Genomic DNA, 56694 nt, shown 5'->3' on the forward strand with positions numbered 1-56694 from the left:
TCGCCACAGGGCTGTATTGCAGTTCATGGTTGCCCGCAGCTAATACGGCCGTATAACCACTGGCGCGTGTCGGGCGGTGAAGTACGGCAGCGTCGAAGGTGATGCTGTCCAGAAAGTAGCCGTCAGGGCTGTAGGTGGAGAACACATACAGAATCCCGTGTGCCGGCAGGCTGTCAGTCTGGATATGCTGGCGAAGCTGTGCGCAGTCGAGGGTTGCAACCAGGGTCAGGGGCTCGCCGTCGGGGTTGTACGGCCAGTGTTCTACATGGGCCGCGTTGCCACCCAGCGTGATGCCACACCCGTCTGTGCTGCCAGACGTTAAAAAAGACATGCCCAGCACTGTCATGGCTGCGCTCAAACGATGTACTCCGGGCGTCCCGCCTCGTCCCACGCCTTGAAGCGGGCATCGATCAGGCCTGAGAGCTTGTCATAGTTGGCCCAGGTGTCATCGACCCGGTACAGCGATTGCTCATCCACGTTGAAGGCCTGAAAATAGTCATCGATATAGCGGCTGTCGTTCTCCAGTCCCTGGTAATACGCCAAGGCAAAGGCATTGCCGGTCTTGTCGAATTCCTGGTCGGTGATTCTTTCGTCCAGCATGCTCAGCACGAACTGTGCACCGGTGATCGAGCGCTCTTTGAGGTCATCCAGTTCATCTTCGGCGTCTTCCAGTAACTCTTCGCTGACCCGGTCGTTGATCACCATCCAGCTCAGGAACATGCCGATATGCGTAGCGCTTGCAGCATCAGGCAGGTCCTTGGGGTAGGTGCCTTCGTAGTGCCAGGAGGCATCGTCGTACTTCATGGTGATTTCCTTGGGCCGCCTTTGGCGAATGAAGGGGAGGGCGGATCGATCGCCCGGCTTGAAGCATAGACCGCGACTGCTACAGGAGTTCCGGATACAGGGTTTTATATAAATGATAATCAGTCATGTTTTGGCGTTCTAAAAACTTGCTCCGTTAATTGTTCTTTGAGGGTAGAATCGGCCCGCTTTCGGCCACGCAACGCTGATGGCGCTCTCCCTGCAAAGGCCTGGTTTTATGTCAGGCGGCCTTTGAGGTGTAAACTTGTATTACGCGCCACCGCGCACTCAGGTCCAGCCAACATGACGCAGATTTCCGAACGCTTTCTGGTGCAGGCGCATCTCGCTGCCAAACAGCCGAAAGAGTTGAGCCTTGAAGAACAGGCCCAGTACCGTGAACAGATTGCCGCCGAACTCAAGGCGCGAGATGCGGTGCTGGTTGCTCACTATTATTGCGATCCGGTGATCCAGGCCCTGGCCGAGGAGACCGGTGGTTGCGTGGCCGACTCGCTGGAGATGGCGCGTTTCAGCAATAACCACGCTGCCAGTACCGTGCTGGTGGCCGGCGTGCGCTTCATGGGCGAGACCGCCAAGATTCTCAACCCGGAAAAGCGCGTGTTCATGCCGACCCTGGAGGCCACCTGCTCACTGGATGTCGGTTGCCCGGTCGATGAGTTCTCGGCGTTCTGCGACCAGCATCCCGAGCGCACGGTGGTGGTCTATGCCAATACCTCGGCGGCGGTCAAGGCACGGGCCGACTGGGTCGTGACCTCGGGCTGTGCGCTGGAGATCGTCGAAAGCCTGATGGACAACGGCGAAAAGATCATCTGGGCCCCGGACAAGCACCTGGGGCGCTGGATCCAGCGGCAGACCGGCGCCGACATGCTGTTGTGGGACGGGGCGTGCATCGTGCACGAAGAGTTCAAGTCCAAGCAGCTCGAAGACATGAAGGCCTTGTACCCGGAAGCAGCCGTGCTGGTGCACCCTGAGTCGCCGGAAGCCGTGATTGCCCTGGCCGATGCCGTGGGCTCGACCAGCCAGATGATTGCCGCCGCCCAGCGCCTGCCCAACAAGATGTTCATCGTGGCGACCGATCGCGGCATTTTCTACAAGATGCAGCAGCTGTGCCCGGACAAGATCTTCATCGAAGCCCCCACTGCCGGTAACGGCGCGGCTTGCCGAAGCTGCGCGCATTGCCCGTGGATGGCCATGAACACCCTGGAGCGCACCCTGCAATGCCTGCGCGACGGCAGCAACGAGATCTTCGTCGACCCGGCCCTGATCCCGCAGGCCGTACGGCCCTTGCAGCGCATGCTCGACTTCACCCAGGCCGCCCGCCTCAGGCAGGCCGGCAACGCCTGAATCTGCGTGCGTTAGTTAAAGGCCCGTCCTGGCCTCATCGCCGGCAAGCCGCCTCCCACAGGACTGATGTCGCCCAAGGTCTCGGGCCTGGCACCGGACTGTGGGAGGTGGCAACTGTCTGGCGATAGCTGTGTGACAGGCGCAGCAGGTGTATGGGCCTTGCTGGCCTCATCGCCGGATCGCCGCCCGCAGCAAGCCGCCTCCCGCCGGATTGATGTCGCCCGGAATATCGGGCCTGGCACCGGACTGTGGGAGGTGGCAACTGTCTGGCGATAGCTGTGTGACAGGCGCAGCAGGTGTATGGGCCTTGCTGGCCTCATTGTAGGATCGCCGCCCGCAGCAAGCCGCCTCCCACAGGATTGATGTCGCCCAAGGTCTCGGGCCTGGCACCAGACTGTGGGAGGCAGCTCTGCTGGCGATTGCGGAGTAACAGGCAGCGCAGGTGTGCCGGCTTTACCGGCCCTGTCGCGAGCAGGGCGCCCTCCCACAGAATGGGTGTCAGACGGGAAACCGGCGAACCCTTTTGGATTGAATTCCATACCAGGTGCCGGGCTTTTTATTGCGTTCGCAAAGGCTCAGTTCATCATGCCCTTGACCAGTCGCTCCTGCTCGGCCAGGGCTCTCTGCCGGGCGTCAATGCGTGAGGCCACCTGGAAATTATTGTTGGAGCGGCGTTTGGCGAAGTCCAGTTGCTGGATGGCCTGGCGAAAATCCCCGACCAGCGCGAAGTATTCGGCACGTGCCTCGTGCAGGCCCACGGTGTTGCCGTTCAGGCCGCGTGCCTCGGCCACCTGATACCAGACGTCCGGATCGGCCGGTCGCCGCTTGAGCAGCGCGTCAAGCGCCTTCTCGGCCTCGGCGGTACGTCCTTGCTTGAGTTGTACATCGATGCGCGCCTGGTTGAGCGGGTAATTGCCCGGGTACAGCGTCAGCATGCGGTCGGCCCGTTGTCGCGCCTCGGCCAGGCGGTTGCTGGTGATGTCCAGGTCGATCTGCGCCAGGTTGTACACGACCTCGTTAGGCGACTTGTCCAGCAAGGGCTTGAGGCCGTCTCGCGCTTCATTGAGCTGGCCGCCCTTGATCTGCGCGATGGCCAGGCCGTAGCGGGCGTCGTCGGCGTTCGGGTTCTCGGCCATTTGCGCCCGAAAACGCTTGGCGGCAATGCCTGGGGTTTCTTCATAGAACAACGCGACCCGTGCGCGCATCAGTTGATAGCGCAGGCTGTCTTCCTGGCCGCCAGGTTTGGCCTGTTCGGCGCGGTTGCGGGTGTCGGCGATGCGTGACTCGCTGACCGGGTGGGTCAACAGAAATTCCGGTGGCCTGGCATCGAAGCGGTACTGGCGCATCAGGCGTTCGAACATGGTCGGCATGTTGCGCGGGTCGTAGCCGGCCTTTTCCAGATTGAGGATGCCGATGCGGTCGGCCTCCTGCTCGTTCTGCCGCGAGAAGCGGCGCTGTTCCTGGATCGCGGCGGCCTGGGTGCCGGCGATGGTCGCGATACCGGCGTCGCCGGCGCCGGCAGCGGCCATGACGATGCCGGCCAGCATGGCGGCCATGATCGGCACCTGCATGCGCTGCTGGGCTTCGACACCCCGGGCAAAGTGGCGTTGTGACAAGTGAGCCAGCTCGTGGGCCATGACCGAGGCGTACTCGCCTTCGGTACGGGCATACAGGAACAAGCCGCCATTGACCCCGATGATGCCGCCGGGCGCGGCAAAGGCGTTGAGCTGGTTGCTGTTGATGAGGATGAACTCCAGGCGCCGGTCCTGCACCTGGCTGGTCTCGGCCAGCTTGTACACCGATGTCTCGACAAAATCCTTCAGTTGCGGGTCCGACAGCTGGCCGACCTGTGAGCGCAACATGCCCAGCCATGCCCGGCCCAACTGGTGCTCCTGCTCAGGAGAGACAATCGACGAGCTGGAATCGCCCAGTGAAGGCAGGTCGTCGGCCAGAAGGGTCGGGGTCGCCAGCAGACAGGCAAGGGTGAGCAATGTCGGACGCAGGAAATTCATGCAGTTGGCTCTGGGCGAATGTGCACCTACTGTAGCCGGCTCAATGGCTTGCTGGCCAGAGTGGGGTATTCTTGCCGGCTTGTGCGAAGGGTCGTGATGACTTTTTGCCAGATTGATGTGTCCGCCCGGAGAAAAGCGATGTCTGACGCTGTAGCCCCCCCATTGTTCGATGCCGAACTCGATGCGCGCGGGCTCAATTGCCCGTTGCCGTTGCTCAAGGCCAAGATGGAGCTCAATCGCCTGGACAGTGGCGCGGTGCTCAAGGTGACGGCCACCGACGCCGGTTCACAACGCGATTTTCGCAGTTTCGCCCGCCTGGCAGGCCATGCCCTGTTGCATGAGCAGGCTGACGCCGGGCTTTACACCTATTGGTTGCGCAAGGCCTAGGCAACCGTTCTCGCGCAAAAGGATGCCTGATGTACAAAGTGCTTAGCGACTGGATGCAGCGCTACTTCTCGGACGAAGAAGCGGTGGTGCTGGCAGTGTTGTTGTTTGTGGCCTTCACCCTGATCCTGACCCTGGGCGGCATGCTGGCGCCGGTGCTGGCCGGCATGGTCCTGGCCTTTTTGATGCAAGGCGTGGTCGGCCTGCTGGTGCGCTTGCGCATGCCGGAGCGTGTGGCGGTGGTGCTGGTGTTCACCCTGTTCATCGGCGTGCTGCTGGTCTTTCTGCTGGTGCTGGTGCCCTTGCTGTGGCACCAGTTGATCACCCTGTTCAACGAGTTGCCCGGCATGCTCGCCAAGTGGCAATCGCTGTTGCTGCTGCTGCCTGAGCGCTACCCGCACCTGGTCTCGGACGAACAGGTGTTGCAGGCCATCGAGGTGGCGCGTGGCGAGGTGGGCAAGTTCGGGCAACTGGCATTGACCTTTTCGCTGTCGAGCCTGCCGCTGCTGGTCAACCTGATGATCTACCTGGTGCTGGTGCCGATCCTGGTGTTCTTCTTTCTCAAGGACCGCCACCTGTTCGGACGCTGGGCGCGGGGCTACCTGCCGCGTGAGCGCGGACTGCTGACCCGCGTGGCCAGGGAAATGAACCGGCAGATCGCCAATTACATTCGCGGCAAGGTCATCGAGATCTTCATCTGTGGCGCGGTGACCTATGTGGCCTTCGTGGCGCTGGGCCTCAACTACGCTGCATTGCTGGCCATGCTGGTCGGCATTTCGGTGGTGGTGCCCTATGTGGGGGCGGTGGTGGTGACCGTGCCGGTGGCGCTGATCGGCCTGTTCCAGTGGGGCTGGGGTGACCAGTTCATCTACCTGATGATGGTCCACGGCATTATCCAGGCGCTCGATGGCAACGTGCTGGTGCCGATGCTGTTCTCCGAGGCGGTCAACCTGCACCCGGTGGCGATCATCTGCGCCGTGCTGCTGTTCGGCGGGCTGTGGGGCTTCTGGGGGATCTTCTTTGCGATTCCACTGGCGACCCTGTTCAAGGCAGTGCTTGACGCCTGGCCACGCCAGGAGCCGGTGGTCGCGCCGCTGATGTAGCCGTTGACCGAAGGCGTCGCAAGACGCCTCCAGCGCTGGCTCAGCCCTGATTCAGTGCCTGGGCGCGGGCCAGCACCTCGTCCACGTGGCCTGGCACCTTCACGCCGCGCCATTCATGGCGCAGCACACCGTCCTTGTCGATCAGGAAGGTGCTGCGATCCACGCCCAGGTATTCCTTGCCATACAGCTTTTTAAGCTTGATGACGTCGAACAGCTGGCACAAGGCCTCGTCCTTGTCCGAAATCAGCTCGAAAGTGAACGCCTGCTTGGCCTTGAAGTTCTCGTGGGTCTTGAGGCTGTCGCGCGAGACGCCGAACACCACCGTGTTGGCCGCCTCGAACTGCGCCAGGCTGTCGCGGAAGCCCTGGCCTTCAGTGGTGCACCCTGGCGTGTTGTCCTTGGGGTAGAAATAGATCACCACCTGGCGACCCTTGAGCCCGGACAGGCTGACGGTCTGGCCGCCAGTGGCAGGTGCCTGGAAATCGTTGACGGGCTGGTCGACTGCAACGGCCATCGGTTGTCCTCAGGTAGGGGTCTGTGGACGCCATGGCTCGATGAGGGCATCGAGGTTCAGGGCGTCGGAGAAGTCCAGGAACTGGTCGCGCAGCCAACTGATCTGGGTGCCGGCCGGCAGCGTGACGGTAAAGGTGGCGTTGAGCATGGTGCCGCCGGTCTGCGGCGCCTGGTAGGTGTCACACACCAGGTTTTCCAGCTCGACGTTATGGTCGATGAAGAACTGGCACAGTTCATTGATGATGTCCGGGCGGTACGCCGAGCTGATATAGGCCACGTAGGGCAGCGCCTCGGGACGGTTCTCCAGGGTCGCGCTGCGCACCACGCTGGTGGTGAAGGCGTGCTTCTTGCTCAGGTTCGGCAGGGCGGTCTCCAGGCGCGCCAGGGCGTCCCAACTGCCGGAGATCTGCAGGACCAGCGCACTGCACTCGCCGTGGCGGGTCAGGCGTGAGCTGACCACGGCGCAGCGGCTTTCATGGCTGGCACGGCACAGAACGTTGGTCAGCTCCATGGGGTTGGCGCCAAGGGCACTGATGACAAGGAATTGTTCGCGAACTGGGGGGGTGGACGACATGCAGCATTCCTAGATGATGAACGGTCGGTACATTTCGGCTCTTGCAGAGTCGATTCGGTGGTCTGGGGTGCGCCGCGTCGGCTGGCTGATTGTCGATGAAGACCTGCGTGTCAGGGCGGCAAGGCGCTGGGGCAGGGGTTTGCAGGACAAAACCGGACGATTGCACGCAAGGCGCAGGTGACCTGTACCGAGCAAAGGACGAAGGGTAGCGAAAACCATCGCTCAGGGGAATGCTCAGAGCGTGGTACTTCGCTTGTGCAAGGCTGATGGCGCCAGTACCATTACGGCTCTCTTTTTCCGGCAGGAGCGGTTGCATGATTGCGGGCAGTATGGTGGCACTGGTCACCCCCATGGATGCACAAGGTGGTCTCGACTGGGACAGCCTGAGCAAACTGGTTGACTTCCACCTGCAAGAGGGCACCAACGCCATCGTTGCCGTGGGAACCACAGGTGAATCGGCGACCCTGAGCGTCGACGAGCACATCGAGGTGATTCGTCGCGTGGTCGACCAGGTGGCCGGGCGTATCCCGGTGATCGCCGGCACCGGTGCCAACTCCACCAGTGAAGCGATCGAACTGACCGGCAACGCCAAGGCGGCCGGCGTCGACGCCTGCCTGCTGGTCACGCCTTACTACAACAAGCCGACCCAGGAAGGCCTGTTCCAGCACTTCAGCCACATCGCGCGCACCGTGGACATCCCGCAGATTCTCTACAACGTGCCGGGCCGCACTGCCTGCGACATGAAGGCCGAGACCGTGATCCGCCTGTCGACGGTGGCCAACATCATCGGTATCAAGGAAGCCACCGGCGACCTGCAGCGCGCCAGGGACATCCTGGCCGGGGTCAGCAACGATTTCATGGTCTATTCCGGTGATGACGCCACGGCGGTCGAACTGATGCTGCTGGGCGGCAAGGGCAACATCTCCGTGACCGCCAACGTCGCACCGCGTGCCGTCAGCGACATGTGCGCAGCGGCCCTGCGCGGCGATGCCGCCGCTGCACGCGCCATCAACGACCGGATTTCCTCGCTCAACAACACCTTGTTCATCGAATCCAACCCTATCCCCGTGAAATGGGCCCTGAGCGAGATGGGCATGATGGCCGACGGTATCCGTCTGCCACTGACCTGGCTCAGCCAGGCCTGTCACGAACCGCTGCGCCAGGCCCTGCGCCAGGCCGGCGTACTGGTTTAATTGAGGAAGTACAACGCAATGAAGCGATTGGCCGGATTCTCCGCACTTGCCCTGATCATCTCCAGCACCAGTGGTTGTGGCTGGGTCTGGGGTCCTGACGGTTATTTCCGTGATCGCGGCAGCGATTACTTGGAATCGACCCAGACTGCACCGATGCAAGTGCCTGCCGACGTCACCGGCGTCAAGCGCCTGGACCCGCTGTTGCCGATCCCGCGCAACGTGGCCGACAGCACCCAGAGGGGCGAGTACACCGTACCGCGCCCTGTGCCGATGGCCACCAGCGCAGCAGAGTCCAGCGACTTCAGCCTGCAGCAAAGCGGTGGTGCACGCTGGATCCTGGCCCAGCGCCCGCCGGCTGAAATCTGGTCGGTGGCGCACCAGTATTTTGAAGACAACGGCTTTCGGATTGCCGAAGAGCGCCCGCAAACCGGCGAATTCAGCACCACCTGGCAGCGTCTGGACGAGCTGTCGGCCTCCGTTTCCCGTCGCCTGAGCGCCAGCGGTACCGCCGCCGACAGCGAAACCCGCGTGCGGGTGCGTATCGAGCCGGGCGTACAGCGCAATACCAGCGAAATCTACGTCGTCAGCGTTTCGCGTGCCGCCGGCAGCACCGCCGAGGTCGAATTCCCCGACAACGCCAGCAGCGCCGGCCTGAACGCCTCGCTGACCGATGACCTGCTCGCCGGCCTGAGCCGCAACGCCAGGCAGGGCGGTTCGGTTTCCCTGCTGGCTGCCCGCGACTACGACACCCCGAGCCGCGTGGCGATGGGCGTCGACGGCAGCGGCAACCCGATGCTCAACCTGGGCGCCGACCTTGATCGTGCCTGGTCCAGTGTCGGCCGGGCCCTGGAGCAGGGTGACTGGCGCGTCGAGGACATCAACCGCAGCCTGGGCCTGTACTACATCAACCTGGCCGAGCGCGCCGACAAGCCTGAAAACGAGCCGGGCTTGATCAGCGGCCTGTTTGGCGGCAAGGCCAGCAAGGAAGAGATCGAAGCGCGTGCCGAGCGTTATCAGGTGCGCCTGAGCAAGGTCGGTGAAAGCGTGCAGGTCACGGTCGAGAAGAACATCAACACCGTGGCCCCTGCCGACGTGGCACGCCGGGTGCTGAGCGTCATTCAGGACCACCTGGGTTAAGTGCGCTTCGCCAGCCTGGGCAGCGGCAGCCGTGGCAATGCCACGCTGGTCGCCAGCCATGACACCTATGTGCTGGTCGACTGCGGCTTCTCGCTGCGCGAGACCGAGCGTCGCCTGGCGCGGCTCGGTGTCGACCCTGCACAACTGAGCGCCATTCTGGTGACCCACGAGCATGCCGATCATGTGCATGGCGTGGGGTTGCTGTCACGGCGCTATACGGTGCCGGTCTACCTGAGCCGCGGCACCCAGCGCGGCTTGCGCAAGCCGCTGGAAGTCGCCGGTCTCCTGAGTGCCGGTACGCCGTTGCAGATCGGCGCGCTGGAGATCGACGTGGTGTCGGTCGAGCACGATGCGCTGGAACCGACCCAGTTCGTCTTCAGCGACGGGCAGCGGCGCTTTGGCCTCCTGACCGACCTGGGGTCATACTGCAGCAACGTGTTGGAGCGCTATCAGGGCCTGGATGCCCTGATGATCGAGGCCAACCACTGTCGCGACATGCTTGCCCGAGGCCGCTACCCGGTCTTTCTCAAGCAGCGCGTGGGAGGCCAATCGGGACATTTGAACAATCACCAGGCTGCCAGCCTGGTGAGCGAGCTGGGCTGGCAGACACTGCAACACCTGGTGCTGGCCCACCTGAGCACCAAGAACAACCTGCCGCAGCTGGCCCGGCAATGTTTCGTCGACACCCTTGGGTGTGACCCGGACTGGCTGCAACTGGCCGATCAAGATTGTGGGCTCGACTGGCGACAGATCGCCTAGCCCTATCATTTAGCAAGCGGAGCCCATCATGGAAAAACGTGAAGAACTCTACCGCGGCAAAGCCAAGTCGGTGTACAAGACCGACGACGCCGACCGCTTGATCCTGCTGTTTCGCAACGACACTTCGGCGTTCGACGGCAAGCGCATCGAACAACTGGACCGCAAGGGCACGGTGAACAACAAGTTCAACGCGTTCATCATGCAGAAGCTCGAAGAGGCCGGCATTCCGACCCAGTTCGACAAGCTGCTGGGCGACAACGAGTCGCTGGTCAAGAAGCTGGACATGATTCCGGTCGAGTGCGTAGTGCGCAACTACGCCGCCGGCAGCCTGGTCAAGCGCCTGGGCGTCGAAGAGGGCCTCAAGCTTGAGCCCTACACCTTCGAGCTGTTCCTGAAGGACGACGCCAAGGGCGACCCGTTCATCAACGAATCCCACGTCGTGGCGTTCGGCTGGGGCACCGCCGAGCACCTGGCGCGCATGAAAGAGCTGTCGCTCAAGGTCAACGACGTACTGAGCAAGCTGTTCGACGACGCCGGCCTGCTGCTGGTCGACTTCAAGCTGGAGTTCGGCGTGTTCCACGGCGAAATCGTCCTGGGCGACGAATTCAGCCCTGACGGCTGCCGCCTGTGGGACAAAGAGACCCGCAAGAAGATGGACAAGGACCGCTTCCGCCAGGGTCTGGGCGACGTGATCGAAGCCTACGAAGAAGTGGCCCACCGCCTGGGCGTGCCGCTTTAAGGGCACCTGCGACGCAAGCGCTTGATACCACGCAAAAAAATGCAGAAATTGCTCGACATCTGCATTCAGGCTGGTATGATGCGCGCCATTGGAGAGATGCCAGAGTGGCCGAATGGGACGGATTCGAAATCCGTTGTACTGGCAACAGTACCTAGGGTTCGAATCCCTATCTCTCCGCCATTACCGCTGTAGCTAAAACCCCCGACTATCCTGGCGATAGCGGGGGTTTTTTGTTTACGGGATAACACTTCGTATCAACCCGGCGCGTCTCACATGAACACGGCACGCGGCTCTGGCCTGCTGCAGCCCTCTCACGGCGCGCAACAGGGCCATGCGTTTGCCACCTGATTCAAGCGCCTCATCCATTCATGCTTGCCGCCAGTAACGCCCGTTCCCTGGTCAGGGGCTTGAGCACCCCTGGGTGTTCCCCGGTCTTGATGAACAGGAAATAACGATCCTGGTTATCGTGCAGGATGCGGTACACATCCGCCGTCCTGTTGGTGCCAGGTGGAGTCAGTTTATCCACGATCAGTGTGTAGGCATCGACGCCTTGTCCACTCAAGGCGACCTGCAATTGTGCATCAATCGTTGAGCGCCACTTCTTCAGGTTGTGCCGATAGGCCCAAACGACCAATGCAATTGCCAGTATCGGCATTACCCCGCTTGCGAAGATCGTGAGTAATACGTCCATGATCCCTCCGTGTCACCTGGCAAACCATCATCAATACCCACAACCGCGGCGCACGGCAAGGCTAAGAGGGGCGAGCAGGCCTTGATGAACAGCCTGATAACTGTCGACCTTGAATACAAATAAGCCACCCGAATGAAAACAATCTTGAAAACCCCGTTGCCCCAATCAAGAATGGCCCGTCTTTAATCCAGGAAACTGCGCCATGAAAAGGATCTTCTCCCCTTTGTGGGCCATAGCGGTACTGTCTGTTGCCGCCTCTTTTGCCCAGGCGGCACAACCGGGTTCTTATCGATTCGAAGACTCACCGGCCACGCCCATCGCGCCGCAACAGGTCAAGCACGCACTGAGCGGGGCCAACGACCAGATTCGTGCGCGCTTTGCGTTCGTGCGCGAAGGTGTGCAGACACCCAATTTCGCCGGCAAGTATGTAGTCAATACGTATGGCTGTGGCACTGGCTGTACGGCCAGCGGCATCGTCGATCTGAAGACAGGCACTGTCTATCGCGCACCGTTCAACGAGGCGCTGTCCGACGATGCCTATGCCCGCTTTGGTGTGAAAGAAGCCTTCCGGGCTGATTCGAACCTGTTCTATTTCTCGAACTACCGCTACCTCGCGCCGGGCTCACCGGACATGTCACAGCAAAATGGTGTAGCCCGATGGAACGAATCGACGAAAACCTTTGAGATCCTGGAAAAGCACACGCCTTACAAGGTGCAGATGTAACCGCTTGCAGGACTGGCCTCATGGCAGCGAGCGGCGTTCTCCCGGGCTGACCGTCGTCGAGCGAACCCGCAGCGCCAGCCAGATCCCGGTCAATATCCCCGCCATGCCCAGCGCGTGGTACAGGTGCAGCGACTCGCCCAGGAATGTGACGGCCAGCACCGCGCCGAACACCGGGATCAGGTGGATGCACAGCGCAGCCTGCGCCGCACCAAAGCGTGCTACGGCCAGGGTAAAGAGCAAGTAGCCCAGCACCGAGGGAAACACGCCCAGGTACAGCAAGGCCATCAGGCTGTCCGCGTCCCAGTGGGCGACCGCACCCTGTGATGTTTCGATCCACCACAGCGGAATCAGCGCCAGCAGCGCGACGGCGATCTGGGCCGCCATCAGGCCGATCCGGTTGACCTCGGCCGGCACGCTGCGTGACCACAACGTGTAGAACGCGAACGACACCATGGCGCAGAACACAATCAGGTCGCCGTGAGAAAAACTCAGCTTCAGCAGGGCTTGCACGTCGCCGTGGGTGATGATCACCAGCACGCCCGCGCACGACAGCAGCAGCCCTGCGTTCTGCATGCCATGCAGTCGCTGGCGATAGAACAGCGCACCGAACAGCGCGATCAGCACCGGAATGCAGGAGTTGAGCAGCAGGGCATTGGCTGCCGAGGTGTCGCGCAGGCCGATATAGGTCAGGCAGGTAAAGCCCACCACGCCCGTCAGCGAAAGGCGGGCGAGCAGCCATGGATGCCGGATGTAGAAAGGCCAGTCCTTGCGCAGGTGCTTCAAGGCAAAGGGCAGGATCAAGGCCAGCGCAATCACCCAGCGCCACAGCGACAGCGACATCGGTGGGAGGCTGTCGCGTACGGCCCGGCCGACAATGAAATTACCGGCCCAGAACAGGGGCGGCAGAACAAGCAACAGCCAGTAGGGAGACAGCCATTGGCGTGGTTGTGATGGGTGCACCGTTTTCTCCTTGGCCTGCTCGGCGGGTTTGCGGGCAGGCCATGGTACGTGATCCGGTTACGCCACTACAGGAATCAACGGATCGGCCGCCGCCAGCGCGTTGGCCCGGTGTGCCGCCGGCGGGTAGATCCATTGGGTGTTGATCTGCGTCTTCAGGGCCTTGCCCTCTTGCCCGGTGAGCAGCACCTGGCGGTCCCAGCCCTCGGTATAGACAGCACCCCATGCCCCCAGGTCCAGGCAGGTGACGTACTTGACCTGGCGGTAGGGCGTCGCAGCCACACCCAGCAGATCGGCGGCAGCATTGTTGCCGGCCGAGCGGCCCAAGGCAATGGCGTGCTGGCAGGTCATCAGAGCGTGGTTGCCCAGCTCGTCACTGGCGGCGAAGGCCGTGTCGCCCGTGGCGAATATCGCCGCTTGCCCCTGCACCTTGAGGGTGTTGTCCACATGCAGGCGGCCGCTGGGGTCGCGCTCGCCCTGCACCTGCTCGGTCAAAGGCGAGGCCTTGACGCCGACGGCCCAGATCACGGTGCCAGCCTCGATGCGCTCGCCGCCTGCGAGCGTCACGCCCTGGGCATCCACGGCCTGGACAGATGCGCCCAGGCGCCAGGTCAGGCCGACCTCGTCGCTGGCCTGGGCGACGATCTCGCCGATAGCCTGGCCCATGGCGCCACCAATCGTCTGGCCGCGATCAATGATCACCACCCGCACGTCCGCGTCCTCGCCCAGTACGGCGCGCAGGCGCCCCGGCATTTCCGTGGCCGTCTCAATGCCGGTGAAGCCGCCACCCACCACCACCACGGTGTTGCGTTGTGGGGTGTCCGGCTGCTCGCGCAGAGCCTGCAAGTGCGCGCCGAGCCGCCGGGCAGAGGCGTAGCTGTCGACGTCGAAGGTGTGCTGGTTGATGCCTGCCACCACGGCGGGTCGGGCGACCTGGCTGCCCGAGGCCAGAATCAGCCGATCGTAGCCCAGGTGCTGCTCGCGGCCACCGGCATCCAGATAGCTCACGCGCCTGGCATCGGCGTCAATGGCGGTGGCACAACCTTGTACAAAATTGATGCCGACAATTTCGAACAGTTCGGCCAGTGGCGCGACAGTCGGAGCAATGTCATGTTCGTAGAAGCGAGGGCGCACATGCAGTTCGGCCTGGGGCGCCAGTACGGTGACGGTGATGTCGAGACGCTGGTGCTGGTCCAGCAGGCGTACGGCGCTCAGGGCGCTCCACAGACCGCCGAAGCCGGCACCGATGATGAGGATGGATGAGTGCACAGTGTCTACTCCTGTAAGGGCAGCCGTCAGGTGGCTGCGACAGGGGAGAGTGTGCAATGCAAGCGGATCATGGTATTGATCCGCTTGTTACTAAACCTGTTGGTCCACTTGAGGCGCTCATGGCTTCCACCTCTCAACCGTCCTGGGTCATGTCATTGCCTCTGGGCGAGCCCGCCGTCGGCACAAGCCTGCAAACCTGGCTGTACCAGAGCCTGCGCGAGGCCATTCTCAGTGGCCGCTTGCCGGCAGGCAGCAAGCTGCCGGGGACTCGCGCCCTGGCCGGGCATTACGCCATTGCGCGCGGCACGGTGCAGGCGGCCTACCAGCAATTGCTGTCGGAAGCCTATGTCGAGGCGCGAGCCGGCAGTGCCACGCGGGTGTGTGAAGTGTTGCCCGAAGCGACCCTGCAGGCCGGTTATGTACAACGCAAGGTCGTACCCGACGTTGCCTTGTCGCGTACGGCGCCGGCTACCGGCTGGATCGAGCGGCTGGAGGCGATCACTCCCATCTTTGCCCGGCGTACGGTCACCCCCGGGTTGCGGCCGTTTTTTCCGCACCGGGGGGATGTGGGCGCCTTTCCGGTCGATCTGTGGCGCAAGCTGCACATCCAGCAATTACGCAGTTCGCGCGCCGCGACCCTGCTCGACTCCGACCCCCAAGGGTTGCCGGTGCTGCGTGAAGCCATCGCCGGGTATCTGGCCGTTGCCCGTGGCGTGCAGGTGTCAGCCGGACAGGTTCTGGTGCTCAACAGTGTGCAGCAGGGCCTGGACTTGTGCCTGCGGCTGCTGGTGCCGCCCGGCGGGCAGGTGTGGCTCGAAGACCCCGGTTACCCCGGTGCCCGGCAATTGATCGAAGTGGCTGGCTACACCCCTGTGCATGTGCCGGTCGATGAACAGGGCATGCGCGTGCAAGAGGGCATGCGCCGTGCGCCGAAAGCGGCGCTGGCGTACCTGACCCCTTCGCGGCAGGCGCCACTGGGCAGCGAGCTGTCCCCGGCCCGGCGCATGGCCCTGCTGCGCTGGGCGGCCGGCAGCGGCGCCTATATCTTCGAAGATGACTACGACAGCGAGTACCGCTTCATCGCCAAGCCGATCCCGGCGCTGCGGTCGATGGATGCCGCCAGCCAGTCGGTGATCCTGGCTGGCACCTTCAGCAAGCTGCTGTTTCCCTCCATTCGCCTGGCTTACCTGGTGCTGCCGCCGCATCTGCTGGAATGCTTTACCCGCGCCGCCGCGCTCACTGCACGACATGCCAACAGCCTGAGCCAGGCGGTGCTGGCCGCCTTCATCCAGCAAGGCCATTTCGACCGCCACGTGCGGCGTATGCGCAAGCTCTATGCGCTGCGTGCCGAAGCCTTGAGTGAAGCGGCTGCCAGGCACTGGCCAGGGTTGATCGAAGTGCCCCCGATTCGTGCCGGGCTCGATGTGGCCTGCCGCTTGTTACTGGATGACGAGGCCCAGGCCTGCGCCCGCATTGCCGAGGCCGGCGTGGATGTGATGCCGCTGGCGCGTTATTGCCATCAGCCTCTGCCGGCGGGGATGGTGCTGGGCTTTGCGCCTTATGACGAGGCGTCGATATTCGAGGCGGCACAGGCGGTGGAAAAAGTATTGCGCCAGTGAAAGACGTGAGGTTTCTTCATGAGCGCCTTTATTAGGATCCATTAATGAGCCTTGAACAGTGTTCGACATTGAATGATGTAAGTGCGGCAGTTCTAACGTCCATGGCGTATAAGGGTTAATAAGGGCTTATTTATGACGCTCTGTAAGGTCTGATAAGCAAGGTGCTGTAATGCCCGTATCAACGGTGTGTGTTTTATTCGCAAGGGTCCATTTAAAACATTTCTGGGTTGATGCGCGTACCCGTGCTGAATGCGTTAGCATGGGTCCTTGATTGCTGGCATTTTAATATCTTGGACAATGATCTGAGTGGTATCAGGGTTGGTTATGGAACGCGCCGCACTGCTGGAACGCCTGGAGGCTGAAATGGAAAGGCTTTCTGCATGCCCCGATATCGATCAACGGATCATTCGGCACTATGAGTTGATGGAACAGCATTACCTCGGTCGACCGCTGTTTTATAAAAGCATCCTGAAGTACGACCGGTTTATGGTCGTGCTGTCACTGCTGGCGCATTATTACTGTGAGCCTTTTCCGTCACTGTCCCGGGTCAAGGAGTTCTGCGAGCGGCGTGGTTACCTGTCGAAAAACAGCCTGGAGTCTTATTTCGCCTTTTTCCTGATTTCCGGCTACATGGATGTCAGCGATCACCCGGACGATCGCCGCCTGAGGATTTACACGCCTTCGGCACGGGCCATGACCGAGACGGTGAAGATCATCAGCGCCTATTACTTTCCGGCGCTGGGCATCATTGATGAGTCGAGTCTTGAGCGTCGGGTCGATGAGCCCACCGTGCGCCACTCGTTCAGGAATTTCCAGAAAGTGCTCGATGCCAATTTCACCCTGGAGATGCTGGTGCCCGAGTCCCGCTGGCTGATGAACCGTGATGGCGGGCACATGGTGATGCTGGCGCTGTTCTGCGATGCCTTGCAGACGCAGTCCTTGACCGGTACAGGCCGCAAGGTCTCGACCTATGCGCAATTGTCCTCGCGTCTGTCGGTGTCCAGTACGCACCTGATCCGCATGGTCAAGGAGGGTGAAAAGGCCGGCTATTTCAAGGTCTGCAAGAATGCGGTCGAGATCACGGACAGCTTCATGGCGCTGGCACGCAGGATGATGATCGCCAATTTTGCGATCACGCTGGTCAACATCGGCAACGGTGAGGCCGAGCATTAAGGAAGTGCGTCTAACCTGGAGCAAGTCAGTTGCTGTCATCTCTGGATCATCGAATTCGTGCGTTATTGAATCACGGCGTGGCACGCGCCGAATGGCTGGCGATGGGCAGTTGGGTCGTGGTGCATGGCCTTACACAGGCGCCGGTCTCGTTCGCGATGACGGTGATTCCCTTGCTGGCCATGCTGGTGGTGCATAACGTCCAGACATTCACGCGCTCTGATCGGGTCTGGCGTATTTCCGGGCTGGTCTTCATTCTTACCTTTGTCGCCAGTTACAAGTTACTGTTTGTACAGTTTGACCCGCTGTACCAGGCGTTTTCCCTGCCTTTTGCGGTCATTACGGTGCTGGGCGCCTCGTTGCTGGTTCGAAACACCAGTGACTATGTGGTCACAGCGGTGCTGACCTGGCTGATCGTCTGGCCTTATGCAAGCCAGGACGTGTCTGACGCCAGGCTTTATGTGCTGGTATTCGGTTTTTTCTCGGTGACGCTGGGGTGGGTGAATAACCACACTTACCTGTGCTCCCTGAAAAACCTGCTCATGCTGGAAAACCAGTACAGGGTGATGGCCGAGACTGATTTTCTGACCGGTATCTTCAATCGACGCGCCTTGATGCAGCGTTTCGAACAGGTGGCGGCGTCCAGCGCGTGCGGTTTTTTCCTGATGATCGATATCGACAACTTCAAGCGCGTCAACGATCAATGGGGGCATGAGGTAGGGGATCAGGTGTTGTGTACGCTGGCCCGCTGTATGGAGGCCGTTGACCGACGCCATTGTTACGGGCGCCTGGGAGGAGAAGAGTTCGGTGTTGTCCTCGATACCTGTGATCAGGCTCAGGCCCTTGATTACGTCCAGCGTCTGATGCAGGCCGTACGCAATGTCGACACTTTGCCTTGTCGATTTACAGTGAGTGCCGGGTTGGTGATCTTTGCGCAAGGCTGTGATGTATCCGAAGTGCTGCGAGAGGCCGACAGGCATCTGTACGCCGCCAAGAAGTCGGGCAAGGATACCGTTAAGTATGGGCCGCTCTTATCGTCGGTCAGCTGACAGTATCGGCTGTTTTTATTTATCACTGCACGTTGCATGGACGGCATCGTGGCGGTCACGGCGCTGCCGCGCCAGGCCTTTTGCTGTCGATGCCCAACTTTGAATAAGAGGCCGTTATGACAGGCACTTTGTTCGCGGCACTGAATGATTTCGAATCTTGTGTCACTCGTATGAATATTCGTATTTCCGGCTTTTTATTAAAGGTCAACGAAGTGGACTGTGCCCTGGATGTTGTCAAGTCACTGTTGATGAGCCTTGATCATATTCATCAGGCGCAAACCGGCCTTGCCCCTGCAATGCTCGATCCTTCGGTCGGGCAGTTGAAGCATGAAATGCAGCGGTTGATTTCGGTGGTGGAGGAGGGGATTTTCCGCATTCTCGGTATGGCCGGCGTCCTGGCCGATGAGGTCAGGCAACGGCTCTTGCTGCTCGACACTGCTTTTCGCGATCTGACGCCTGTGAGTGCACGTATGCAAACGTTGAATGTCTCATTGAGCGAAATGGAGGTGCTGTGCGCCACCATCCTGTTTCGGTCCAACAAACAATTGACCACGCTGGGCCTGATGAGATTTCAGGCCTGAGCGGTTTGAGGTCGATCAATCGAAGGTCGCACTCGCCCATCAGGCAGCGCATAAAAGACCAGGCTTCATGAGGGGTGAATATGTTTGGCCGTTCGTTGAAAGAAGAACTTGGCAGGTGCGTTGCCGAGCGTGATGCACAGTATCGGTTGCTGGCACAGCTGGAAACAGGCCTGTTGTCCATCAGGTTGTTGCCGGATCTGAAGGTCGTGGACGTCAACGCCAGGATCGAGCAGGTCCTGGGCCGCACACGGACTGCGCTGGTCAATGGCGCGTTGCCTGACATTGTGGTCGACTTCGAGACAAGTCCGGCATTGCGCACAGCCTTCATGGCAAGGCTGCGGGCGTCTGAACCCATTGAAGACTGTTATCGTTGCAAGCGCGGCGATGGCTCTGTTGCCTGGCTGAAGATGCACTGGCTGGCTGTCAGGGACGAAACCGGCAAGGTGGCCTATATCCAGGGTTATGGCTCGGACATGAGCGCGGTGATGGAACAGCTGCGCGATCAGTCGCAAATGATGCAGGCGCTGGTCAAGTCGACCGCGGTCATTCAGTTTCATCTCGACGGCACGGTCATCCATGCCAATGAGCAGTTCCTGCAGGCCATGAAATACACCCAGGCTCAGGTTCAGGGGCGGCATCACCGCATGTTCTGTTCGCCCGAACAGAGCGCATCGGCCGACTACCAGGCGTTCTGGGAGCGCCTCAATCGTGGCGAGTATGTGGCGGATCGCTTCAGTCGCCTGGACAGTCGTGGGCAAGCGGTGTGGCTTGAAGCGACCTATAACCCGGTGCACAACCCTGAAGGCCAGCTCTACAAGGTGGTCAAGTTCGCCAGTGTGGTGACCGACCAGGTCAACCGTGAGGTGCAGATCAAGAACGCTGCCCATGTGGCCTATGATATTTCCCGCCAGACCGACATCGATGCGGCCAATGGGGCCGACGTGGTCCAGGAGACGGTGCAGACCATGCACAGCATTGCCGGGCAGATGCAGTCGGTGACCCACAGCATGCAGGCGCTGGGCAAGCAGTCGCAACTGATCAGCAGCATGGTGGAAAAGATCAGTGGCATCGCCTCGCAGACCAACCTGCTGGCCCTCAACGCCGCTATCGAAGCGGCGCGCGCCGGTGAGCAGGGGCGTGGCTTTGCGGTGGTGGCCGATGAAGTGCGCCAACTGGCAGGGCGCACCAGTACCGCGGCAGGTGAAATTGTCCAGATCGTGCAACAGAACAGGCTGCTGGCGGAAAAAGCCGTCGAGGACATCGAATGCAGTCGTGCCCAGGCCGGGCAGGGGCTGCTGCTGGCCGAGCAGGCAGGCGCCGCGATCATTCACATCCAGAAGGGCGCGCGAGAGGTGGTTCAGGCCGTAGAGCGGGTGACCGTGGACTTGTAACGAGCACTGAAAGCCGGCGCGCGCCTAGGGTCTGTTGCCGTTTCAGCACGAGCCGCGTTGCTGGGCCCAATCTCGCCAGGCCAGGCGGAGGACGCAGAAAAGGGTCACTCCCTTTTCAAGTCGCGCCGGCGCGGCCGTGATGAAACGGCAACAGACCCTAAGACACTTGCCTGCATGTCATCAACCTCGTCTATCCTGCTTGGACGTGCAGGCGTCAGAGTGGGAAATCTTTCCCATGCACGCCTGCAGGATGTTGCAGTCCCGGCCACTTCAGGGCCGGGTTCATTCAGGTGCATGGCAAGGAGTTTCAGATGACCGATGTAGATCAAACAGCACAATTGCAGTCGTTGCCACGGGGCGATCAGGAACTCATCGCCCAGTTCAAGGCAGAAGGCAAGCAGATCGATTGGTTGTTGCAATGGCTGGTCAAGTTTGTCGTCAGCACCAAGGTCGAGCTGGGCGTTACCTTGTCCATCGGCGGTAACCTGGTGTCGGGCCTGTTGATCTCGCACGACGACTATTTCGATCAACTGGCCCAGGACCTGGCTGCCCCTTTTGGCCAGTTCGACAATGGCGCCGAGACCTCGATGAAAGAAATGATCCTGTCATTCAAGCCAGGCGACCTGGCACAGGACACCTCTGACTTCCACTTCATTCACTTGAAAGACTGCAAGACCTACTCGACAGACCAGAGCCCGATCTGCGCTTCGGGTGTGTTGTGGCGTGGCCGGATTGCAGCGGTTGATGGCTTCAGCGTCGGCCAGATCGTTACCCGCTGAAAAATCCTGGCAGGCCCGGCATCGACCGGACCTGCCGTCTGCCGGGTCAAATGGCGGACAAAGAAAAGCCCGCGATGGGGGAGCGGGCTTAAGGATTCACACTTGGGAGCGGGTTCAGAATGCGATAGCGGCTGTGAAAAGTTCGTGAAGTTGAGGTGATGGTTTCGCAGGGACTGTCATTTTTTTCGGGCGTCTGCAAATGCTGTGGCGTCCCGGGCGTCGGCACAAAGGTTTTCGCTTCTTCAGCGGCCGCTTCCCTGGAGGCGGTCTGGTCCTTGGCGGCCTCGGCCTTTTGCTGTTCGGCCTGTTGCAGGTGCTCCCGGGCCTGTCGTCAGATGGCAATACATTCAGTGCACCGTAGAAGACAGGGCAGTTGACTGAAAACTGTCGTTTTTTCGCGACAATATGTCGCGGCGAGGCGCATGGCGAGTAATATACGCCCCACATTTTTATAACGGCCTGAGAGAACTGGCAAAAAGAACAATAACGCAATACGCCAGGTTGCACGCCAAGGTCTTGTACAGAATCAATGAGAGACGAAAAGGCGAAGAAGAAATGACCAATACCGCACGATCCTTATACATTTCCTACGCAGGCCCCTCCTTGCTGGAAATGCCCCTGCTCAACAAGGGCAGCGCGTTCACGCCGCAAGAGCGCATCGATTTCAACCTGATCGGCCTGCTGCCGCAGACCGTCGAAACCATTGAAGAACAGCTCACCCGGGTCTACGACCAGTATCAGCAGTGCGCCAGTGATCTGGACAAGCACATCTACCTGCGTTCGATCCAGGACAACAACGAGACCCTGTTCTTCCGCCTGCTGGACTCGCATCTTGAAGAGATGCTGCCGATCATCTACACCCCGACCGTCGGCCAGGCCTGCCAGGAATTCTCCAAGATCTACCGCACCCACCGCGGGTTGTTCGTTTCCTATCCTGATCGCGACCGCATCGATGACATCCTGCGCAGCGCCACCAAGGACCGCATCCGGGTGATCGTGGTCACCGACAGCGAGCGCATCCTCGGCCTGGGCGACCAGGGCATCGGCGGCATGGGCATTCCGATCGGCAAACTGTCGCTGTACACCGCCTGTGGCGGTATCAGCCCGGCCTACACCCTGCCGATCGTGCTGGACGTCGGCACCAACAACCAGGAGCTGCTCGACGATCCGATGTACATGGGCTGGCGCCACAAGCGCGTCACCGGCCAGGAATACGAAGACTTCATTGCTCTGTTCATCGAGGCCGTCCAGCGCCGCTGGCCTGACGTGCTGCTGCAGTTCGAAGACTTCGCCCAGGCCAACGCCATGCCGTTGCTGGAGAAGTACCGCAATGAGCTGTGCTGCTTCAACGACGACATCCAGGGCACCGCCTCGGTGGCCGTGGGCACTCTGCTGGCGGCATGCAAGGCCAAGCAGCAGACCCTGGGCCAGCAGAAAGTGGTGTTCCTGGGCGCCGGTTCCGCCGGTTGCGGCATTGCCGAGCACATCATTGCCGCCATGCAGGTCGAAGGCCTGAGCGAGGCCGAGGCGCGCCAGCGCATCTTCATGGTCGATCGCTTCGGCCTGCTGACCCAGGGCATGGACAACCTGCTGGACTTCCAGCAACGCCTGGCGCAACAGGCCGGTGATGTCGCCGGCTGGGCCGGCAACGATGAGCCTTACGCATCGCTGCTCGAGGTGGTCCGGCATGCCGGAGCGACTGTGCTGATCGGTGTGTCCGGCCAGCGCGGGTTGTTCAGTGAAGAAGTGATCCGCGAGCTGCACGCGCACTGCCCGCAACCGCTGGTCATGCCGTTGTCGAACCCGACCTCCAAGGTCGAAGCAACGCCCGAAGAAATCCTGCGCTGGACCGATGGCCAGGCGCTGGTCGCCACCGGCAGCCCGTTTGCCCCGGTCAGCATCAACGGCCGCACGGTGCACATTGCCCAGTGCAACAACTCCTACATCTTCCCCGGCATCGGCCTGGGCGTGATTGCCTGCAAGGCTTCGCGCATCAGTGACCGCATGCTGATGGCCGCCTCCAATGCCCTGGCTGAATGTTCGCCGATCGTGACCGGCGAAGGTGATGCCGTACTGCCATCGCTCAAGGACATCCAGCAGGTCAGCCGCAAGATCGCCCTGGCAGTGGCCAGGGAAGCCCAGGTCGAAGGGCTGGCGCTGGAAACCTCCGAAGAGGTCTTGCTGGCGGCCATCGAGCGCAACTTCTGGGTGCCGGAGTACCGCAGCTACCGTCGTCGCGCCAACTGACGAACGGCGGGACCTGCGGCGCTGCACGCGCAGGTCCCCATCCGGATGGCTCAGGTTAATCAAAGACTTGCAGCGCCAATGCGCGATCCCTCCCGTGGCGATATATACTGCGCGCCACTATCCAAGGGGAGAGCCGTGTGGCCATCGATATTCACTGGATTCGCGACGACGACAGCCTCGCCCGCCACTGCACGCAATGGCAGACGCTGCCATTCATCGCGCTCGACACCGAATTCATGCGGGTCGACACCTTTTACCCGATCGCCGGATTGCTGCAGATCAGCGCAGGCAACATTGCCTGGCTGATCGACCCGCTGTCGATCGACGACTGGCGCCCGCTGGCGGCGCTGCTTGAAAACCCCGACGTCATCAAGGTGCTGCATGCCTGCAGCGAAGACCTCGAAGTGCTGTTGCGCCTGACAGGCAGCCTGCCGTTGCCGCTGTTCGACACGCAATTGGCTGCGGCTTACCTGAATATCGGTTTTTCCATGGGCTATTCGCGCCTGGTGCAGGAGGTGCTGGGCATCGAACTGCCCAAGGGCGAAACCCGTTCCGACTGGTTGCAACGCCCGCTGTCCGACACCCAGATCAGCTACGCCGCCGAAGATGCGGTGCACCTGGCCGAACTGTTCACCCTGCTGCGCCCGCGCCTGTCGCAGGAAAAATACGCCTGGGTGCTGGAAGACGGTGCGGAGCTGGTGGCCAACCTGCGTCGCGAAACCGACCCTTATGAGGTCTACCGCGACGCCAAGCTGGCCTGGAAACTGTCGCGCCAGCAACTGGCCGTGCTGCGCGAGCTGTGCGCCTGGCGCGAGCAGCAGGCGCGCATCCGCAATCAGCCACGCAACCGTATCCTGCGCGAACATTCGTTATGGCCCCTGGCCAAGACCCAGCCGGATAACCTCGCGGCCCTGGCGCGTATCGAAGACATGCACCCGCGTACCGTGCGCCAGGACGGCGAGTTCCTGCTGGAACTGATCCAGGAGGCCGCCCGTGTGCCGGTCGAGCAGTGGCCCGCCGCCCTGCCTGACCCGTTGCCGATCGAGGCCGCCGCTGTACTCAAGTCGCTGCGTGCCATTGGTCAGCAGTATGCCGAGCGCCTGGACATGGCGCCGGAACTGATGCTGCGCAAGAAAACCCTCGAACTGCTGCTCAAGAGCGGCTTCCCTCAAGGGCCTTACCAATTGCCCGAGTCGCTGCGTGGATGGCGCCGCGAGCGGATGGGCCAGGCGCTGCTCGACAGCCTGGCCAATACCGGAGAACAGCCTTGAAACGTATCTGCTCCATCTATCGCAGCCCCAAGAAAAACCAGATGTACCTCTATGTGCTCAAGAGCGATGTGCTGACTCGCGTGCCCGAAGCGTTGCTGACGCTGTTCGGCAAGCCGCAGCATGCGTTCGACCTGGTGCTGAGTCCGGAGCGCACCCTGGCCCGGGAAGACATCACCAAGGTGCTTGAAAACCTCGAGACTCAAGGCTATCACTTGCAGTTGCCACCGCCTGAAGAGGAATACATCGAGCACCTGCCTGAAGAACTGCTGCGCCGCAACGATCCGATGTAACCAGGCCGGTGGATGGCGCTACGGCGTCATCCATCGCTTGCGTCGGTGTTTGCCTGTCTGAATTTTCAAGGTTGTCCTGCATGCGCGTTCTGATTGCTGAACATGATTACGCCCTCTACACCCGGTTGCTGCGCCAGGCCGCACCCGATATCGAGGTCCTGAGCAGCGGCGACTCGGCCGAACTGGCCGGCATGGCCTGCGATGCGCCAGTCTGGCTGGGACAGCCCGATCTGCTGGCCAGCCTGCTGCGCCAGGGCCACACACCGCAATGGATGCAATCGACCTGGGCCGGCATCACGCCGTTGTTGAGCGAGCGCTTGACCAGGGATTACCGGCTGACGCGCGCGGTGGGTATCTTCGGTCAGGTGATGGCTGAATACGTGCTGACCTACATGCTGGGGCACGAGCGCGAAGTGCTGGCCCGGCTGATGAGCCAGGTCGAGCGCAAATGGGACAATCGTCCCGGGCAAAGCCTGTCCGGGCGCAAGGCGCTGATCGTCGGTGCTGGCGATATCGGCCAGTGCGTGGCGCGGTTCCTGCTGCCGTTTGGCATTGAGGTGCATGGTGTGGCGTCGACCGCGCGCAGCCAGGCCCCGTTTGCCCAGGTCGTTGCCCTGGCGCAGATGGCCGAGGTGATCGGTGACATGGACTACGTCATCAACCTGCTGCCCAACACCGCACAGACCCATGACCTGTTCGATGCCGCGCTCTTTGCCCGTTTCAAGCCCACGGCGTTGTTCATCAACGTCGGGCGCGGCGTGGCGGTGGTCGATGCCGATCTGGTCGAGGCGCTCAAGGAAGGTCATCTGGCGGGCGCGGTGATCGACGTCTGCCGCCAGGAGCCGCTGCCGCGTCGCCACCCTTTCTGGACAGCCTACGGCTTGCTGCTCACCGGACACAGTTCGGCCCCCACCTCACCACCGGCCATGACCGGGCTGTTCGTCGAGAACCTGCGTGCCTTCCAGGCCGGCAAGCCGCTGCGCGGTGAAGTGGACTTCGCGCGCGGCTATTGACGGTTACAGGCTGAAGTCACCTTCAGTGGCCAACTCGGCCACTGGAAGGCGCGGGCTTGGCACTTCGCGGCCTTGCAGGTACTCCGGCAGCGATGCCTTGTCGCCCAGTTTGCCCACCGCAATCACGGTGTGAATGGCGTACTCGGCCGGGATTTTCAGTTCCTGACGGGTCAGCTCCTGATCGAAGCCGGCCATGCCGTGGGTGTGCCAGCCGCTGAGGCTGGCTTGCAGCGCCAGCAGGCCCCAGGCGGAGCCGGTGTCGAAGGTGTGCCACAACGCCGGAGTTTCTTCGCTGGCGCCCGGCGCGGTGAAGGTGGTTTTGGAGATGATCACCACCAGGGCCGAGGCGTGCTGCGCCCAGCTGCGGTTGAACTCGTTGAGCAGGCCCAGGTAGCGTTCCCAGTTCGGGGTGCCACGACGCGCATACAGAAAGCGCCACGGTTGTGAGTTATAGGCCGACGGCGCCCAGCGCGCCGCTTCGATAAAGCTCAGCAGGGTTTCTTCGGCAATGGTGTCTTCGGCAAAGGCGCGTGGCGACCAGCGTTCGATGAACTGAGGGTCAATGGCAAAGTCGGTAACACGAGGATTGGTGCTCATGGCGGTCCTGTCGTAGCAAAAGGGAAGGAAAGGGCAGGATGGGCCGTGGTCGGCAGGCATCGACAGCGGGCTGCAGCGGTGTAACGCAAGACATGTAACAAAGCCTGTCAAAACTACTGTTTCGCTTTCTCGTTGACAAGCCCGGCTTGTTGACAGGACGCGTGACCGGCAGTCGTCAGCGCTTGGCCCGCGGCGGTCATGGCACTAGACTGGCGGCCTTCTGGCCTTCGACAGTTTTTTGCCCATCATGACCGCCACCGCCTCGCCTTTCTGGATCAGCAAGACCCTCGAGCAACTGAGTTCGCAGGAATGGGAGTCGCTGTGCGACGGGTGCGGCCTGTGCTGCCTGCAAAAGCTCGAAGACGAAGACGACAACAGCGTCTATTACACGCGCATCGCCTGCAAGCTGCTGGACCTGGATACTTGCCAGTGTTCAGACTATCCCAACCGCCGGGCAGCAGTGCCCGACTGCATCCAGCTCACGCCGGGGCAGGCCGAGGAGTTCAAATGGTTGCCGCCTACGTGCGGTTATCGATTGGTCAGCGAGGGCAAGGACCTGCCGTCGTGGCATCACCTGGTGTGCGGTGACCGCCAGGCGGTGCACCGCCAGCGTATCTCCCAGTCCGGGCGCATGCTCAGCGAGGGCAGTGTGCCCGAGGATGACTGGGAGGATTACCTGATCTTCAGGGCGGGCTGAATCACACCTGCGGCTTGGGCTCGGTCACCGACTCGATGATCTTGGGCACTTCCTTCTCGGCCTTTTCCTTCAACTGATGCAATTGCGCGCCGGCGCGCTCGATGTCGCTGCGGGCACCGTTCAGGTCGCTGCGGCCTTTTTCCAGCAGGCTCTTGGCCGAGCAGTGACCGGTGATACCGCGTGCCAGTACCGCACCGCCGATTGCCAGTTGCACCAGACCAAACAGGCCGCCACGGCGCAGGCCTTTGCCCAGCAGTGCCACGCCGCCGGCCACCGAAGTGATGCGCTCCCAGCCCTGGACGTTCTGCTCAGGGCGTTGCGGTGGCAGGGTGCGGTCGATGCGTTCAATGATCGGGGTATCGCTCATGGTGCTCTCCAGGATCGTGACGGGGTTGAATCACAACTGACTGCCGGCCAGATGAACTGTTCCATGCATGTTGCTTACTGACTGCCGGAAGGTGCGTTCTTGTCGCGCCCGAAGCCGGGGCCTGAGCGGGTGTTGTTACCCTTGGCCAGGCGATCGTAGAGCACCACGTTGACCGTGGCGGCCAGGTTCATGCAGCCCTCGGTGGGGATGTACACCACGTCTTCGCACCAGTCGCGGATCTCCTGGTCGAGGGAGCCGTCTTCCGGGCCGAAGATGTACAGGGCACGATCCGGATGGGTGTACTCGGGCAGGGCACGGGCGCCTTCGACCAGTTCGACGGCCACCGGGATGCAGCCCAGCGGCAGGATCTTCCTGAGGTCATCGATGCCGATCAGCGGGATGTCCTGATGAATCTTCTTGGTGTCGGTGACAAAGTCCCGGGCGCGCTCGAAGCGCTTGCCGGTGTAGAACACCGACGCCACGCCATAACAGCCGGCGGCGCGCATGACCGAGCCGACGTTCTCCGGCGATTTGGGGTTGTACAGACCGATACAGGCGTAGCGTTTGTTGGCCACGGTGGCGTGCTCTGAATAAAAGCCGCGCAGTATACGTCAGTCTTCACGAGCGCTGCTGCCGGGGTTTCGGGCAGGACCCGATCCAGGTCACGACACGGCCTTTGTAGGAGCGACCAACGGTCGCGAAAGGGCCGGCACCTCCAGCATCGTGGGTGCCTGACACACAGCATTCGCGACCGTTGGTCGCTCCAACAGTGAAAGCCCGCCTATTCAGCAACCTCAAGGGCTGACAGTTGGTCCGTTCAAAACCACAGGCGCACGCCCAGCACCAGGCGGGTCTGGCTGGCGTCCTCGTCGCCGTCGCCGGCGCTCTGGCCATAGCGCTTGTTCCAGCTTACGCCGACATAGGGCGCAAACTCGCGACGCACCTCATAACGCAGGCGCAGCCCCAGTTCGCTGTCGGCAAGGCCCGAGCCGATGTCGCGTTGCGGGTCATCCTTGCCGTACAGGTTCAGCTCTGCCCTGGGTTGCAGGATCAGTCGGTTGGTCAGCAGCAAGTCGTATTCGCTTTCCAGGCGCAGGGCGCTTTGTCCGGCCTCGCCGATGAACACCGTGACCTCGGTTTCCAGGCCGGACAGCGGCATGCCTTGCACGCCCAGGGCCGCCCAGGTCTGCGGGGCGCCGGGCTTGAAGTCCTGGCGCACCCCGCCGAGCACATCCCACCACGGCGAAATCGCATGGCCCCACAGCGCCTGCACCTCGGCGTGTTCGGTGCGTCCCTGACTGCGCTCGCCTTCGGAGCGCAGCCACAGGCGATCGATGTCACCGCCGATCCAGCCATTGATGTTCCAGGCCAGGGCCTTGCCTTCACTGGCATGCTGCCATTCGAGCTGGTCGATCACGATCTGGTGGTTGAGCGCGTTGTCATGCACCTGATGGCCGGCAGGATGTGCGTACACGGCGGCGCGGTCGGCATCGGTCAGCGCGGGCACGGGCGAGGGCGGCGCAGGCGATGCGGCGGGCATGGCGTGCCCGGCATGCGTGCTCATGTCATGGCCGCCCATGGCATGAGCGCTGTGGTCCATGCCGGCCGCCAGGCTCTGTGCGCCGCTCAGCAGCAGGCCGGCACCCAGCAGCCAGACGAAGGAGCGGGGCAGGGTGTAGGTCGTGGTCATGGTCATGGCAGCGGCGCTCATTCGCTGACCCGCACTTCACGGAACATGCCCGTTTCCATGTGGTACAGCAGGTGGCAGTGATAGGCCCAGCGGCCCAAGGCATCGGCGGTCACCCGATAACTGCGCTTGGAGCCGGGTGGCATGTCGAGGGTGTGCTTGCGCACCTGGAACTGCCCGTTTTCGTCTTCCAGGTCGCTCCACAGGCCATGCAAGTGAATGGGGTGGGTCATCATAGTGTCGTTGACCAGCACGATCCTGACCCGCTCGCCGTACGTCAGGTGCAGCGGCTCGGCGTCGGAAAACTTCACCCCGTTGAACGACCAGGCGAATTTCTCCATGTGCCCGGTCAGATGCAGCTCGATCGTACGGCTCGGCGTGCGGCCATCGGGGTCGGCGAAGGTGCTGCGCAGGTCGGCATAGGTCAGCACCCGCCGGCCATTGTTGCGCAGGCCGATGCCGGGGTCGTCCAGTCGGGCGGTGGGGGCGGTGGCCTGCATGTCCACCAGCGGGTTGTTTTGTTCGCTGACGGGATGGGTTTGTGCCTGTGCCTGAGGGGACGCGCCATGATCCATGCCTGCCATATTGCCATGGTCCATACCGGCCATATCGCCCTGCTCCATGCCCTCATGGTCCATGCCCATGTCGCTCATGGTCAGTTGTGGCCGTGGGTCCAGGGCCGGCACCGGCGCGCTCAGGCCTGGCCGGCTGCTCAGGGTGCCACGGGCAAAGCCGCTGCGGTCCATGGCCTGGGCGAACAGGGTATAGACCGGCTCGCTTGGCTCGACGATCACGTCGTAGGTTTCCGCCACGGCGATGCGCAGTTCGTCGACCGTGACCGGCTCGACATGCAGTCCGTCGGCGGCAACCACGGTCATCTTCAGGCCCGGGATGCGCACATCGAAATAAGTCATGGCCGAGCCGTTGATCAGCCGCAGGCGCAGCCGCTCGCCCGATTTGAACAGGCCGGTCCAGTTACGGTCCGGGGCCTGGCCGTTCATCAGGTAGGTGTAGGTGGCGCCGCCCACGTCGGCGATGTCGGTGGGGTTCATGCGCATTTCGGCCCACATGCGCCGATCAGCCATGGTCTTTTGCCAGCCCTCACGGCCGACGTCGTCGATGAAGTCACCCACGGTGCGCTTGTTGCGGTTGTAATAGTCGCCCTGCTGCTTGAGCTTTTTCAGCAGGGTGGCCGGTTGTTCATCGGTCCAGTCGGTGAGCATGATCACATGTTCGCGCTGGTACTCGAACGGCTCGGGCTCTTTGGCATCAATGATCAGTGGCCCGTAGACGCCGGCCTGTTCCTGTAGCCCGGAATGGCTGTGATACCAGTAGGTGCCGTTCTGGCGGACCTTGAAGCGGTATTCGTACAGGCCATCGGGGGCGATGCCGTCGAAACTCAGCCCTGGCACGCCGTCCATGTTGGCCGGCAGCACAATGCCGTGCCAGTGAATGGAGGTGGGTTCGTCGAGGCGGTTGCGCACCCGCAGGGTGACGGTGTCGCCTTCGCGCCAGCGCAGCAGGGGGCCGGGCAGGCCGTTGTTGATGGTCAGGGCGGTGCGCGGCTGGCCTGTGATGTTCACCGGGGTCTGGCCGATGAACAGCTCGAACTCGCGGCCGCTCAGTTCAACGGGCTGGCCGGTGTCGCTGCTGGCGCGCAGAGGCGTGGGCCACAGGCCCAGGCTGCCCAGCAGGCCGCTGGCGGCCAGGCCTTGAACGAAGGTGCGTCTTGAAGTTTTGCCGTGCATCGCGCCAGGGTCCCGTTTCGAGTGATCTGGCGTGAAGATGCCATACGGCGGGGTAGCGGGTGATTACATTTGCGTCAGGTTGGTGAGGGTGAGGGTGAGGGTGAGGTCGTGTGCTTTCCGGGAGATGGGTTCCGACCCTCTCCGGGCCGGGTTACTTTGTCTTGGCAAAGTAACCAAACCGCTGGCTCCTGGCTGGGCCCCTGCGGGGTTCCCTCCTTGCGGCGCCACTCCATCGGGCCGCGCCGATGGGCCGTCCCTGGCCCAGCGGCGCTGGCTCGGCATCCCTGCCTCGCTCCCCGCCTGCGTGACACCTCCACTCGGCCTGCGCCCAAGTCGCGATCTGTGTCGTCTGGACTATTTGTGTAAAAGATCAAGATCAAGATCAAGATCAAGAGCACGCAAAAGCAAACGCTTTTGCTCTGCTTTTCATGCGCGAGGGTGCAGGCGACGCAGAGCGCGACTTGTGCAGGCCGAGTGGAGGCGTTGCGCAGGGGGGAAAAGGGCCAGGACGGCTCGTTAGCCGCTTGGGCCAGGGACGGCCCATAAGCGGCGACCCCCGGAGCAATGCCGGAGGGAGGGGACCCCGAAGGGGCCGGAACCAGGAGCAAACGGTTTGCTTACTTTGCCAAGACAAAGTAAGCCGGCCCGAAGAGGGGCGGAGCAATGCCGGAGGGAGGGGACCCCGAAGGGGCCGGAACCAGGAGCAAACGGTTTGCTTACTTTGCCAAGACAAAGTAAGCCGGCCCGAAGAGGGCCGGAACCTCTCTCAAAGGCTATCTGTGCCTCACAGCATTGCCGCTAAACCCAGCCCGGCCTCAGTCGTCTTTCTTCATCAACCCCGCCAGCGCCGCGAACGGGTTATGCGTGGCCTTGGCGATCTTGGGCGTGCTCAGCGAGCCTTCGCCGAAATACTGCTGGTCGGTGTAGCGCGAGTGCTCGTTGTCGTGGCAGTACAGGCACAACAACTCCCAGTTCGAGCCGTCCTGCGGGTTGTTGTCGTGGTTGTGGTCACGATGGTGAACGGTCAGCTCGCTCAGGCGCTTGCCGGCGAACTCACGGGCGCAGCGGCCACAGACGTGCGGGTACATGCGCAGGGCCTTGTCGCGATAGCCCATCTCGCGATCACGTTGGGCGTCGGCCAGGATGCGGTCCAGCTTGGAAGTATTGGTAGGCGTGCTCATGGTTTGACCTGTTGTATCCGGGTACTAATGTGCGGTCAGTCTAATGCCTGACAGTGGATTTCACATCTGCTGCGCAAGCAATTGACCATCGACCATGCGCAAGCGCTTGGACAATGAAATGGCCAGGGCGCGGATGATCCTGGCGGCCATCTTCGGCGCCTCCTCGATCATCTTGTCCAGCGAGTCGCGGCCCAGGGTCAGCAACTGGCAATGGCTGGCGGCAATGCAACTGGCCGAACGGCGTTCGCCGTCCAGTACGGCCATCTCGCCCAGCGCCCGACCGCGGCGCAAGGTGGCGATGTTCACCGGCTGGCCGTCAGGATTGAGCTTGCGCACGATGACACTGCCCTGATGGACGATGCACATGAAGGTGCCGGCATCGCCTTCGTTGAAAATGACCTGGTCCTGCTCGAATTCGGTGATGCTGAAAAAGCCGGCGATGCTCAGCAGGTCGGCCGGCAGCATGGTATTGAACAGGCCGCAGTCGAGCAGCATGTCGCGAATGGCCTTGTTCAGGTTAGGGGCGTGTGCAGGCATGGTTCGGTCTGTTGTGGTTGATCTTGTTCGGTTTGATGGCGCTCGCTGTCGCAGTGTCAACGGCGAGCGCCCGGTTTACAAGGCCAGGCCCAGCACCTTGAACACAAACCCGTATTCCAGCGCGACATCGCGCAAGCCCTGATAACGCCCGCTCATGCCGCCGTGCCCGGCATCCAGTTCGGTCTTGAGCAGCAGCAGGTTATCGTCGGTCTTGTGTGTACGCAATTTGGCGACCCACTTGGCCGCTTCCCAGTACTGTACGCGGCTGTCGTTGTAGCCGGCGATCACCAGCGTAGCCGGATAGGCCTGGGCGCGCACGTTTTCATACGGGGCGTAGCCCTTGATGCGCGCATGCACCTCGGGTTCCTGCGGGTTGCCCCACTCATCGTACTCGGTGACGGTCAGGGGCAGGTCCGGGTCGAGCATGGTGTTGAGCACATCGACAAACGGCACCTCGGCAATCGCCGCCTTGAACAGCTCGGGACGCTGGTTGAGCACCGCGCCGATCAACAACCCGCCGGCACTGCCGCCACTGATGACCAGTTGTTCGGCCCGGGTAACGCCCTGGGCGATCAGGTGTTCGGCGCAGGCGATGAAGTCGTCGAACGTATTGTGCTTGTGTTCCTGCTTGCCGGCGCGATACCAGGCCTCGCCCAGTTCGCCGCCGCCGCGCACATGGGCGATGGCAAAGGCCACGCCCCGATCGAGCAGGCTCAGGCGGGCATGCGAGAACCACGGGTCGAGGCTGGCACCGTAGGCGCCGTAGCCGTACAGGTACAGCGGCGCAGGCAGGCCCTGCCGGTCGCGGCGCATGACCAGGCTGATCGGCACTTGCGTGCCATCGGCAGCGGTGGCCCACAGGCGCTGGCTGACATAGGCATCGGCATCGAACTCGCCCAGCACGGGGGTCTGCTTGAGCACGCGCTGTTCGCCGCTGTCGAGCAGCAACTGGCGCACTTGTGCAGGGCGGTTCAGCGACTGATAACGCAGGCGGATGCGGTCGCTGTCGAATTCCAGGCTGTCCTGCACATACAGGCTGTAGGCCGCGTCAGGCAATTGCACCCGATAGGCCGGCAAACCCTGCGGCCGCACTTCGATGACCGGCAGGCCGCCTTCGCGCAGGCTCAGGGTGATGGCCCGGGCATTGAAGGTCACGCCGTCGAGCATCACCGTGTCGCTGTGTGCCACCAGGGGTTGCCAGTCAGCACGGGTCGGGACGCTGTGATCGGTCTGCGGCGCGTGGTACAGCGCAAAGTTGATGCCGTCCTGGTTGCTGCGGATAAACCAGGTCCAGACGCCTTCGAGCAGGCCATGATCGACATCGTACTCGTGGCCTTCGACACGTGGGGCCAGGCAGGTAAACGGCTGTTGCGGCTGTTCGGCATCCAGCACCCAGACTTCACCGGTGGTCTTGCTGCCCAGTTGCAGGATCAACTGGCGTTCGGAACTGCTGCGCAGGCAACTGAGGAAGAACCGTCCGTCCGGCTCGCAGAACACCTCGTGCGCGGCCTCTTCACCCAGGCGATGGCGGTACAGCTTGTAGGGCCTGTGGGTGTCGTCCAGCTCAGCGAAGAACAACGTCTGACTGTCGTTGGCCCAGGTCATGCTGCCATCACAGTCCTCGAACGGCAGGCTGTGGATCTGGCCGCTGTCCAGGTCCTTGACGAACAACCGGTAGACTTCCTCGCCCGAGGTATCGAGGCTGTAGGCCAGGCGTTGATGATCAGGGCTGATGCTGAACGCACCCAGCGACAGAAAACCGCCGTCGGCCAGTTCGTTGGGGTCCAGCAGTAACTGTTCCCGGGCTTCGTCCGCCTCATGCGAGCCGTCGACCGGACGCGGGCAGCGGTAGTGGCGCGGGTATTCGTCGCCAGCAGTGGTCCGCGTGTAATACAGGTACGGCCCCCACGGCGAGGGCAGCGACAGGTCGGTTTCCAGAATGCGTGCCTTGATTTCCTGGAACAGGGTCTCGCGCAGGCCTGCCTGATCGGCCAGTTGCTGTTCCTGCCAGGCATTTTCGGCTTTCAGGTAGTCGAGCACCTCGGCTTCGTCGCGTGCCTGCAGCCAGGCATAGGGATCGGCGCCATCGCCCTGGCGGGCAATCGGGGCGCTGATGGGGGCAGAAGATAAAGGCATGCGGGCTCTCTCGAAGATCGAAACGTGGATGACTGACCGCGAACAGGCAGGCATTACTGGCATTCATACATCAGCCAGGCGCGCCGGGTCAGTGAAAAGCCGTTATGATAAGCGCCTCTTTGGCCGGCTTACCACGCACGACATGACTGAACACGACTATCTGATCGCCTGGAGCCTGTACGCCGTTGCTGCATTGGGCTGCCTGTGGGTGAGCTTTGTGATGACCGGCTGGATGTGGCGCTACCTCAAGGAGCCACTGCGGGTGCTGATCGCGGTGCTGTTGTTCACCCCGACCATCGTCGATCCGGCCAAGGATGTCTACGCCCCGGCCCTGGCCATTACTGCGCTGGACCTGCTGTTCAAGGTCGGCAGCACCGTGTGGACCGCCTTGCTCGACCTGGGCATGTACGCCCTGTGCGCGTTCATCGCCTACGCGGTGTTCGTGCTGGTGCGCTGGCCGATCGAAAACAAGCGCAAGGCGCGTCAGGCGCAACAACAGGCTCGCCAGGAGGCGGCAGCGAAAGAGGCGGCCGAGGAAGACCAGGACGAGCAGCCCTTTACCGCCGACGATCGTTATGCCCGTCGCCCGGCACCGGCCATGGTGCCCGGCACCGGTCGCACACGGGTCGAGCCACGCCTGTAGCTTTTCGCTTTGTAGGACGCGCCCGAAGGCGCCGGCAATGTATTGAAGCGAGAACCTGAGCATGTGTGAACTCCTGGGAATGAGTGCCAATGTCCCGACTGACATCGTTTTCAGCTTTACCGGCCTGATGCAGCGCGGTGGCCGCACCGGCCCGCACCGCGATGGCTGGGGCATTGCCTTCTACGAAGGGCGCGGCCTGCGCCTGTTCCAGGATCCGGCGGCCAGTTGCGAATCGGAGGTGGCGCACCTGGTGCAGCGCTACCCGATCAAGAGCGAAGTGGTAATCGGCCATATTCGCCAGGCCAATGTCGGCAAGGTCTGCCTGTCCAACACTCACCCGTTCGTACGCGAGCTGTGGGGCCGCAACTGGTGCTTTGCCCACAACGGCCAGTTGGCGGACTTCACGCCCTTGCGCAGTTTCTATCGGCCTGTGGGTGATACCGACAGCGAGGCGGCTTTCTGTGACCTGCTCAACCGGGTGCGCGAGGCCTTCCCGGAGCCGGTCGAGATCGAGCAACTGTTGCCTTACCTGGTGCAGGCGTGCAGCGAGTACCGCGGCAAGGGCGTGTTCAATGGCCTGCTCAGCGATGGCGACTGGCTGTTCTGTTTCTGCTCCACCAAGCTGGTGCACATCACCCGTCGGGCGCCCTTTGGTCCGGCGCGGCTCAAGGATGTCGACATGATCGTCGACTTCCAGGCCGAAACCACCGCCCATGACGTGGTCACGGTGATCGCCACCGAAGCGCTGACCGAAAACGAAACCTGGAACCGCTACGAGCCCGGCCAATGGGGCTTGTGGCGCAAGGGCGAATGCATTGCCCACGGCACCACTGAACACCTGCCTGCCAACCCCTGAAAAAACCAACAAGAGGGCTATCAATGCTGCGAAGTTATCTGCGTCTGGTGCTGTTCACCACTGGCCTGCTGTTCGGCGTCCAGGCCCCCGGCCTGATCAGCGACTACAGCAAGCGCGTCGAGGCGCACCTGATCGAGGCGCAACAGGCGATCAAGGGCTTCAAGGCCACCGCGCAGCAATTTTTCAATGGCGATATCCAGGCGCTGATCCAGCACTACCGCAACAGCCAGGACCCGGTGTTTCGCAGCGATGCCAATAACATCGAGACCCTGCTGACCCGCACCCAGGTGCTGGAGCGGCAATGGCTGGGGCTGCAGGGCTCCTGGCTGAGCAAGGCCTGGCACGTGACCACCGCGGCCGACCCGGACATTCGCAGCGAGACCCTCAATGGCTATACCTGGCAGGTGTTACTGGCGCCGGCGGTGATCGGCTGGGGCGTGTTCAGCGCCTTCGTGCTGACCCTGCTGGTCGAAAGCCTGTTCCTGCTGGTGGGCTGGGTGGTCAACGGTGGCCGCCGCAAGCCACCGCTGCGCGCCAGCTGGCGCTAGGACCGGCCAGGCATGGTGCGCTCAAGGGTAGGAGCGCGCTTGCCCGCGACCGGCTGCGTTAGCAGTCGTAAAATTTCAGCGTTTAGACGATTTTTGCGAGCGCTGCGCACTCGGTCGCGGGCAAGCGCGCTCCTACAGGCGGATCTTGCGGCTGTGGGGTGTCAGGGCACCACCCGGGTCTGTTCGCGAATGAACGCCATGATCGTCTGCGGCGCGTTCCACATCATTACATCGAGGATCGACAGGTTCTCGACGAAGGGGTAGGGCGCGGGGTCGTAGACCAGCGGTGTCAGCGCCAGAAACCTTAACTCGATGCCCCGGTCCAGCCAGTCCTGTGGCCTGAAGATCGCTCGACCACCCGGGGCATTGATGTAGCACCGGGCGTTCTGGAGCTGGCTGATCTCCAGCGCCCATTGCCCTGCGTAGCTGATCTCGGGCAGGGGCAGTTGCAAGGCCGAGCAGCGCTTCCAGGTAAAGTCCATCCCCAGGTAATCGCACACGCTTTGCAGGCTGCGGGCATTGAGTTCGGTGAGACTATCGCTCTGGCACAGGGCAAAGGTGCGCTCCAGCACCTGCAGGGTTTCCCTGAAAAACGGCGCCTTTTTTCGATAGTGCTCCAGTTGTCCCTTGATACGGCGCAACGCGCCCGGACGGTCCAGCACGCGGGCGTGCTCGATAAGCCGTCCTTGCTCCAGGGTCACCGGTACGTTGATGTATTGCCAGCCGCCTTGCGCATCAAGCACGCGGTTGCGGTTCATCCAGCTCTGGCGCTGGTAGTGGACGATATCGAACAGCAGGCCTTGTTCGACCGATGCAATCAACTGGAAATAACCCAGATACGGAAAGAAATACGGCTGCATGATGCCAAGGGTATGAGTCATGTGTCTGTGCGCACCAGGAGGTAGTGGTTGAGGTGGGCGGCACAGATAACGTCAGGAAATGCAGGATGACTGAAAGGCGCCTCTGCAAGCGTTGTCGATGACAACGCCGACAGTCAGGGCGCCCGGGCGATCCATGCCTGGCCTTGTGCTTGCTTGCACGAACAGGTTAGCCCGCAGGGGCGCCAAGGTGTGGCCTTTTGTCGGCTGGCATGGGTTACCTGGCCAGATAACGAATGCCTTCGTCGAGCCCTTCCAGCGTCAGTGGGTACATGTGCTGCTCCACCAGGTCGCGCACCAGATGCGTGGAAGTGGTGTAGTCCCAGGTGTTTTTCGGGTATGGATTGATCCAGATGACTTTCCTGAACCGGGCCATGAAGCGCTGCATCCACAGGTAGCCAGGCTCTTCGTTCCAGTGCTCGACACTGCCGCCCGGCTGGCTGATTTCATAGGGCGCCATGGCCGCGTCGCCAACGAAGATCACCTTGTAGTCGGCGCCATAGGTGTTCAGCACATCCTGGGTCGGGATGCGCTGGGCATTGCGGCGCAGGTTGTCCTGCCACAGGGTCTCGTAGACGAAGTTGTGGAAGTAGTAATACTCCAGATGCTTGAACTCGGTCTTGCAGGCCGAGAACAGCTCTTCGCAGACCTTGATGTGCGCGTCCATCGACCCGCCGATGTCGAACAGCAACAGCAGCTTGACCGCATTGCGCTTCTCAGGACGCATCTGGATATTCAGCAGGCCGGCATCGCGGGCGGTGTGCTCGATGGTGCTGTCCAGGTCCAGCTCTTCGGCCGCGCCCTGGCGGGCGAACTTGCGCAGCCGGCGCAACGCGACCTTGAGGTTGCGCGTGCCCAGTTCCACCTGGTCGTCGAGGTTCTTGTACTCGCGCTGGTCCCAGACCTTGACCGCCTTGCCCTGGCGCTTGCCGGCGTCGCCGACGCGAATGCCCTCGGGGTGGTAGCCACCGGAGCCGAACGGGCTGGTGCCGCCGGTGCCGATCCACTTGTTGCCGCCGGCATGGCGCTCCTTCTGTTCTTCAAGACGTTGCTTGAAGGCTTCGAGCAGCTTGTCCAGGCCGCCCAGCGACTGGATCTGCGCCCGTTCTTCGTCACTCAGCGAGCGTTCGAATTCCTTGCGCAGCCAGTCCTCGGGGATCAGCGCCTGCAAGGCATCGTCAAGGTCCTGCAAGCCATTGAAGTAGGCGCCGAACGCCCGGTCGAACTTGTCGAAGTGACGTTCATCCTTGACCAGGATCGTGCGCGCCAGAAAGTAGAACGCGTCGATGTCGGCAAAGACCACTTGCTTTTGCAGCGCCTCGATCAGGTCGAGCAATTCGCGCAGCGACACCGGCACCCGGGCCGCGCGCATTTCATTGAACAGGTTGAGCAGCATGGCTGTCGGCCTTTTGTCTCTTGGTGGAACACAGAGGTCAGCGGTTGCCGCGCCGGCTCATGAACGCCAGGCGCTCAAGCAATTGCACGTCCTGCTCGTTCTTGACCAGAGCGCCGGCCAGCGGCGGGATGGCCTTGGTCGGGTTGCGCTCGCGCAGCACCTGCTCGCCGATGTCGTCGGCCATCAGCAGCTTGAGCCAGTCGACCAGCTCGGAGGTCGAGGGTTTCTTCTTCAGGCCCGGCACCTTGCGCACGTCGAAGAAAATCTCCAGCGCCTCGCTGACCAGGCTCTGCTTGATGTCGGGAAAGTGGACGTCGACGATCTTCTGCAAGGTCTGGCGGTCGGGGAAGGCGATGTAATGAAAGAAGCAACGGCGCAGGAAGGCGTCGGGCAGTTCTTTTTCGTTGTTGGAGGTAATGATGATAATCGGCCGATGACGGGCCTTGATGGTTTCATCGGTCTCGTAGACGTAGAACTCCATGCGGTCCAGTTCCTGCAACAGGTCGTTGGGGAACTCGATGTCGGCCTTGTCGATTTCATCGATCAGCAGGATGACCCGCTCGGGCGACTCGAAGGCTTCCCAGAGCTTGCCCTTCTTCAGGTAGTTGCGCACATCGTGGACCTTGTCCACGCCCAGTTGCGAATCGCGCAGGCGGCTGACCGCGTCGTACTCGTACAGGCCCTGCTGGGCCTTGGTGGTGGACTTGATGTGCCAGGTGATCAGCCGGGCATTGAAGGCCTGCGCCAGCTGTTCGGCCAGCAGGGTCTTGCCGGTGCCGGGTTCGCCCTTGACCAGCAAGGGCCGCTCCAGCGTGACGGCCGCATTGACGGCCAGCTTCAAGTCGTCGGTGGCGACGTAGACGGGGGTGCCTTCGAACTTCATCGGGGATCCTCAATGCAATGTGAGACGGACTATAGCGCAGGCGTATCGGCTAATCGGTGCCTTCATAGCGGGCATTGAACGCCTGCACGAAACCGTTGCGCAAGATGCCCCAGAACGCCTGCAGGCCGCTGATGTTTTTCTGGTCCACGCTGCCGCTCAGCTCCACGCGGGTTGCAAACTGGTTTTTCAACTGGTTCTTGAGCACGGTTTCGCTGGTGCCGACCAAAGCTTCCCAGACCGAGCGCAACACGCCCTTGTCGCGGTCTTCGACATCCTGTTGCCAGTTGAACACCTCGACATCACGCAGCAGCGGCTTGATGTAGCCGGACAGCTTGCCATTGTCGGCCTGGGCTTCGATCACCAGGTCGCCGTGACCGGCATTGAAGTCGAACTTGCCATAGGCCGAGGCAAAGTCGTTCAGGCGCCGCAGCTCGATACCCCGGGCGCGCAGGCGAAAATCGAAATCCTGGAAATTGCGAAACGGATCGAAGGTCGCATGGGTTTCCAGGCTGGCGCTTTCGAGCAGGCGCGCCTTGCCCTCGAAGCGCGCATCGCGATTGCCTTCGACATCCACGATGTTGGTCAGGTTGTACAGGCTGGCATTGACCCGGTCGGCCTGGATGCGCACCTTGGGCGTGGTGGTGAAATTATTGAAGGTGATCTGGCCGTTCTCGACCCGCGCCTCGTTAAGGGTGAAGGGCAAGACCTTGTCGAGCTGGGCGCGCCAGTCCGTGCCTTGACCGGTCTGTGACGCCTTGCGGTCCTGGCCGCCGTCGACGAAGTTGAGCTGCGGCTCGCTGAACTGGACTTCGCCCACCACGGCATGGTCGTACCACAACGAGTGCCAGCTCACGGCAATGTCAATCAGCGGCGCCTTGACGAACGGCACCGGCACCTTGCCGTCGACCTTGACGATCTCCAGGTCCTTGATCCGGTAGGCGCCGCGCCACCAGGCCAGGTCCACATCGCTGACGCGGCCACGGTAGTCGCCCATGTCGGCCAGCTTGTCATTGAGGTAGTCGCGCACCACATAAGGCAGGGCCAGGTGCAGTAGCAACAGCAGGACAGCAAGGCTGGCCAGGGTCCACAAGGGCCAGCGGTAGCGACGTTTCATGGGGCAAACCTTCTGGAACAGTAAGCGATGGACTGTCGGCAGCGGCACAGGTTCGCTGTAACTGGACGCCCAACGACCAGAAGAATAGGCTGTCGGGTCTTTCTCAATGCCTTTGCAACAAGGACACGTCATGAGCCGGATCTACGCAGATAACGCCCATTCCATCGGTAACACGCCGCTGGTGCAGATCAACCGGATCGCGCCACGCGGCGTCACCATCCTGGCCAAGATCGAAGGGCGCAACCCCGGTTACTCGGTCAAGTGCCGGATCGGCGCGAACATGATCTGGGACGCCGAAGGCAGCGGCCGGCTCAAGCCGGGCATGACCATCGTCGAGCCGACCTCGGGCAACACCGGTATCGGCCTGGCGTTCGTGGCAGCAGCACGCGGCTACAAGCTGGTGCTGACCATGCCGGCCTCCATGAGCCTGGAGCGGCGCAAGGTGCTCAAGGCCCTGGGTGCCGAACTGGTGCTGACCGAGCCGGCCAAGGGTATGAAGGGCGCCATCGCCAAGGCCGAGGAACTGCTGGCGGCCAACCCCGGGCAGTACTTCATGCCGGCGCAGTTCGACAACCCGGCCAACCCGGCCATTCACGAAAAGACCACGGGCCCGGAAATCTGGGCAGACACCGATGGCGCCATTGATGTGCTGGTAGCCGGCGTCGGCACCGGTGGCACGATTACAGGCATTTCGCGCTATATCAAGAACACCCAGGGCAAGCCGATCCTGTCGGTGGCCGTCGAGCCTGAAAGCTCACCGATCATCGCCCAGGCCCTGGCGGGTGAGGCCATCGTGCCGGCACCGCACAAGATCCAGGGCATTGGCGCCGGGTTCATCCCGAAAAACCTCGACCTGTCGCTGATCGACCGGGTCGAGGCGGTCAGCGAAGACGCGGCCAAGGCCATGGCCCTGCGCCTGATGCAGGAAGAAGGCATTCTGTGCGGCATTTCCTGTGGCGCGGCCATGGCCGCCGCCGTGCGTCTGGCGCAAAAGCCGGAAATGCAGGGCAAGACCCTGGTGGTGATCCTGCCGGACTCGGGCGAGCGCTACCTGTCGACCATGCTGTTTGCCGATCTGTTTACCGACGAGCAGTTGCAGCCCTGATCGGTATGTCGATTTCTCGCCAGCGGGCCAACAGTTTATGATGGCCGGCTGGCGAGCCGCCTGATCCGCTCGAAGAGACCCGGCCAGTCCTGCACCTGGCCTCATGACACGCCCTGCCTGTTATTCCCGTCCGGGAAGGCAGGCAGTGTTGAAGGAGAGTTCCATGACCTTATCGTTCGCTGTCAAGGCGTCGATCCTGCTGCTGTTCGTGGGCAGCACCCTGTTTGTGCACCTGCGCGGTCGGGCGCGGTTGCCGCTGTTGCGCCAGTTCGTCAACCATTCGGCGTTGTTCGCTCCTTACAACAGCCTGATGTACCTGTTTTCGAAAGTGCCGTCCAAGCCCTATCTGGACCGCCGCCAGTTTCCCGAGCTCGACGTGCTCAAGGACAACTGGCAGGTCATCCGTGAAGAAGCCATGCGCCTGTTCGACGAGGGCTACATCCGCGCCGCCGAAAAGGACAACGACGCCGGCTTCGGTTCGTTCTTCAAGAAAGGCTGGAAGCGCTTCTACCTGAAATGGTACGACAAGGCCCTGCCGTCGGCCGAAACCCTGTGCCCGCAGACCGTGGCGCTGGTCAACAGCATTCCCAACGTCAAGGGCGCGATGTTTGCCCTGCTGCCCGGTGACAGTCACCTGAACCCGCACCGTGATCCGTTTGCCGGCTCCCTGCGCTATCACCTGGGCCTGTCCACCCCCAATTCCGATGCCTGCCGGATCTTTGTCGATGGCGAGGAATATGCCTGGCGCGACGGTGAGGACGTGATGTTCGACGAAACCTTCGTGCACTGGGTCAAGAACGAAACCAGCGTGACCCGCGTCATCCTGTTCTGCGACATCGAACGGCCGTTGACCAGCCGCCTGATGACCCGCATCAACCGCAGCGTCAGCGCCTTTCTGGGGCGTGCCACCGCACCGCAGAATCTCGACGACGAGCGCGTCGGCGGCATCAATCGCGCCTATGCTTTCAGCAAGCGCTTCAGCAACGGCATCAGCGGCCAGGTCAAGCAGTTCAAGCGCAGCAACCCCAAGGCTTATCGCATCCTGCGTCCGGTGCTGGCGGTACTGGTACTGACCTTGCTGGGGTATTGGCTGTTCGGTTAAGTGTCCCGGCCGCTCCTGTGAGGGGCCACCTTGTATGGCGTCATCTTTTCCCGAAGCCGTCGCCGGATCGATACTGGCCGGTTTCGACGATTACCGCCGTCACTTCCGGCGCCTGACCGACGGCGCCCGGTCGCGCTTCGAGCAGGCGCAATGGGCATTGATCCAGCGCGTCTCGGCCGAGCGCATCGAGCTCTATGAGCTCAAGGTCAACCAGACCGTGGCCCACCTGCGCGAGCGCTTTGCCTCACACCCGTTGCTGGACGTCGGTCTCTGGCCGTCGATCAAGCACGCCTGCCTTGAACGGATCGACCCGCGGCGCGATGCCGAGCTGGCCGAGACCTGGTTCAACTCGGTGTTCTGCGGGTTGTTCAGCCATGACCTGATCAGCGACCGCTGCATGTTCATTCACAGCACCCGCCCGCCATTATCCCGGGACCGCCCCCTGGCGCAGCTTCGTCGTTACCGGCCCAGAGGTGACCTGCATGACCTGCTGGCGCGGCTCTTTGATGACTACCGCTTCAGCGTGCCTTATGCCGATCTGCCGGGTGACTTGCAACGTCTGTGCGATGTGCTGCGCGGTCATCTGCCGGGCTGGGTGATCCGCGACCCGGCCTTGCGCGTCGAACTGTTCACTTGCGTGTTCTACCGCAATAAGGGCGCTTATCTGGTCGGGCGGTTGTTTACTGTCGATGAACAGTGGCCGCTGGTGATCCCGCTGCTGCACTGTGAAGGGCAGGGCATTGTGATCGACACCCTGATCCTCGACGAGGCCGAGGTGTCGATCATCTTCTCGTTCACCCGTTCGTACTTCATGGTCGACGTCCGGGTACCGGCGCAGTTTGTCGCCTTTCTCAAGCGCATTTTGCCGGGCAAGCACCTGGCCGAGCTGTACAGCTCGATCGGCTTCTATAAACAGGGCAAGTCGGAGTTCTACCGGGCGCTGATTCGCCATCTGGCGCGCAGTGATGACCGTTTTATCCTGGCGCCGGGCGTGCCGGGCATGGTCATGAGCGTGTTCACGCTGCCGGGCTTCAATACCGTGTTCAAGGTCATCCGCGACCGCTTTGCGCCGGCCAAGCTGGTAGACCGCGCCACCGTCATTGATCGCTATCGGCTGGTGAAGAACAGCGACCGGGTCGGGCGCATGGCCGACACCCAGGAGTTTGCCGACTTCCGCTTTGCCATCAGCCGCTTCGAGCCCGCCTGCCTGGCCGAATTGCTGGCGGTGGCTGCCGCGACGGTGGTCATCGAAAACGACGAGACCGTGCTGATCCGCCATTGCTGGACCGAACGGCGCATGACACCGCTCAACCTCTATCTGGAGCAGGCCGGCCCCGCCCAGAGGCAGCATGTGCTGTACGACTACGGGCTGGCGATCAAGCAACTGGCGGCGGCCAATATCTTTCCCGGTGACATGCTGCTCAAGAACTTTGGCGTGACCCGCCACGGCCGCGTGGTGTTCTACGATTACGACGAGATCAGCCTGCTGACCGAGGTCAACTTCCGGCGTATTCCGCCAGCGCGCTGCGCCGAAGACGAATGGGCGGCCGAGCCCTGGTACACGGTAGGCCCACATGACGTGTTTCCGGAAGAGTTCCCGCCGTTCCTGTTTCCCGACCCCGCACTGCGCCACCTGTTCGAAAGTCTGCATGGCGAGCTGTTCGAGGCCGGCTACTGGCAGGCCATCCAGGCCGACATTCGCGCGGGTCGGGTAATCGACGTGTTTCCCTATCGCAGCCCGTTGCAGGGCTGAAGCCCCTAAAAAATAACTCACTGATTTTAYTGRATATTAAATTCACCGCCTGTAGGAGCGCGCTCTGCCGGAATGCCGGACCACCGCGACCGGCTGCGTTAGCAGTCGTAAATTTGTGGCGTTTCATCAATTTCCAGTCGTGTTACTAACTGAAAATTTGTGGCGTTTCATAAATTTTGCGAGCGCTGCGCACTCGGCCGCGGTGGTCCGGCATTCCGGCAGAGCGCGCTCCTACAAAGGACGGGAATATCAGTTCAGGCTCAGATGCCGGCTCAGCAGCGCGCGCAAGGCCGCCGGCTTGACCGGCTTGGGCAGGTAGTCGAGCCCGGCGGCGTGGACCTGGGCGATCAGTTCCTGGCGGCCGTCGGCGCTGATCAGCACGCCGGGTATCGGCTCGCCCAGGCGGGTGCGCAACCAGGCCATCAGTTCGGTGCCGGTTTCGCCTGCGTCCAGGTGGTAGTCCACCAGCGCCAGTTGCGGGCGCACGCCGCTGTCGAGCAGGGCCTGGCATTCGCGCAGGTTGCGTGCGGTCCAGACCTGGCAGCCCCAGCGGCTGAGCAGGCTGTTCATGCCGATCAGGATGCTGTCTTCGTTATCGACACACAGCACCTGGGCGCCATTGAGTGGCTGGCTGACGGTTTCGACCGGGGCGGGCAGAGGCTTTGAACCCGCCTCGGCCAAGGGCACCCGCACACTGAACACACTGCCGCGACCGGGCCATGAGCGTACTTGCAACGGGTGCTCCAGCACCCGACAGAGACCGTCGGCAATCGCCAGGCCCAGCCCCAGGCCTTTGGCGGCGCGGGTCTGATGGCTGTCCAGGCGCTTGAACTCCTCGAAAATCTCCAGACGCTTGTTTTCCGGAATGCCGGGGCCGCGGTCCCAGACTTCCAGGCTCAGGTAGCGACCACGGCGCCGGGCGCCCAGCAGCACCGGGCCCTTGGCATAGCGAAAGGCATTGGTCAGGAAGTTCTGCAGCACCCGACGCAGCAGCTTGTGGTCGCTGTCGATGCGCAAGGCACTGCCACGCACGCGAAATTCAAGGTTCTGTTCACGGGCCAGGGCGGTGAACTCGGCGCCCAGGGCATCGAACAGGCTGTCGAGCACGAACGGCTGGCGTTCCGGGGTAATCTTGCCGTTCTCCAGGCGTGAGATATCGAGCAAATCGCTGATCAGGTCTTCGGCCGAGCGCAACGAGCTGTCAAGGTGCTGCACCAGTTGCCGGACGTCGCTGGAAACGCCTTCCTGTTGATGCGACAAGGCCGCAGAAAACAATCGCGCGGCGTTGAGCGGCTGCATCAGGTCGTGGCTGACTGCGGTGAGGAAACGGGTCTTGGACTCGTTGGCCGATTCGGCATGGGCCTTGGCCTCGCCCAGCGCCTGGTTGAGTTGCGACAACTCATGAGTGCGCTCGGCCACCCGTTGCTCAAGGCGTTCATTGACGCCCTTGAGCGCACGTTCGGCTTCGCGGAAGGCGGTGATGTCGGTGAAACTCATGACAAAGCCGCCGCCGGGCATCGGGTTGCCGATCAGCTCGATCACCTGACCGTTGGGAAACAGGCGCTCGGAGGTGTGGGCACGGCCCTGGCGCATCCAGTGCAGGCGCCGCGCCACATGCACTTCGGCCTCGCCCGGTCCGCACAGCCCGCGCTCGGCATTGAAGCGAATGATGTCGGCAATCGGCCGGCCGACACCGATCAGGCCCTCGGGGTAGTCGAACAGTTCCAGGTAACGCCGGTTCCAGGCCACCAGCCGCAGCGACTGGTCGACCACGCTGATGCCCTGGGTGATGTTCTCGATGGCGCCCTGCAGCAGGGCACGGTTGAACTCCAGTACCTCAGAGGCTTCGTCGGCGATGCGCACCACATCGTCGAGCTGCATTTCGCGGCCTTCGATGGCGGCCTTGACCACGGCGCGGGCCGACGAACTGCCCAGCACACCGGCCAGCAGGCGCTCGGTGTGGGCAATCCATTCGCCGTTGGCATTCTGGCTGGCGTTGAAGTCCTTGCCCTGGCTGTAGGCAAAGCGAATGAAGCTCTTGCTGGCGCGGTCTTCCCCGACAAAACGTGCCGCCAGGTGCAGCAGGTCATCGACTTGTACCGCCAGCAACGAGCGGTTGCCGGACAAGGCGTGGGTCTGCTGGCCGATGAAGCGCCCGGCCTGCCAGTGTTCGGTCACGCGGGTACGCGACAGGATCGAGACCCAGGCAAACAGCGTGCAGTTGCCGGCCATCGACAGCACCACGCCCTGGGTCAGGGGGCTGATCGGCAGGTCGAACGGGTTGCTGTGCAGCCAGGCCAGCAGCGGGAAGCTTTCCAGCGGCCAGCCCATGCCATGCGCCGCCACTGGCAGCACCAGGGTGTAGAACCACAGGAAAATACCGGTGGCCAGGCCGGCGAACACGCCACGGCGGTTGGCCTGCTTCCAGTACAGGGCGCCGAACATCGCCGGCGCCAGCTGGGTGATGGCGGCAAAGGCGATCTGGCCAATGGTGGCCAGGCTCGCGGTGGAGCCCAGCAGGCGGTAGCTGACATACGCCAGCAGCAGGATCACCACGATGCTGACCCGGCGCACGGTGAGCATCCAGTGACGGAATGCCTCGAACGGCCGTTCGGTATTCTTGCGTCGCAGCAGCCAGGGCAACAGCATGTCGTTGGAGACCATGGTCGACAGCGCCACGCTGGCCACGATGACCATGCCGGTGGCCGCCGAGGCGCCACCAATGAACGCCAGCAGCGCCAGCGCCGGGTGCGCATGGCCCAGGGGCAGGCTGATGACAAAGGAGTCAGGCAGCACCGAGGCCGGCAGCATCATCTGCCCGGCCAGGGCAATCGGGATCACGAACAGGGCGGCCAGGGCCAGGTAGATGGGGAAGACCCACTTGGCCAGGTTCAGGTCGCGCGGCTCGATATTCTCCACCACCGTGACGTGGAACTGCCGGGGCAGGCAGACGATGGCCATCATTGCCACGCTGGTCTGCACGATCATCGATGGCCAGTTGACGGTTTCCTGCCAGTACTGCTCCAGGCGCGGGGCCTGGCGGGCCTGGTTCAGCAGGTCGCCAAAGCCGTCGTACAGGCCAAAGGTGACGAACACACCCACCGCGATGAACGCCAGCAGCTTGATCACCGCCTCGAAGGCAATCGCCAGCACCATGCCCCGGTGGTGCTCGGTGACATCCAGGTTGCGCGCCCCGAACACGATGGTAAACAGCGCCAGGATCAGCGACACCACCAGCGCGGTGTCCTGGGCGCGGGTGCCGGTCGAGTCGGCTCCGGCGCCGATCAGGATATTCACGCCCAGCACGATGCCTTTGAGCTGCAGGGCAATGTACGGCAGCATGCCGACCAGGCAGATGACTGCGACCATCACCGCCAGCGATTGCGACTTGCCGTAGCGGGCGGCAATGAAGTCGGCAATCGAGGTGATGTTCTCCTGCTTGCTGATCAGCACCATCTTCTGCAGCACGCGCGGTGCCAGCACCATCAGCACAATGGGCCCCAGGTAGATGGGCAGGAACGACCATAACTGTTCGGCTGCCTGGCCCACTGCGCCGAAAAACGTCCAACTGGTGCAGTACACCGCCAGCGACAGGCTGTAGACCCAGGCCCGTTGTGCCGGGCGCAGCGAATTGCTGTGGCGATCGCCATAAAAGGCAATCGCAAACATGAACGCCATATAACAAAGAGCAACGACGGCGATCAGCCCGCTGGACAACGACATGCTGTATTCCATGAAGAATCAAAAGCGGCAGTCTCGCATGCCGCGCAGGATTCGTCTCTGTAGGACTAATGCCGATCAGTTAAGCCTCGACGCGGACCTGTGGGCGGCAAGCTCTGCTGGCGATGGCTATGTGACAGACGCAACAGATGTGTTGTCCCTGCTGGCCCTTTCGCGGGCAAAGCCCCCTCCCACTGGATTGATGTCGCCCAAGGTCTCGTGCCTGACACCGGATTGATGTTGCCCAAGGTCCCGTGCCTGGCACCGGACTGTGGGAGGCGGCTTGCCGGCGATGGCTATGGGACAGGCGCAGCAGGTGTATGGGCCYTGCTGGYCTCAKCGYCGGATCGCCGCCCGCAGCAAGCCCCCTCCCACCAGATTGATGTTGCCCAAGGTCCCGTGCCTGGCACCGGACTGTGGGAGGCGGCTTGCCGGCGATGGCTATGKGMCAGGCGCAGCAGGTGTRTKGGCCYTGCTGGCCTCAGCGCCGGATCGCCGCCCGCAGCAAGCCACCTCCCACCAGATTGATGTTGCCCAAGGTCTCGTGCCTGACACCGGACTGTGGGAGGCGGCTTGCCGGCGAATGCGGCGGTACAAGCGCAACAGATGTATGGGCCTTGCTGGCTTCATCGTCGGATCGCCGCCCGGAGCAGAGCGGCCTCCTACCTGTTTGGCATTCGACGAAATTCATTTTGGCTGATCGGTATTAGTCCTACGGTACCGGCGTGCACTTTTGGAAATGCCCTATCGACATTCCGGCGCCCAGCGTCTTCAATGTGCCTCGGATTGAGCCTTGATCTTCAATCCGTCAATGCCATTCAGGACACGGACGATGAGCCAGCAGTCACAGTTTTCCCTCCTTAAAAAGCGGCGCTTCCTGCCGTTTTTCATCACCCAGTCGCTGGGGGCCTTCAACGATAACGTGTTCAAGCAAGCGTTGATCCTGGCCATCCTCTACAAGCTCGGGATCCAGGGCGACCAGTCGGTGTACGTCAACCTGTGCGCCTTGTTGTTCATCCTGCCGTTCTTTCTGTTTTCGGCACTGGCCGGGCAACTGGGCGAGAAGTACCCCAAGGATGCGCTGATCCGCGTGATCAAGCTGGCCGAGATCCTGATCATGGCGGTGGGGGCGATGGGCTTTCTGTTCAATCACCTGTGGATGCTGTTGCTGACCCTGTTCGCCATGGGCACTCATTCGGCGTTGTTCGGGCCGGTGAAGTATTCGATCCTGCCCCAGCATTTGCGTGAAAACGAACTGGTCGGCGGTAACGGCCTGGTCGAGATGGGCACGTTCCTGGCGATCCTGGCCGGGACCATCAGTGCCGGCGTCATGCTGTCGTTCACTCATTACGCCTGGGTCGTCTCTGGGGCCATCGTGCTGGTCGCCTGCCTGGGCTTTGCCGCCAGCTGGGGCATTCCCCGCGCCGCCGCCGCTACCCCGGGGCTGGTCCTGAACTGGAATATTTTCAGTCAGTCCTGGGCCACCCTGCGCCTGGGCTTGAGCCAGACGCCGGCGGTGTCGCGTTCGATCGTCGGCAACTCGTGGTTCTGGTTCGTCGGCGCCATTTACCTCACGCAGATCCCGACTTACGCCAAGGACCTGATGTTCGGCGACGAGACCGTCGTTACCCTGATTCTGACGGTGTTCTCCATCGGCATCGCCCTGGGTTCGCTGCTGTGCGAGCGCTTGTCCGGGCACAAGGTCGAGATCGGCCTGGTGCCGTTCGGCTCGTTCGGCATGACCGTGTTCGGCCTGCTGCTGTGGTGGCACTCCGGGCATCTGGTCCAGTCTGAAACCATCAATAGCTGGCGCGATATCCTCGCCCAGTGGCCGGGCCGTTGGGTGCTGCTGGACATTCTGGGCATCGGCATCTTTGGTGGCTTCTACATCGTGCCGCTGTACGCGCTGATCCAGTCGCGCACTGCCGAAAAAGAGCGTTCGCGGGTCATTGCCGCCAATAACATTCTCAATGCACTGTTCATGGTGGTCTCGGCGCTGGTGTCGATCCTGCTGCTGAGCGTGGCCGGGCTGTCGATTCCCGAGCTGTTCCTGGTGGTGTCGCTGATGAACATTGCCGTCAACGTCTATATCTTCAGCATCGTGCCCGAGTTCACCATGCGCTTCATGATCTGGCTGCTCGGCCATTCCATGTACCGGGTCGAGCACCGTGACCTTGATCAGATTCCGGACGAGGGCGCGGCCTTATTGGTGTGCAACCACGTGTCGTTCGTCGACGCGCTGCTGATCGCCGGGGCCGTGCGCCGGCCGATCCGTTTCGTCATGTACTACAAGATCTACCGCCTGCCGGTGCTCAACTTCATTTTTCGCACCGCCGGCACCATCCCGATCGCCGGGCGCAATGAAGACATGGACATCTACGAGCAGTCCTTCAAGCGCATTGCCCGCTACCTGGCCGATGGCGAACTGGTGTGCATCTTCCCCGAGGGCAAGCTGACCACTGACGGCGAGATCAGCGGCTTCAAGGCCGGCATGAGCCGCATCCTCGAAGAAACCCCGGTGCCGGTGATCCCTATGGCCTTGCAGGGGCTGTGGGGCAGCTTCTTCAGCCGCGACCCGGACAAGGGCCTGCTGCGCCGTCTGTGGTCGCGGGTGGTGCTGGTCGCCGGTGCGCCGATCACCGCCGACCTGGCCAAGCCTGTGGATGTGCGCGAACACGTCAAGCGGCTGCGCGGCGACCAGCGCTGAGGCGTGTCACGCCCGCACGATTGACACATGGCGCTTCTTGCCCAGGCTGACTTGCCACTGTGATCCGCCAGGGTCCAGTGGCAGGTCCGGGTCATCCAGCCGCTCGCCGTTCAGGCGCAGGCCGCCACCCTTGGCCAGCCGGCGCACGGCACTGAGCGACGGCTCCAGCCCGGCTTCGACCAGCAGGGCGGCCACCGATACGCCAGCCTGCAAGGCTTCACGGCTCACCGGAATCTTCGGCAGATCAGCCAGGCTGTACTCGCTGAAGATGGCCTGCGCCGCCTGACAGGCCTGCTCGGCCGCCGCCTCGCCATGGGCCAGGGCCGTGACCTGGTTGGCCAGCACGATCTTGGCCTGGTTGAGCGCCGCGCCACCCTTGGCTGTGAGGTGCTCGATCTCTGTCAGGGGCAGTTCGGTAAACAGCTTGAGAAAGCGCGCCACATCGCGGTCGTCGCAGTTGCGCCAGAACTGCCAGAAATCGAACGGCGTGAGCCGCTCGCCGGCCAGCCACACCGCACCGTTCAGCGACTTGCCCATCTTCTTGCCATCGCTGGTGGCCAGCAGCGGCATGGTCAGGCCGAACAGTTCACGGCTGTCACGCCGCCGCCCCAGCTCCACGCCATTGATGATATTGGCCCACTGGTCGGCGCCGCCCAACTGCACCGTGCAGTCGACGCGCCGCGCCAGCTCGGTGAAGTCATGGGCCTGCAGCAGGGTGTAGCCGAACTCCAGGAATGACAGCGAATGCTCGCGATCCAGGCGCTGGCGCACGGCATCAAAAGTCAGCAGGCGATTGATCGAAAAGTAACGCCCCACCTCGCTGAGAAACTGCAGATAGCCAATGCCGTCGAGCCACTGGGCGTTATCGACCACCCGCCCTGCGCCGTCACCCAGCACCACGTAACGGGCGAAGGTGGCGCAGATACCGGCGATATTGGCGTCGATCTGTGCTTGCGACAGCAGCGGGCGGCTCTCATCGCGAAAGCTCGGGTCACCGATGCGGGTGGTCGCGCCGCCGATCAGCATCACCGGCCGGTGTCCGGCCTTCTGCAGCCAGCGCATCAGCATCAGGCCCTGCAAATGGCCGACATGCAGGCTGTCGGCGGTGGCATCGAAACCCAGGTAGATCGTACGCGGCGCCTGGGACAGGTGCTGGCGCAGGCCTTCAAGATCGGTGGCTTGATGAATGAAGCCGCGCTGTTGCAGGGTATCTAGGATGTCAGATGTCATGAGGTTCAGCCTGCCAGGAATTCATGCGAGCAATAGGTTGAAATTTGCACAACCTACCGATAGGTAGTTTTCGCAATCATAGGCAAGCGCTGCCTGCCAGGCAACTGTTGATTGGGTGGGGGGCGTAGCAAACAGCGTGAGTGAGCCGGCTTTTCAAACCGGGTCACTCACGGCTTGTTTCACGTTTTTATGCTTTCGAATCAAGCGTCCCGGTTGGCGCTTGTTCATCCGGCATCTTGCGGAAGTACGTCGACAGCAAGGCGCCGGAAATATTGTGCCAGACGCTGAACAGCGCGCTGGGCACCGCCGCCAGTGGCGAGAAGTGCGCTGCGGCCAATGCCGCGCCCAGACCGGAGTTCTGCATGCCGACTTCCAGCGACAGCGACTTGCGTTGTGGCAGGGGCAGCTTGAACAGTTTGCCGGTGAAGTACCCCAGCAGGTAGCCGAAGCTGTTGTGCAGGATGACCAGTGCCATGATCAGCAGGCCCGACTCGGCAATCTTCGCCTGGCTGGCGGCGACCACGGCGCAGACGATCAGCACGATACTGACCACCGACACCAGCGGCAGCACCTGCACGGCATAACTGACCCGTGCGCCCAGCAAGCGCTGGACAACCACGCCCAGCACGATCGGCAGAATCACCATCTGCACGATCGACAGGAACATGTCGCCGAACGACACCGGCAACCAGGCCGAAGCCAAAAACCAGATCAGGGCCGGGGTCAGCAGCGGGGCGAGCAGGGTGGTGACCGAGGAAATCGCCACGGCCAGCGCCAGGTCACCCTTGGCCAGCCAGGTCATGACATTGGACGAGGTGCCGCTCGGGCAGCAGCCGACCAGAATCACACCGACCGCAATTTCCGGCGGCAGGGCAAAGACCTGGCACAACAGCCAGGCGACGCTGGGCATGATCACGAACTGTGCGGCCACCCCCAGGGCCACGCGCCACGGATGGCGGGCGACCTCGGAAAAGTCCTCGACCTTGAGGGTCAGGCCCATGCCGAACATGACCAGGCCCAGCAACGGCACGATCCAGCCCTTCAGGCCAATGAACACCTGTGGGAACAGGAACGCCAGTACCGCAAACAGCAATACCCAAAGGTGTTGCCGACAAAACGACTCAAGGCTGCCAGTGCACGCATGGCCCTTTCCTTTTCTTATGTTCTTGTTCAATGAAAAGCGCCGCCTCAAGGGCGGCGCCGGATAACGGTGCAGCTTAGATCCCTTGTGGAATCTCTTCACCGCCCAGGGCTTCGAACAGCTCGGGCAAAAACTCGCCGAAGGTCAGCATCATCAGCGTGAAGCTGGCATCCAGTTGGCCCAGGGCTTCGTCGCCGCCGTCCTGTTCGGCCTGGTCCTGCAGCAGTTCTTCGAACTTCAGGCGCTTGATCACCAGCTTGTCGTCGAGCACGAACGACAGCTTGTCCTGCCAGGCCAGCGACAGCTGGGTGACGATCTTGCCGGTGTTCAGGTGCAGCTGGATCTCGTCGCCGGTCAGGTCCTGGCGCTTGCAGCGCACGATGCCGCCATCTTCGTGGGTGTCACGCAGTTCGCATTCGTCCAGCACGAAGAAGTTGTCGGCGGCTTTCTGGGTCTTGACCCAGTCGGTCAGCGTGGCGCTTGGTGCGACTTTCACGGTCAGCGGACGCACCGGCAGCGAGCCGATCACTTCACGCAGGGTCGACAGCAGGTCTTCGGCACGCTTGGGGCTCGAGGCGTTGACCAGGATCAGGCCTTGTTTAGGTGCGATGGCGGCGAAGGTCGCCGAGCGACGAATAAAGGCGCGTGGCAGGAAGGCCTGGATGATCTCATCCTTGATCTGATCGCGTTCCTTTTTGTAGACCTTGCGCATCTGCTCGGCCTCGATCTCGTCGATCTTCTCTTTGACGGCATCGCGCACCACGCTGCCGGGCAGGATACGTTCTTCCTTGCGCGCGGCAATCAGCAGAAAGTCCTGGCTGACATGCACCAGAGGCGCGTCTTCACCTTTGCCGAACGGTGCCACGAAGCCGTAAGTGGTCAACTCCTGGCTGGCACAGGCCCGCGCAGGCTTGGTGGCGAGGGCGGTTTCCAGCGCCTCGGCATCGAACGGCACGTCCTGGGTAAGGCGATAGACAAGCAGGTTTTTGAACCACATGGGGTGAGTCTCTCTTTCCATTGCAAAGGGGGCATTATTCGCTGCCTGGACCCTCTGGGCCAACCCTGAGCTAAGTCTTTGGAAAATTTATAAATTTTTTTGATTTAGTGCTTGCCAGCCATAAGGTGTGTCCGTAGAATGCGCGCCACACCGAGAGACAACGGGTGATTAGCTCAGCTGGGAGAGCATCTGCCTTACAAGCAGAGGGTCGGCGGTTCGATCCCGTCATCACCCACCATCTCAGTGTATGCGCAGCGGTAGTTCAGTCGGTTAGAATACCGGCCTGTCACGCCGGGGGTCGCGGGTTCGAGTCCCGTCCGCTGCGCCATCTTCAGCCTGGGTTCACTGAACGATCCGGGCTAACAAAAAAGCGACCTTCGGGTCGCTTTTTTCGTTTCTGGTGCTCCTGAACGGCCTCTTGAGCCACGGCTGACCGTGGCTTTTCCTGTTGGCTATTTTTTAGCGGGTAAACCGATGACCCGGCCGAGCAGGGCGGGCCTTGGCAGCTCGGCCTGCCCGGCGCTGATCGCGGCGAGTCGTTCCAGGGTGGCCTCGGTAAATGGCGCCGAATGCGGCCCGGCCAGGTCAACGTGCAGCAGCATCTGCTCATTGCCGGCCAGTTCCCTGGCCTCTCCAACCCGATGCAGGCTGTGATAAAGGTGCAGGCGCTTGGTGTCGTGGGTGATCAGTTGCGTGTGCACCTCGACCTCGGCACCCAGTTTGACTTCATGCAGGTAATTGAGGTGCAGCTCCAGGGTGAACAGTGAATGGCCGCAGGCTTCACGGTGATCGCTGTCCAGGCCCAGGGTGTCCATCAGCGCGTCGGTGGCGTAGCTGAAGATCAGCAGGTAGAACGCGTCGCGCAGGTGGCCGTTATAGTCGACCCAATCAGGCTGGATGCGGGTGGTGTAGGTGGTCAGTGCAGGCATGGGCGGTACTCGGCTTGGCATGGGTCAGTCGGTGAAGTTCATACCGTGCCTGGCCTTGGTGGTCTTCACGGCCTCCAGTACGGCAAGCAGGCAATCATCACGGTAACGCTCCAGGGCTGAAATGCTGTGGGTGCCCAACTGCTCGGTGGTGCCCTCGACCACATCGTCAATCAACCGGTCGGTCAGTTCCGGTGCCGGCAGATAGGTCCACGGCAACTGCAGCGCCGGGCCGAACTGCGCCATGAAGTGCCGCATACCGGCATCGCCACCGGCCAGGGTGTAGGTCAGGAAAGTGCCCATGAACGACCAGCGCAGGCCGGCGCCAAAGCGAATCGCGTCATCGATTTCGCCGGTGGTCGCCACGCCGTCATTCACCAGGTGCAGCGCCTCACGCCACAGCGCTTCCAGCAGACGGTCAGCGATAAAGCCGGGGACCTCCTTGCGCACATGCAGCGGGCGCATGCCGAGCGATTCATACACCGTGATCGCCGCCTGGATCGCCTCGGGTGCGGTGTGCTTGCCGCCGACCACTTCCACCAGCGGCAGCAGGTACACCGGGTTGAACGGGTGCCCGACCACGCAGCGCTCTGGATGGGTGGCGCTTTCATAGAATTCACTTGGCAGCAGCCCGGAAGTGCTTGAACCGATCAGCGCCTCGGGTTTGGCGGCTGCGCTGATCTGACGGTGCAATTGCAGCTTCAATTCCAGGCGTTCCGGCGCGCTTTCCTGGATAAAGTCGGCGTCTTTCACGCATTCTTCAATGGTGTCGACAACGCGCAGGCGGTCCTGGGAGGCACCCGCTGCCAGGCCCTGTTGCTCCAGGGCCCCCCAGGCATTGGCGACGCGTTGGCGCAGTGCGGCTTCGGCGCCGGGCGCCGGGTCCCAGGCGACCACATCCAGGCCGTGAGCAAGGGCGCGGGACACCCAGCCGCTGCCGATAACGCCGCTGCCCAGGGCGGCGAAGGTTTTGATCTCAGTGATAAAGCGCATGACGATTTCCTGAAAGGGGTGGGTAATCTGTTGTGGCGACGGGCCAGCCATCGTCCACGGTCCTGATGCCGGTTTCGGCCACCGGTCAACCTCGCTGCGCAAGGCCCATCTTCACGCGGCCTTC

Annotated in this window: 51 protein-coding genes, 3 tRNA genes and 3 pseudogenes (2 of these 57 running past the window's edge); 30 read left to right on the plus strand and 27 right to left on the minus strand. The window is 62.1% G+C overall.

The window, feature by feature from the left end; all coding sequences use genetic code 11:
- Positions 1-346, minus strand: partial view of a DUF1963 domain-containing protein gene (locus tag ASF84_RS03085; RefSeq protein ID WP_056835082.1) — the 5' portion only. It extends 275 nt beyond the left edge of the window; 346 of the gene's 621 nt are visible here — the first part of the coding sequence; it begins with the start codon at positions 344-346; its stop codon lies off the left edge, out of view.
- 8 nt (positions 347-354) lie between these two features.
- Positions 355-804, minus strand: coding sequence for a DUF7832 domain-containing protein (locus ASF84_RS03090; RefSeq protein WP_056835084.1), 450 nt, complete (start codon positions 802-804; stop codon positions 355-357).
- Positions 805-1104: 300 nt separating this feature from the next.
- On the opposite strand from ASF84_RS03090, the gene nadA reads away from it, so the two are divergent.
- Positions 1105-2163: a quinolinate synthase NadA gene (gene nadA / locus ASF84_RS03095; protein ID WP_056835086.1), complete on the plus strand. Its 1059-nt coding sequence runs from the start codon at positions 1105-1107 to the stop codon at positions 2161-2163.
- Between the two features lie 575 nt (positions 2164-2738).
- On the opposite strand, the gene ASF84_RS03100 is transcribed toward nadA, so the two are convergent.
- On the minus strand, positions 2739-4175 hold the full coding sequence (locus ASF84_RS03100; protein WP_056835088.1) for a M48 family metalloprotease: 1437 nt from the start codon (positions 4173-4175) through the stop codon (positions 2739-2741).
- Between the two features lie 138 nt (positions 4176-4313).
- Between ASF84_RS03100 and ASF84_RS03105 the strand changes: the two genes are divergently transcribed.
- On the plus strand, positions 4314-4562 hold the full coding sequence (locus tag ASF84_RS03105) for a sulfurtransferase TusA family protein (protein ID WP_056835091.1): 249 nt from the start codon (positions 4314-4316) through the stop codon (positions 4560-4562).
- Positions 4563-4591: 29 nt separating this feature from the next.
- Positions 4592-5662 carry an AI-2E family transporter gene (locus tag ASF84_RS03110; protein WP_056835092.1) on the plus strand — a complete coding sequence of 357 codons (1071 nt, stop codon included), beginning with the start codon at positions 4592-4594 and terminating at the stop codon, positions 5660-5662.
- A gap of 40 nt (positions 5663-5702) precedes the next feature.
- On the opposite strand, the gene ASF84_RS03115 is transcribed toward ASF84_RS03110, so the two are convergent.
- Both ASF84_RS03115 and ASF84_RS03120 read right to left on the minus strand, forming a co-directional pair.
- The gene (locus ASF84_RS03115) at positions 5703-6176 is read right to left on the minus strand and encodes a peroxiredoxin (protein WP_056835094.1); all 474 of its coding nucleotides are present in this window, start codon (positions 6174-6176) and stop codon (positions 5703-5705) included.
- Between the two features lie 9 nt (positions 6177-6185).
- Positions 6186-6749, minus strand: coding sequence for a glycine cleavage system protein R (locus ASF84_RS03120; RefSeq protein WP_056835096.1), 564 nt, complete (start codon positions 6747-6749; stop codon positions 6186-6188).
- A 314-nt stretch (positions 6750-7063) separates the two neighbouring features.
- On the opposite strand from ASF84_RS03120, the gene dapA reads away from it, so the two are divergent.
- The 5 genes from dapA (at position 7064) to ASF84_RS03145 (ending at position 10757) form a co-directional block, all read left to right on the plus strand.
- Positions 7064-7942: a 4-hydroxy-tetrahydrodipicolinate synthase gene (gene dapA, locus ASF84_RS03125; RefSeq protein ID WP_056835098.1), complete on the plus strand. Its 879-nt coding sequence runs from the start codon at positions 7064-7066 to the stop codon at positions 7940-7942.
- 18 nt (positions 7943-7960) lie between these two features.
- Complete coding sequence (bamC, locus tag ASF84_RS03130) at positions 7961-9079, plus strand: outer membrane protein assembly factor BamC (RefSeq protein ID WP_056835100.1); 1119 nt, start codon at positions 7961-7963, stop codon at positions 9077-9079.
- Entirely contained in the window at positions 9080-9838 is a 759-nt protein-coding gene (locus ASF84_RS03135) for an MBL fold metallo-hydrolase (protein WP_056835103.1), read from the plus strand. It abuts the gene before it with no gap.
- Between the two features lie 28 nt (positions 9839-9866).
- A complete protein-coding gene (purC, locus tag ASF84_RS03140; protein ID WP_056835104.1) occupies positions 9867-10577 on the plus strand; it encodes a phosphoribosylaminoimidazolesuccinocarboxamide synthase in 711 nt (236 codons plus the stop codon).
- Positions 10578-10667: 90 nt separating this feature from the next.
- Positions 10668-10757: transfer RNA gene (locus ASF84_RS03145), tRNA-Ser, on the plus strand.
- Between the two features lie 178 nt (positions 10758-10935).
- Here the strand turns inward: ASF84_RS03145 and ASF84_RS03150 are convergent.
- Positions 10936-11268: a hypothetical protein gene (locus ASF84_RS03150; RefSeq protein WP_056835107.1), complete on the minus strand. Its 333-nt coding sequence runs from the start codon at positions 11266-11268 to the stop codon at positions 10936-10938.
- Between the two features lie 202 nt (positions 11269-11470).
- Here ASF84_RS03150 and ASF84_RS03155 point away from each other — a divergent pair, with 202 nt between their 5' ends.
- Positions 11471-11992: a hypothetical protein gene (locus ASF84_RS03155; RefSeq protein ID WP_056835109.1), complete on the plus strand. Its 522-nt coding sequence runs from the start codon at positions 11471-11473 to the stop codon at positions 11990-11992.
- Positions 11993-12010: 18 nt separating this feature from the next.
- On the opposite strand, the gene ASF84_RS03160 is transcribed toward ASF84_RS03155, so the two are convergent.
- Together ASF84_RS03160 and ASF84_RS03165 are read right to left on the minus strand one after the other, a co-directional pair.
- Positions 12011-12952 (minus strand): DMT family transporter, encoded by a 942-nt coding sequence (locus tag ASF84_RS03160; RefSeq protein WP_056835111.1) that lies wholly within the window; start codon positions 12950-12952, stop codon positions 12011-12013.
- Positions 12953-13009: 57 nt separating this feature from the next.
- Entirely contained in the window at positions 13010-14218 is a 1209-nt protein-coding gene (locus tag ASF84_RS03165; protein ID WP_056835113.1) for an NAD(P)/FAD-dependent oxidoreductase, read from the minus strand.
- Between the two features lie 119 nt (positions 14219-14337).
- Here ASF84_RS03165 and pdxR point away from each other — a divergent pair, with 119 nt between their 5' ends.
- From pdxR to ASF84_RS03215, 11 genes and pseudogenes are all read left to right on the plus strand, one after another.
- Complete coding sequence (gene pdxR, locus ASF84_RS03170) at positions 14338-15837, plus strand: MocR-like pyridoxine biosynthesis transcription factor PdxR (protein ID WP_056835115.1); 1500 nt, start codon at positions 14338-14340, stop codon at positions 15835-15837.
- Between the two features lie 324 nt (positions 15838-16161).
- On the plus strand, positions 16162-17010 hold the full coding sequence (locus tag ASF84_RS03175) for a hypothetical protein (protein ID WP_056835117.1): 849 nt from the start codon (positions 16162-16164) through the stop codon (positions 17008-17010).
- Positions 17011-17087: 77 nt separating this feature from the next.
- Positions 17088-18056 (plus strand): GGDEF domain-containing protein, encoded by a 969-nt coding sequence (locus ASF84_RS03180; protein WP_056835119.1) that lies wholly within the window; start codon positions 17088-17090, stop codon positions 18054-18056.
- 170 nt (positions 18057-18226) lie between these two features.
- A complete protein-coding gene (locus ASF84_RS03185) occupies positions 18227-18637 on the plus strand; it encodes a hypothetical protein (RefSeq protein WP_056835121.1) in 411 nt (136 codons plus the stop codon).
- Between the two features lie 80 nt (positions 18638-18717).
- Positions 18718-19488: pseudogene (locus ASF84_RS30050) on the plus strand (PAS domain-containing protein); the annotation flags it as partial.
- Positions 19489-19593: 105 nt separating this feature from the next.
- Positions 19594-20028, plus strand: a pseudogene (locus ASF84_RS30055) (methyl-accepting chemotaxis protein); the annotation flags it as partial.
- 311 nt (positions 20029-20339) lie between these two features.
- Positions 20340-20807 (plus strand): gas vesicle accessory protein GvpU, encoded by a 468-nt coding sequence (gene gvpU / locus ASF84_RS03195; RefSeq protein ID WP_056835125.1) that lies wholly within the window; start codon positions 20340-20342, stop codon positions 20805-20807.
- Positions 20808-21362: 555 nt separating this feature from the next.
- Positions 21363-23054 carry an NAD-dependent malic enzyme gene (locus tag ASF84_RS03200; RefSeq protein ID WP_056835126.1) on the plus strand — a complete coding sequence of 564 codons (1692 nt, stop codon included), beginning with the start codon at positions 21363-21365 and terminating at the stop codon, positions 23052-23054.
- Between the two features lie 137 nt (positions 23055-23191).
- Positions 23192-24325 carry a ribonuclease D gene (gene rnd, locus ASF84_RS03205; RefSeq protein WP_056835128.1) on the plus strand — a complete coding sequence of 378 codons (1134 nt, stop codon included), beginning with the start codon at positions 23192-23194 and terminating at the stop codon, positions 24323-24325.
- Positions 24322-24615, plus strand: a complete 294-nt coding sequence (locus tag ASF84_RS03210) for a YcgL domain-containing protein (RefSeq protein WP_056835130.1) — start codon at positions 24322-24324, stop codon at positions 24613-24615. Before rnd ends, ASF84_RS03210 begins: the two co-directional genes overlap by 4 nt.
- Positions 24616-24695: 80 nt before the next feature.
- The gene (locus tag ASF84_RS03215; protein WP_056835132.1) at positions 24696-25628 is read left to right on the plus strand and encodes a D-2-hydroxyacid dehydrogenase; all 933 of its coding nucleotides are present in this window, start codon (positions 24696-24698) and stop codon (positions 25626-25628) included.
- 3 nt (positions 25629-25631) lie between these two features.
- On the opposite strand, the gene ASF84_RS03220 is transcribed toward ASF84_RS03215, so the two are convergent.
- A complete protein-coding gene (locus ASF84_RS03220) occupies positions 25632-26225 on the minus strand; it encodes a nitroreductase family protein (protein ID WP_056835134.1) in 594 nt (197 codons plus the stop codon).
- Between the two features lie 247 nt (positions 26226-26472).
- Between ASF84_RS03220 and ASF84_RS03225 the strand changes: the two genes are divergently transcribed.
- Positions 26473-26922 (plus strand): YcgN family cysteine cluster protein, encoded by a 450-nt coding sequence (locus ASF84_RS03225; protein ID WP_056835136.1) that lies wholly within the window; start codon positions 26473-26475, stop codon positions 26920-26922.
- Position 26923: 1 nt separating this feature from the next.
- On the opposite strand, the gene ASF84_RS03230 is transcribed toward ASF84_RS03225, so the two are convergent.
- From ASF84_RS03230 to ASF84_RS03260, 7 genes are all read right to left on the minus strand, one after another.
- Positions 26924-27289, minus strand: coding sequence for a YgaP family membrane protein (locus ASF84_RS03230; RefSeq protein ID WP_056835138.1), 366 nt, complete (start codon positions 27287-27289; stop codon positions 26924-26926).
- Positions 27290-27363: 74 nt separating this feature from the next.
- Entirely contained in the window at positions 27364-27864 is a 501-nt protein-coding gene (locus ASF84_RS03235) for an RNA methyltransferase (protein WP_056835139.1), read from the minus strand.
- Between the two features lie 242 nt (positions 27865-28106).
- On the minus strand, positions 28107-28979 hold the full coding sequence (locus ASF84_RS03240) for a copper resistance protein B (protein ID WP_177339447.1): 873 nt from the start codon (positions 28977-28979) through the stop codon (positions 28107-28109).
- A 17-nt stretch (positions 28980-28996) separates the two neighbouring features.
- Positions 28997-30724, minus strand: coding sequence for a copper resistance system multicopper oxidase (locus ASF84_RS03245; RefSeq protein WP_056835141.1), 1728 nt, complete (start codon positions 30722-30724; stop codon positions 28997-28999).
- A gap of 815 nt (positions 30725-31539) precedes the next feature.
- The gene (locus tag ASF84_RS03250) at positions 31540-31905 is read right to left on the minus strand and encodes a YajD family HNH nuclease (RefSeq protein ID WP_056835143.1); all 366 of its coding nucleotides are present in this window, start codon (positions 31903-31905) and stop codon (positions 31540-31542) included.
- A gap of 60 nt (positions 31906-31965) precedes the next feature.
- Complete coding sequence (locus ASF84_RS03255) at positions 31966-32442, minus strand: cyclic nucleotide-binding domain-containing protein (RefSeq protein ID WP_056835145.1); 477 nt, start codon at positions 32440-32442, stop codon at positions 31966-31968.
- 75 nt (positions 32443-32517) lie between these two features.
- On the minus strand, positions 32518-34578 hold the full coding sequence (locus ASF84_RS03260; RefSeq protein ID WP_056835147.1) for a S9 family peptidase: 2061 nt from the start codon (positions 34576-34578) through the stop codon (positions 32518-32520).
- Positions 34579-34720: 142 nt separating this feature from the next.
- Between ASF84_RS03260 and ASF84_RS03265 the strand changes: the two genes are divergently transcribed.
- From ASF84_RS03265 to ASF84_RS03275, 3 genes are all read left to right on the plus strand, one after another.
- Positions 34721-35221, plus strand: coding sequence for a hypothetical protein (locus ASF84_RS03265; RefSeq protein WP_056835364.1), 501 nt, complete (start codon positions 34721-34723; stop codon positions 35219-35221).
- A 61-nt stretch (positions 35222-35282) separates the two neighbouring features.
- The gene (locus ASF84_RS03270; protein ID WP_056835149.1) at positions 35283-36077 is read left to right on the plus strand and encodes a class II glutamine amidotransferase; all 795 of its coding nucleotides are present in this window, start codon (positions 35283-35285) and stop codon (positions 36075-36077) included.
- A 23-nt stretch (positions 36078-36100) separates the two neighbouring features.
- The gene (locus ASF84_RS03275) at positions 36101-36625 is read left to right on the plus strand and encodes a DUF2937 family protein (protein WP_056835151.1); all 525 of its coding nucleotides are present in this window, start codon (positions 36101-36103) and stop codon (positions 36623-36625) included.
- Positions 36626-36786: 161 nt separating this feature from the next.
- On the opposite strand, the gene ASF84_RS03280 is transcribed toward ASF84_RS03275, so the two are convergent.
- From ASF84_RS03280 to ASF84_RS03295, 4 genes are all read right to left on the minus strand, one after another.
- Positions 36787-37506 (minus strand): WbqC family protein, encoded by a 720-nt coding sequence (locus ASF84_RS03280; protein WP_056835153.1) that lies wholly within the window; start codon positions 37504-37506, stop codon positions 36787-36789.
- A gap of 214 nt (positions 37507-37720) precedes the next feature.
- A complete protein-coding gene (locus tag ASF84_RS03285) occupies positions 37721-38899 on the minus strand; it encodes a vWA domain-containing protein (RefSeq protein ID WP_056835155.1) in 1179 nt (392 codons plus the stop codon).
- 37 nt (positions 38900-38936) lie between these two features.
- Positions 38937-39782, minus strand: a complete 846-nt coding sequence (locus tag ASF84_RS03290; RefSeq protein ID WP_056835158.1) for an AAA family ATPase — start codon at positions 39780-39782, stop codon at positions 38937-38939.
- Positions 39783-39831: 49 nt separating this feature from the next.
- Complete coding sequence (locus tag ASF84_RS03295) at positions 39832-40896, minus strand: DUF748 domain-containing protein (protein WP_056835160.1); 1065 nt, start codon at positions 40894-40896, stop codon at positions 39832-39834.
- A gap of 130 nt (positions 40897-41026) precedes the next feature.
- On the opposite strand from ASF84_RS03295, the gene cysK reads away from it, so the two are divergent.
- The 3 genes from cysK (at position 41027) to aceK (ending at position 44856) form a co-directional block, all read left to right on the plus strand.
- Positions 41027-42001 carry a cysteine synthase A gene (cysK, locus tag ASF84_RS03300; protein ID WP_056835162.1) on the plus strand — a complete coding sequence of 325 codons (975 nt, stop codon included), beginning with the start codon at positions 41027-41029 and terminating at the stop codon, positions 41999-42001.
- A 163-nt stretch (positions 42002-42164) separates the two neighbouring features.
- Positions 42165-43103, plus strand: a complete 939-nt coding sequence (locus ASF84_RS03305) for an aspartyl/asparaginyl beta-hydroxylase domain-containing protein (protein ID WP_056835164.1) — start codon at positions 42165-42167, stop codon at positions 43101-43103.
- A 34-nt stretch (positions 43104-43137) separates the two neighbouring features.
- Positions 43138-44856: a bifunctional isocitrate dehydrogenase kinase/phosphatase gene (gene aceK, locus ASF84_RS03310; protein WP_056835166.1), complete on the plus strand. Its 1719-nt coding sequence runs from the start codon at positions 43138-43140 to the stop codon at positions 44854-44856.
- Positions 44857-45105: 249 nt separating this feature from the next.
- On the opposite strand, the gene ASF84_RS03315 is transcribed toward aceK, so the two are convergent.
- On the minus strand, positions 45106-48579 hold the full coding sequence (locus ASF84_RS03315; protein ID WP_056835168.1) for a hybrid sensor histidine kinase/response regulator: 3474 nt from the start codon (positions 48577-48579) through the stop codon (positions 45106-45108).
- A gap of 829 nt (positions 48580-49408) precedes the next feature.
- On the opposite strand from ASF84_RS03315, the gene ASF84_RS03320 reads away from it, so the two are divergent.
- Positions 49409-51283, plus strand: coding sequence for an MFS transporter (locus ASF84_RS03320; RefSeq protein WP_056835171.1), 1875 nt, complete (start codon positions 49409-49411; stop codon positions 51281-51283).
- A 6-nt stretch (positions 51284-51289) separates the two neighbouring features.
- Here the strand turns inward: ASF84_RS03320 and tyrS are convergent, their stop codons facing one another.
- The 3 genes and pseudogenes from tyrS to rdgC all read right to left on the minus strand — a co-directional run bounded on the left by tyrS (position 51290) and on the right by rdgC (position 54651).
- Entirely contained in the window at positions 51290-52513 is a 1224-nt protein-coding gene (tyrS, locus tag ASF84_RS03325; protein ID WP_156684136.1) for a tyrosine--tRNA ligase, read from the minus strand.
- Between the two features lie 187 nt (positions 52514-52700).
- Positions 52701-53656 (minus strand): annotated as a pseudogene (locus tag ASF84_RS03330) (bile acid:sodium symporter family protein).
- A gap of 74 nt (positions 53657-53730) precedes the next feature.
- Positions 53731-54651, minus strand: coding sequence for a recombination-associated protein RdgC (gene rdgC / locus ASF84_RS03335; RefSeq protein ID WP_056835174.1), 921 nt, complete (start codon positions 54649-54651; stop codon positions 53731-53733).
- Between the two features lie 162 nt (positions 54652-54813).
- Here rdgC and ASF84_RS03340 point away from each other — a divergent pair.
- Positions 54814-54889 (plus strand) — tRNA-Val (locus ASF84_RS03340).
- A 13-nt stretch (positions 54890-54902) separates the two neighbouring features.
- Positions 54903-54979: transfer RNA gene (locus tag ASF84_RS03345), tRNA-Asp, on the plus strand.
- Between the two features lie 124 nt (positions 54980-55103).
- Here ASF84_RS03345 and ASF84_RS03350 read toward each other — a convergent pair.
- The 3 genes from ASF84_RS03350 to ASF84_RS03360 form a co-directional block, all read right to left on the minus strand.
- Positions 55104-55580: a thioesterase family protein gene (locus tag ASF84_RS03350; protein WP_056835177.1), complete on the minus strand. Its 477-nt coding sequence runs from the start codon at positions 55578-55580 to the stop codon at positions 55104-55106.
- A 24-nt stretch (positions 55581-55604) separates the two neighbouring features.
- The gene (locus ASF84_RS03355) at positions 55605-56570 is read right to left on the minus strand and encodes an L-carnitine dehydrogenase (protein WP_056835366.1); all 966 of its coding nucleotides are present in this window, start codon (positions 56568-56570) and stop codon (positions 55605-55607) included.
- Positions 56571-56655: 85 nt separating this feature from the next.
- Positions 56656-56694 carry the 3' end of a 3-keto-5-aminohexanoate cleavage protein gene (locus tag ASF84_RS03360; RefSeq protein WP_056835179.1) on the minus strand. 849 nt of this gene lie beyond the right edge of the window, so 39 of the gene's 888 nt are visible here — the last part of the coding sequence; the start codon falls outside the window, past its right edge — the gene reads right to left on this strand; it ends in the stop codon at positions 56656-56658.

Source organism: Pseudomonas sp. Leaf127 (assembly GCF_001423155.1).
Lineage (GTDB): Bacteria > Pseudomonadota > Gammaproteobacteria > Pseudomonadales > Pseudomonadaceae > Aquipseudomonas > Aquipseudomonas ovata.

Bases quoted from the DNA above. Each gene is read 5' to 3' on its own strand.
- ASF84_RS03090 (WP_056835084.1), bottom strand. From the start codon at position 804: ATGAAGTACGACGATGCCTCCTGGCACTACGAAGGCACCTACCCCAAG.
- nadA (WP_056835086.1), top strand. From the start codon at position 1,105: ATGACGCAGATTTCCGAACGCTTTCTGGTGCAGGCGCATCTCGCTGCC.
- ASF84_RS03100 (WP_056835088.1), bottom strand. From the start codon at position 4,175: ATGAATTTCCTGCGTCCGACATTGCTCACCCTTGCCTGTCTGCTGGCG.
- ASF84_RS03105 (WP_056835091.1), top strand. From the start codon at position 4,314: ATGTCTGACGCTGTAGCCCCCCCATTGTTCGATGCCGAACTCGATGCG.
- ASF84_RS03110 (WP_056835092.1), top strand. From the start codon at position 4,592: ATGTACAAAGTGCTTAGCGACTGGATGCAGCGCTACTTCTCGGACGAA.
- ASF84_RS03115 (WP_056835094.1), bottom strand. From the start codon at position 6,176: ATGGCCGTTGCAGTCGACCAGCCCGTCAACGATTTCCAGGCACCTGCC.
- ASF84_RS03120 (WP_056835096.1), bottom strand. From the start codon at position 6,749: ATGTCGTCCACCCCCCCAGTTCGCGAACAATTCCTTGTCATCAGTGCC.
- dapA (WP_056835098.1), top strand. From the start codon at position 7,064: ATGATTGCGGGCAGTATGGTGGCACTGGTCACCCCCATGGATGCACAA.
- bamC (WP_056835100.1), top strand. From the start codon at position 7,961: ATGAAGCGATTGGCCGGATTCTCCGCACTTGCCCTGATCATCTCCAGC.
- purC (WP_056835104.1), top strand. From the start codon at position 9,867: ATGGAAAAACGTGAAGAACTCTACCGCGGCAAAGCCAAGTCGGTGTAC.
- ASF84_RS03150 (WP_056835107.1), bottom strand. From the start codon at position 11,268: ATGGACGTATTACTCACGATCTTCGCAAGCGGGGTAATGCCGATACTG.
- ASF84_RS03155 (WP_056835109.1), top strand. From the start codon at position 11,471: ATGAAAAGGATCTTCTCCCCTTTGTGGGCCATAGCGGTACTGTCTGTT.
- pdxR (WP_056835115.1), top strand. From the start codon at position 14,338: ATGGCTTCCACCTCTCAACCGTCCTGGGTCATGTCATTGCCTCTGGGC.
- ASF84_RS03175 (WP_056835117.1), top strand. From the start codon at position 16,162: ATGGAACGCGCCGCACTGCTGGAACGCCTGGAGGCTGAAATGGAAAGG.
- ASF84_RS03185 (WP_056835121.1), top strand. From the start codon at position 18,227: ATGAATATTCGTATTTCCGGCTTTTTATTAAAGGTCAACGAAGTGGAC.
- gvpU (WP_056835125.1), top strand. From the start codon at position 20,340: ATGACCGATGTAGATCAAACAGCACAATTGCAGTCGTTGCCACGGGGC.
- ASF84_RS03200 (WP_056835126.1), top strand. From the start codon at position 21,363: ATGACCAATACCGCACGATCCTTATACATTTCCTACGCAGGCCCCTCC.
- ASF84_RS03215 (WP_056835132.1), top strand. From the start codon at position 24,696: ATGCGCGTTCTGATTGCTGAACATGATTACGCCCTCTACACCCGGTTG.
- ASF84_RS03220 (WP_056835134.1), bottom strand. From the start codon at position 26,225: ATGAGCACCAATCCTCGTGTTACCGACTTTGCCATTGACCCTCAGTTC.
- ASF84_RS03225 (WP_056835136.1), top strand. From the start codon at position 26,473: ATGACCGCCACCGCCTCGCCTTTCTGGATCAGCAAGACCCTCGAGCAA.
- ASF84_RS03230 (WP_056835138.1), bottom strand. From the start codon at position 27,289: ATGAGCGATACCCCGATCATTGAACGCATCGACCGCACCCTGCCACCG.
- ASF84_RS03240 (WP_177339447.1), bottom strand. From the start codon at position 28,979: ATGACCACGACCTACACCCTGCCCCGCTCCTTCGTCTGGCTGCTGGGT.
- ASF84_RS03245 (WP_056835141.1), bottom strand. From the start codon at position 30,724: ATGCACGGCAAAACTTCAAGACGCACCTTCGTTCAAGGCCTGGCCGCC.
- ASF84_RS03250 (WP_056835143.1), bottom strand. From the start codon at position 31,905: ATGAGCACGCCTACCAATACTTCCAAGCTGGACCGCATCCTGGCCGAC.
- ASF84_RS03255 (WP_056835145.1), bottom strand. From the start codon at position 32,442: ATGCCTGCACACGCCCCTAACCTGAACAAGGCCATTCGCGACATGCTG.
- ASF84_RS03260 (WP_056835147.1), bottom strand. From the start codon at position 34,578: ATGCCTTTATCTTCTGCCCCCATCAGCGCCCCGATTGCCCGCCAGGGC.
- ASF84_RS03265 (WP_056835364.1), top strand. From the start codon at position 34,721: ATGACTGAACACGACTATCTGATCGCCTGGAGCCTGTACGCCGTTGCT.
- ASF84_RS03270 (WP_056835149.1), top strand. From the start codon at position 35,283: ATGTGTGAACTCCTGGGAATGAGTGCCAATGTCCCGACTGACATCGTT.
- ASF84_RS03275 (WP_056835151.1), top strand. From the start codon at position 36,101: ATGCTGCGAAGTTATCTGCGTCTGGTGCTGTTCACCACTGGCCTGCTG.
- ASF84_RS03280 (WP_056835153.1), bottom strand. From the start codon at position 37,506: ATGACTCATACCCTTGGCATCATGCAGCCGTATTTCTTTCCGTATCTG.
- ASF84_RS03285 (WP_056835155.1), bottom strand. From the start codon at position 38,899: ATGCTGCTCAACCTGTTCAATGAAATGCGCGCGGCCCGGGTGCCGGTG.
- ASF84_RS03290 (WP_056835158.1), bottom strand. From the start codon at position 39,782: ATGAAGTTCGAAGGCACCCCCGTCTACGTCGCCACCGACGACTTGAAG.
- ASF84_RS03295 (WP_056835160.1), bottom strand. From the start codon at position 40,896: ATGAAACGTCGCTACCGCTGGCCCTTGTGGACCCTGGCCAGCCTTGCT.
- cysK (WP_056835162.1), top strand. From the start codon at position 41,027: ATGAGCCGGATCTACGCAGATAACGCCCATTCCATCGGTAACACGCCG.
- ASF84_RS03305 (WP_056835164.1), top strand. From the start codon at position 42,165: ATGACCTTATCGTTCGCTGTCAAGGCGTCGATCCTGCTGCTGTTCGTG.
- aceK (WP_056835166.1), top strand. From the start codon at position 43,138: ATGGCGTCATCTTTTCCCGAAGCCGTCGCCGGATCGATACTGGCCGGT.
- ASF84_RS03315 (WP_056835168.1), bottom strand. From the start codon at position 48,579: ATGTCGTTGTCCAGCGGGCTGATCGCCGTCGTTGCTCTTTGTTATATG.
- ASF84_RS03320 (WP_056835171.1), top strand. From the start codon at position 49,409: ATGAGCCAGCAGTCACAGTTTTCCCTCCTTAAAAAGCGGCGCTTCCTG.
- tyrS (WP_156684136.1), bottom strand. From the start codon at position 52,513: ATGACATCTGACATCCTAGATACCCTGCAACAGCGCGGCTTCATTCAT.
- rdgC (WP_056835174.1), bottom strand. From the start codon at position 54,651: ATGTGGTTCAAAAACCTGCTTGTCTATCGCCTTACCCAGGACGTGCCG.
- ASF84_RS03350 (WP_056835177.1), bottom strand. From the start codon at position 55,580: ATGCCTGCACTGACCACCTACACCACCCGCATCCAGCCTGATTGGGTC.
- ASF84_RS03355 (WP_056835366.1), bottom strand. From the start codon at position 56,570: ATGCGCTTTATCACTGAGATCAAAACCTTCGCCGCCCTGGGCAGCGGC.